Origin of the sequence: Pseudoalteromonas sp. BSi20429 (genome assembly GCF_000238895.1) — a bacterium.
Lineage (GTDB): Bacteria > Pseudomonadota > Gammaproteobacteria > Enterobacterales > Alteromonadaceae > Pseudoalteromonas > Pseudoalteromonas arctica.
In genome coordinates, this window is record NZ_BADV01000032.1 from 1 (window position 1) to 57,671 (window position 57,671).

Below are 57,671 nucleotides of genomic sequence, written 5' to 3' on the forward strand. Positions count from 1 at the left end.
CTTTTTTGTGTTTTGAACAGCTAAACAGTTATTTTTTTACTACAAACTGTCCTTCAAATTCGGCAACCACGTTATCACCATCGTAAATAGTTACAGGCACTACGTAACTTGCTTTACCGTCGGTTTCTAAATCGCTTAACTTGCCCTTACAGGTTTGTATATCAACACAACCACGTGGGTCGGTAGTAAGCGGCTTTAAGTACTTAATGTTAGCATCGGCTAATACAATATTACCTTCAAGCCCAGCTTCTTTAAGCGCTAAGTACGTAGCGCCCCAACCTGTTAGCGTGGCCAAGCTATAAATAGAGCCTGCAAACATGGTGTTATGTAGGTTTAAGTTAGCGTCTAGGTCGGCGCTGGTTGTAAATTGCCAATCGGTATAGCTTTCTACCTTAATACCCATCGCGTCACTAATTGGAATAGACTCTCGCCACGTATTTTGTAGTACTTGCGTCCAATTTGGATGACGGAACCAGCCTGGCTCACACGGTTTTTGCTTTACCATTTTAAAGTGTTGTACATCGCCATACGCTAAGTGCGCTTTTTCTTTTAATTCGTAACCGTGGCGTTTATAAAACTCAAGCGCACGTTCGCGTGCAAACAAAACCAATTCATCGGCATTTTGTGTCCATGCTATTTTTTCAAGCTCATGAAGCAAACGACTACCAATATGCTGATTACGGTTCCCCTCTGCAACTGCCATGTAGCGCACTTGTGCTTGCTCATGATTGTTAAAGTGCAAACGTGCTACACCTAGCACTTCGCCTTCTTTATTTTTTATAAAGCGGTGCTCAGAGTCTTGTTCCATATCGTCTTGTTCAGAGCCACGAGGCTCGCCCCAAGGCGCGCGTAATACCTGCCAACGCAATTGGTAATACGCTTGCCAATCTTCGCTACTTTGTGGGGTGCTTACCTGAAACATACATACTCCTGTTGTTATATAAGCCGTAAATAAAAGTCAAAAAAAAGGCTACGGCGCTATACTAATAGTATTGGTTATCTACCAAGCTAAAAAAATAAAATAATTAAATTGAGTGGCATTATTATGGCAAATACCATACTCCATCTTAAAAAAACTGCAAATACGACTTTGGTGATGGCTGTAAAATAACGTAAAAAAATAATGACAAAGGCCATTGCGCTTTAACGTTGCTAGTTTATGCTGAGAATATGACTGAAAAAATCAATTATATAAATTCACTGACGGGTTTGCTGAGCGATCAATTTATTGAAAATAGCCACAGCATTGGTCAGTTAATCTATTGGCATAAATGCAGTGGCGATCACATTCAAGTACGTGAGCACGAGCAGTTACGCTGGTTACTTATTAACGACACTCTTCAATCTGTTATTGATTTAAATAACCCGGATTTATTACTTTTTCCACACTTATTGTACCTAGATAAGCATTGGCAAGCTCTTAAGCCGCCACAAAAAGTGTTAGAACTCGGCCTTGGCGGCGGTGCAATTCGTAATTATTTACAACACAAATACCCTAAAGCACAAATAACATCGGTTGAAAAAAACGCCGATATTATTGATTGCTATACCCAGTTTTTTTCGTCAAATAAGAATGAGCAACTGCTGTGCGCCGATGCGCAACAGATTTTAGAAAGTGTGCAAAATATTGATTGGATTATTCTAGATTTATTTAGCCAAATAGACGCGCCTCGATTTTTATTTGAAGAGGCATTTTATAAAAAAATCTACTCGGCTTTAAATAACAACGGCGTGCTATTTATTAACTTTTTATCGCAGCATGAGTCGCAATTAAAGCAACTTCAGCAGCTATTACTCGATGTATTTGGTTGTAATGTTAGCCCGCAAAAAATTACGGGCTATGTAAATCATATTGTCGTGGTAACCAAAAACTTAAACAGATAAGTTAAACGTAACGGGCCCATCGTTACACAAGCTTACTTGCATATCGGCACCAAACTCACCTGTGGCTATTGTAAGCCCCAACTCTTTAGCTTGAGCTACAAAGTATTCGTAAAGCTCGTTAGCTTGGCTTGGCGTTGCCGCAGATGAAAAACTAGGGCGCATACCCTTTTTAGTATCAGCCGCTAGCGTAAATTGCGAAACCACCAGTAACTCACCTTTAATATCTTTAAGGCTTAAGTTCATTTTGTCGTTTTCGTCAGTAAAAATACGATAATTACTTACCTTGTGTAAAAGCTTATCGGCCGTTTGTTTGTCGTCGTGTTTTTCAACGCCCAGCAACAACAATATACCTTGGCTAATTTCGCCTACCACGTGGTTGTTAATTTCTACTTTGGCATGCTTTACACGTTGTATTAAACCTTGCATTTAAACTGTGTCCTTTACTGCTGGTTCATCATCTTCTAGTTCAAGCTCTGGTGTTTCTGGAATATCATTTGGGCTAATGCACGCAGTAAATTCAGCGCCAAGCAAAACAACGACCCAAGACAAATACACCCATACAAATAAAATAGGAATGGTTGCTACTGCGCCGTAAATAACTTCGTACGAAGGAAAATGGCTAATATAAAGTGCAAACCCTTTTTTAGTCAGCTCAAATAAAAGTGCCGCAAAAAAAGCGCCAGGTATTGCCGCTCTGAACGATACACGCGTATTAGGCACTAAGGTGTAGAGCATAATAAAGCCCACCATCGAAATCCCATACGGCAATAGCTTTAACAAAAACCCGCTAAACCCCGGAATTCCCTGATCAGCAAACGACACCAAAGATACAATATAAGAGGTAACACCAATACTGGCACCGAGCAACATAGGCCCTAAGCTCAAAACCATCCAATACACAGCAAATGAGATCATCATTGGGCGCTTTTTCTTAATTCGCCAAATTCGGTTTAATGTGGCATCTACATTACGTATTAACAGCAATGCAATTGCAGCTAAAAAGCCAATACCTACCGCCGTCATTTGGTTGGCATTGCCCGCAAAGGAGCTAATATGCTCTCTAATAACATCGGTAGAGGTAGGGACAAAGTTGGTAAACAAAAAGCTCTCAATTTCCATGCGAGTAGATTCAAAGCCCGGAAAGGCTGAAAATATAGCAACACCCACCGCAATTAATGGCACTAAAGAAAGAAGGGTTACGTAAGCAAGGTAACCTGCATTAACCGTTATTTGATCGTCTATACAACGATTAAAATACTGCATCCACCAACCAGGTTGCTGCCGTATAAAGGACTTAACTTGCTGTTTGTAATGTGAGAGCTTATCATTCATACAATTGACTTGTGCTTATATAGTTTTGATTATAATAACAATCAGCGCCATAATTTACAGCACTAACGCTCGTAAACAGGAATTCAAATGAAAAAACAAACATTACTCAGTGTTTCAATGCTTGTAGTAACACTTACTTTAACTGGCTGCCAATCAGCTTATTATTCTGCGATGGAAAAAGTGGGTGTTCACAAACGCGATATTCTTATTGATCGCGTAGAAGAAACCAAAGACTCGCAACAAGAGTCACAAGAAGAATTTAAATCGGCACTAGAGCGCTTAACTACTCTAATTGATTTTAATGGTGGCGAACTACAAGACACTTACAATCAACTAAACGATGATTACGAGTCGAGCTTAAATGCCGCTAACGAAGTGTCAACTAACATCAATAAAGTAGAAGACGTGGCAGAAGCGCTATTTGATGAGTGGGCCGATGAGTTAGAGCAGTACAAAAGTGCATCACTTAAGCGTGAAAGCAGCAAAAAGCTAACTGCGACTAAGCGTCAATTTGATCAGCTATTACGCTCAATGCGCAGCGCAGAGAGTAAAATGGAGCCAGTATTAACCTCGCTTCATGATAACGTTTTATACCTAAAGCATAACTTAAATGCACAAGCGGTATCGGCTATTAAAGGTGAATTCACTAACCTTAAGCGCGATATTCAATTGTTGATGAACGACATGAACAAATCGATTGCCGATTCAAACAAATTTATTGAACAAATGAATAGCGCTGGCTAATCATTTGTTACTTTAACAAGCCTGCTTAATTGCAGGCTTTTTTATGTTAAAGGGAATGCTAAAAGGGATTTACAATGAAACGCTTTTTAACCGCAACAACGCTTTTATGCTTACTAACTGCCTGCGCCGCACCTAATAATATTAACCGTATTACCAGCCCCGACTCAGTTGTTGTTATTAATGATAAGAACGGTCGTTATAAAAATTTATACACAGGTGAAAAAACATATCCCACTACCTGCACTGAAAACTGCTACCCAGCCCACCCAGACTTACTATGCAAAACCGGCAGCGAAAACTGCCAATACCAAGGTCTGCAAACTAAACCACAACTTAGCACCGGCTATACCGTACGCTGGCTTGGCCACGCTAGTTTTGTAATTAACACCCCAAATGGTCAAAGTGTGCTGTTTGATCCGGTAAAAAATCAGTTTGATTCTCCAGTCGCACTTGGCTTTAAACTCGGCGGTGGTATTTATCGTAAAGCAGGCGCTTGGCCTAGTGAGCAAGAACTGGAAAATATTGATGCTGTAATGTATTCGCATATTCATTACGATCATTTTAATAAGGCCGACATACAAAGCATTGGCAATAAACCTCGCTATTTAACACCACTCGGTATGGCCGACAACTTCCCTACCGGCGGTTTTAATATTACCGAAATGCCATGGTACTCAACAACCAACATTGACGACTTAGTGATTAATGCCGTGCCAGCTCATCATTTTAGCGCTCGCGTATTAGTACCCTTTATTTACGAAGATAACAATAAAGACTTATGGAATGGCTGGTTACTTGAACAAAACGGCAGTACCTTATTTTTTGCAGGCGATACGGGCTACTCAAAACACTTTAAAGATATACAGCAAAAATATGGCGATATAGATGTGTGCTTAATACCAATCGCATCTTACTACAGTAAAGAAAGTGGTAAATTTTATCGTTACGTCCATACCACACCTGAAGACGCGCTCAACGCAGCACAAGAGCTTAACTGCAAAGTAATGATACCGTGGGGATACGGTAACTCAAGTTGGAAAATGGGTGACCACAGCAGTCATTCAGCCTTGCTGCGCTTATTGCATATGTACAATAAAATGGATTCAAAAGTACCGCTGTATATTTTAAACGAAGGCGAAAGTATTTCACTATAACTATTTACTTAGCTGTTTTAAGATTGTTATTACATTAAGACAAATCCACAATAAAATTGAGAAGTTAATGAAAAAATTAGCACTCGCCTTAAGCTTTTTATTAAGCACGCCAGCAATGGCTATTGATGTTGAACATACATCAACTCCAATTACTATTGATGGCGTATCAGAAAGTGCGTGGGATAAAGCCGCTTGGCACGATATGCCTTATTTAATGGATGGCACACTGCCATCAAACGATGCCGACTTTAAAGGGCGTTATCGCTTACTGTGGGATCAAAACTATTTATACCTACAAGCCGATATTGTGGATGACGTTTTAATAGATACACACGCCGATCCAACGTATAAATATTGGGATGACGATGCGCTTGAAGTATTTATTGATAGCGATGCATCCGGTGGTAATCATCAATTTAATCACACCGCTTTGGCGTACCATATTGGCCTTGATAACCAAGCCGCCGATTACGGACCTGATAAAAAAGCCCATTTGTATACCGACCACCTAGTTAGTAACTGGAAGCGTAACACCACCGCGCCTTTTAACATTACCTGGGAAGTAGCGATAAAACTCTACCCTAATGATTATAAAGAAGGTGCTAAAAACACCCCAATTACACTTAGCGAAAAGCAAGTAATAGGTTTTATGCTAGCGTATTGCGATAACGATGGCAGCGACGTGCGCGAGCACTTTATGGGCTCACACGAAGTACAGCCAGTAAACGGCGACAGAAACCGTGGTTTTATAGATGCCGACGTATTTGGCAAAATCACCCTACTTCCTAAAAAGTAAGTTACTACCAATAAAATAATTGAACACGTATGTTGGGTTGAGCGAAGCGAAACCCAACAAAAAATACCCTACCAACAAACACTAGTACTTCGCATTATCGGCTGTTTAAGCTCTCCCTCTTTCACTTCTCATTCCCTTCTCCCTGTGCAAAAAATCTTTAAGTAAATTATTCACAAAGAGATTAAGAGGCGCTGCGCTTTTAGAGGTAAATATATTATGGAAGTTTCATCACAAAACAGTAGCTATATAATTTTGAGCTAAATACTGCCAGCTGACGACTTATAGCCTACAGCTCTTGTTTTCATCCACAAAAAAGCCGCTGTATTTTTCAATACAGCGGCTTTTAAAATCATGATTCTAAATTAATAGATTATGACTTAGGTCCACGACCTGCACGTTTACGTTCGTTTTCTGTAAGGTGGCGCTTACGAATACGAATGTTTAGTGGAGTTACTTCAACTAGCTCGTCATCATCGATGAACTCAAGCGCTTGCTCAAGTGAGTAGTTAAGGTGTGGAGAAAGCGTTTGCGCTTCATCTGTACCAGATGCACGTACGTTAGTTAACTGCTTACCTTTAAGGGCGTTAACTGTAAGGTCGTTATCACGGTTATGAATACCGATAACCATACCTTCGTACACTTCAACACCGTGACCGATGAATAAACGGCCGCGTTCTTGTAAGTTGAATAATGCGTTAGTAAGTGCTTTACCCGTTGCGTTTGCAATCATTACGCCGTTCTTACGAACACCGATGTCGCCACCTTTGTGAGGACCGTAATGATCGAACGTATGGTACATAAGACCAGAACCCGAAGTAAGCGTCATGAAATCAGTTTGGAAACCAATTAAACCACGGCTAGGGATCATGAAATCTAAACGCATACGGCCTTTGCCATCTGGAGTCATGTTAGTAAGTTCACCTTTACGTAGGCCAACTTGTTCCATAACAGAACCCTGATGCTCGTCTTGACAGTCAATAGTAACTGTTTCAAACGGTTCTTCTAGAACGCCATCTACAGTACGTAAGATAACTTCTGGACGAGAAACTGAAAGCTCGTAACCTTCACGACGCATGTTCTCGATTAGGATACCTAGGTGTAACTCACCACGACCAGAAACACGGAAGCTATCTGGGCTACCAGTATCTTCAACGCGAAGTGCTACGTTGTGTACTAATTCTTTGTCTAGACGTTCACGGATATTACGTGACGTTACAAACTTACCTTCTTTACCACAGAAAGGTGAGTTATTTACAGAGAATGTCATTGTTACAGTTGGCTCATCAACACTTAGTGGTGGTAATGCTTCAACGTTTCCTGGGAAACAAACTGTATCAGAAATCTTAAGCTCACCAATACCTGTTACAGTTACGATGTTACCAGCGTAAGCTCTATCAGTTTCGATACGTTCAAGACCTAGGTAGCTTTGTACTGCGCCAATTTTACCATTACGTGTAGTGCCATCAGCACTGATAATAGTAACTTGTTGGTTAGGAGCAACAGAACCACGTTTAATACGACCAATACCAACTACACCAACATAAGAGTTGTAATCTAGTTGAGAAATTTGCATTTGGAAGTCACCTTCAGGATCTGCATCCGGTGGTGATACTTCGTCAACGATCATCTTGAACATAGGTTCCATGTTGTCTGATGGCTCGTCTAAATCTAGTGTTGCCCAGCCGTTGATAGCTGAAGCGTAGATTACTTTAAAGTCTAACTGTTCGTCAGTTGCGCCAAGGTTGTCGAATAAATCAAAGATTTGATCCATAACCCAATCAGGACGTGAACCTGGCTTATCAATTTTATTGATAACTACGATTGGCTTTAAGCCTTGCGCGAATGCCTTTTGCGTAACGAAACGCGTTTGTGGCATTGGACCTTCTTGAGCATCAACAAGTAATAATACTGAGTCAGCCATCGAAAGTACGCGTTCAACTTCACCACCGAAATCGGCGTGTCCCGGAGTATCTACGATATTGATATGGTAGTCGTTCCAAGAGATGGCTGTGTTTTTAGCCAAAATGGTAATACCACGTTCTTTCTCAATGTCGTTTGAGTCCATCACGCGCTCTTCGTTACCGCCGCGTGTTTCTAATGTACCTGATTGCTCAAGTAGTTTGTCAACCAGAGTTGTTTTACCGTGGTCAACGTGCGCGATAATCGCTATATTTCTTAACTTTTCGATGCTCATATATTTACTCAGAGAAATTAAATTCTCAATGATCCTGCAAGATCTACGCACTCATCCACGCTTTCGCGAGATGTCCCAGCATAGGATTTAAAAGGGCGCATATTATCCCTCATTAATGACATGGATGAAAGTTTATCCAATACATATTTTAAAACTTTCTCAATACTTTTACTAAGTATCTGTTTTATATATGACAATTATATGAATTAAATTTCAATATTTTTTTGAAAAACAGTCTTTTTGACTATTTTTCCGATCTTTTTGTTACTCTTTTGCATTTAGGTTATGCTAATTTCAGCTGATTAAATTAACAACAAATTACGCTCTGTAAATTTTGCACCGAAATGGAATATTTACGCACCGATATGGTGCGTTTGTATATTCCATTTTGATGCAATGATATTTTTTTAATTTATAAACAGCCAGTTACAATAATGGCACAAAATCAGCTTAGTAAATACCAAAGCAATTATGCAGCAATAACAAAACCCAATAGTTGGAGGACACATGTCACAATCGGTTTTAGATTTTATTAAAGAAAATGACGTCAAGTTCATTGATTTACGCTTTACTGACACTAAGGGTAAAGAACAACATGTATCGATTCCTCATCACCAAGTTGATGAAGATTTTTTCGAAGACGGTAAGATGTTCGACGGTTCTTCAATTGCAGGCTGGAAAGGCATAAACGAATCAGACATGGTATTAATGCCAGTTCCTGAGTCAATCAAACTAGACCCTTTCACTGAAGAAGCGACATTAATTTTACGTTGTGACGTAGTAGAGCCTTCTACACTACAAGGCTATGAGCGCGACCCGCGTTCTGTTGCTAAGCGTGCTGAAGATTACATGCGTTCTACAGGCATTGCAGACACTGTTTTATTTGGCCCTGAGCCAGAATTTTTCGTATTTGACGATGTTAAATACAAATCAGATATGTCTGGTTCTATGTACAAAATTGATTCTAAGCAAGCTGCTTGGAACTCAGATAAAGAATATGCAGATGGCAACACTGGTCATCGTCCAGGTGTTAAAGGCGGTTACTTCCCAGTTGCTCCAGTTGATGACTTCCAAGATTGGCGTTCAGCTACGTGTCTAGTTCTAGAAGAAATGGGCCAAGTAGTAGAAGCACATCACCACGAAGTAGCAACAGCAGGTCAAAACGAAATCGCTACTCGCTTTAATACAATGGTATTAAAAGCGGATGAAATTCAAGAAATGAAATATGTTATCCATAACATGGCTCACTTATACGGTAAAACAGCAACGTTTATGCCTAAGCCAGTTGTTGGTGATAACGGTTCTGGTATGCATTGTCACCAGTCACTTGCTAAAGATGGTGTAAACCTTTTTGCTGGTGATAAGTACGGCGGTCTTTCTGAAGATGCACTTTACTACATTGGCGGCATCATCAAGCATGCTAAAGCAATTAACGCTTTCGCAAATGCGTCTACTAACTCGTACAAACGTTTAGTACCAGGTTTTGAAGCACCAGTTATGCTTGCATACTCTGCACGTAACCGTTCTGCATCAATCCGTATCCCAGTGGTTCCATCTGAAAAAGGTCGTCGTATTGAAGTACGCTTCCCGGATCCAACTGCTAACCCATACCTTGCTTTCTCAGCAATGCTTATGGCTGGCCTTGATGGTATCAAAAACAAGATCCATCCTGGCGATGCTATGGATAAAGATTTATACGACTTACCAGCTGAAGAAGCAGCAGAAATTCCAACTGTTGCAGCATCACTTGACGAAGCACTATCTGCACTTAGCGCAGACCGTGAATTCTTAACTCAAGGTGGCGTATTCACTGATGACTTAATCGATGCTTACATCTCACTTAAGTCTAAAGAAGTTGAAAAGCTTAACATGACAACTCACCCAGTTGAGTTTGAAATGTACTACAGCTGTTAATTAAGCTGTAAAAAATATGTGTGTTCTCAAGCCCGCTTTGCGGGCTTTTTTAATGGTAAAATTAGTCAATCTCCACTAAAGTTAAGTTACCGATAAAAATGCAGGGCTGCAGAGTGAATAACAAGATTTTATTACTATTAATTACTTTAGGATTAAGTAATTATGGTTATGCCGGTGAAACAAAAATATACGCTTGGAAAGATAAAAATGGCGTATTAGTGTTCTCAGACACCCCTCATAAAGGGGCTCAAGAGGTAAAGCTCACCAGCCAAGATCTTAATATGCCTGCAACAAATACTGACATTTTTGACGAGCAACCTCAGCCTCAACAAGCGGCCTTTAGTATTGCTATTTCCTCACCTGATCATAACCAGACTATTCGTGAAAATACCGGCACTGTTTATGTAACTAGCCGAATAAAACCACGCTTTGAAACTGGTTTTACTATACAACTTTTTATTGATGGTAAAGCACACGGCCCAGCCAGTGGCAGCTCAACCTTTGCAATTAGAGATGTAGAACGTGGTCAGCACACACTACAATTAAAGCTTTTTAATAGTAAAAACCAAGTTATTGCTACAAGCGAACCCTGCATATTTTTTATGCACCGAAAAGGGCTAAGCCTAGGTAACTAAATTGGGGCATTACTAAACGTGCAGCAGTGTATTTAACCATATAACTTGCTTGCAAACATCCACGCACTAAAATGGTGCAGCTATGATTAATAATAAAAACTTTAGCCCTGAGCTACTCGATGCCATTTGGCAAAATCAAACAACCGCTATCATGCTACTTGATAAAAACTTCACCGTTGTATATGCCAATACCAGTACCAGCGAGCTGCTTGGCCTTGGTAATAAGCGCTTGTTAGAACAACCGTTTGATAGCCTTTTTAACTACCATTCAATCGATTTACAGCGTATAGAACAATACTCATTAGTTGAAGGCGTAGATTGCCAGCAGCATAGAGCTGACGTGGTTTTTAGCGATTCTCGCCATGCAAAAGTAGCCGTAAGTACACGACAAATTAAGTTTAATGGCTCGCTTTATATTTTATTTGAGTGGCGCCAAACCGATGACGAAATTAAGCACGACCAAGCGTCTAATCAAATGCATCAATATCAAGCTGCCCGAAACCTAATTAGAGGGTTAGCTCACGAAATTAAAAATCCTTTAGGTGGAATTCGCGGAGCGGCGCAGTTATTGCAGTATGAGGTTGATCAACAAGAAAGAGATCAATGTGCTGAGCTCATCATTGAGCAAGCCGACCGATTACGCGAACTAGTAGATAGGCTTTTGGGGCCCAATCAACTTCCGCAAAAATCGTATGGCAACATACATCAATCACTTGAATCAGTTGCAAGGCTAAGTACGTTAGATAATTGTTCTAACATTAGCTTAGTTAAAGATTACGACCCAAGTATTCCTGATGTATACATTGATCAAGGCAAAATTCAGCAAGTGGTATTAAACATTGTTCGAAATGCCCAACAGGCGCTTGTAGATGGCGGTGAAATAACAATAAAAACCCGCATTAATCATCAACATCGTCGCCCAGGTAAAGCACCTAAAAAAGCCTTGTTGATCCAAATATCTGATAACGGACCAGGTATTGATCCCAGTGTACGCGAAACACTGTTCTACCCTATGATCACCAATAAAGAAGGTGGCTCTGGGTTAGGACTCTCAATAGCGCAAACACTGATAGATCAACATGATGGCTATATAGAATGTGATAGCTGGCCTGGACATACTGAATTTAATATCTATCTGCCCTTTGCAGATTAATGTTTGGAGTTTGCATGAAAACAGTTTGGCTTGTAGATGATGATGCCTCTATTCGATTTGTACTTGAAAAAGCACTAACCCGTGCAGGGTTTAACACAGAGAGCTTTGCTAATGCGCAAGATGTACTAAGCGCACTAAAGTTTAGCCAACCTACTGTTTTAGTTTCTGACGTACGAATGCCTGGTATGGATGGTATGGCGTTGCTTGAACTTATTGCAGAGCAAAACCCTGGGCTGCCGGTTATTATAATGACTGCGCATTCAGATTTAGACTCAGCTGTAAATGCATTCCAAAAAGGTGCTTTTGAATACCTCGCTAAGCCGTTTGATTTAAACGAAGCAGTGGCGCTGGTCGAAAGCGCATGCAGAGCAAACTCCACTAAAAAAACTAAACGCAAGCAAGCTCCACCAAAAAGTGCCCACATAATTGGTGAAGCGCCCGCAATGCAAGAAGTGTTTAGAGCGATAGGTAAACTATCGGCTTCTAGCATGAGCGTATTAATAAATGGCGAATCTGGAACAGGTAAAGAACTTGTCGCCAGTGCTTTGCACAATCATAGCCCACGTAAAGAAAACCAATTTATTGCACTTAACATGGCAGCCATTCCAAAAGAGCTTGTTGAGTCAGAGTTATTTGGCCACGAAAAAGGCGCATTTACGGGCGCCGACAGCGTGCGTAAAGGCCGTTTTGAGCAAGCCAATGGCGGCACACTATTTTTAGATGAAATTGGTGATATGCCACTTGATGTACAAACACGTTTATTACGCGTTCTTGCCGATGGTGAGTTTTATCGCGTTGGTGGCCATCAAAGTATAAAAGTAGATGTGCGTATTATTGCGGCTACGCACCAAAACCTTGAAGATTTAGTTAAACAGGGCAAGTTTAGGGATGATTTATTTCATCGTCTTAATGTTGTGCGCCTACGTTTACCTGCTCTTCGAGAGCGTACTGAAGATATAGAAAGCTTATCGCAACACTTTTTACATAAAAGCGCTAAAGAGCTACAAGTAGAAAGCAAAGTACTCAGCCCTAAAGCGACTGAGCAATTACGCTTATTTAATTGGCCAGGCAATGTACGCCAATTAGAAAACACCTGTCGCTGGCTTACTGTAATGGCACCGGGTGAGCTTGTAAGCGAGCAAGACTTACCGCCGGAGATTCTGGATGCTTCGCCAACCCAGGAAGAAGGTGATTGGCTAGATGCGTTTCAGCAATGGCTTAATCAAGAGCTTAAACAAGGCAAAGAAAATATTTGGCCTGACATTCAAGCCCAGCTAGAAACTCGCTTAATTAAAACCGCACTGGCTAATTGTTCTGGTCATAAGCAAGATGCTGCTATAAAAATTGGTTGGGGACGCAACACGTTGACCCGAAAATTAAAAGAGCGCAATATTAGCTGATTAAACGCTTTTAACACATTTGGTTATTGATGAAGCTAATCGAACATATTCCATTATTCAAACAAATGGAAATTATAAACAGGCTGCACTTTTTTAAAGAATTTACGCTCAGCGAGCGCCAAGTCTTATTAGAGTCGTTCGGCCTGTTGTATTTAGTAAGCCAGCATCAATTTTTATTTAAGCAATACGATAACGACAAACGTTTGTACATTGTACTTAGCGGCGCGTTATTAGTATTTAAACATAATCATTTGCTAGAACTTGGCACTATAGAGCCCGGTGAATTTATAGGTGAAGGTGCCTTTATAAGTAACCGAGAACGTAGTACTAGCGCTCGCGCTAAAACCGACAGTATAGTCCTCGCTATTACCCCTGAAGCACTCACCCGCTTACCTAATGTTATCCGCGAAAAAATTAAAGACCGAATTATAGAAGGCATGAGTCTGCGCATTGCCAAACTAAGCGAGCATATAGAAACTCACGGTTAGCTCTATCACTCAGTCCATATAAATAATTTGTAGTGAGCAATCAAGCCAGCTGGGGTTATTAACGTGAGCTGTAAACCTGTAAGTATCGGATGGTTTGGCGCCAAAGGGCGTATTTATAAGTGGTTGCGAGTGACTGTATGTTTGCGAGTAGGTTTTATAATAAATGACAACGTAACCGTACAAAAACTCCCAATCTAACCTTACAACAGCGCCACTGGATAAGGTAAAGTCAGCATATTTATTTGTAAATGTGACGAGTAAATCATTGTACTTGTCTTCGCTGCATTGAGTTGTTCGTAACTTTTTAGGCATAACAAAGGTTGTACCCGCCACTGCATTTTTTAGATAAAAGCCTATATTGCCATCACCATAAAAATGATTTGAACGCGTTGTATAGTTAACTTGTGGCTCGTAACCTAGCCCCTGCATAATAGTAGCTAACTGCTCAGTCTCTTTTGGGTAAATTTTGTCACTTGATAAGAGTAATGTAGCCTCACCAAAATCAGGTGGGATTGCCAGCGGTACATATTCATAAGGGAGCGATTGTGCTTTTAGCGCAGCATCGAGCTGATTGCTCTGTTCATCTTGCAAGTTTTCACTAAATACATACACGGTAGGTTGTTGGCACGCAGCTAATGGTAATGCCAACACACACATTAAAATTCCATTTTTCATAGTTACCCCTTTTGATTACGCTTGTAGTCTATTAAAGGTAACTATTTATAGCAATTTAATTTGTTTGGCTATCCAACCAAGCATCAACACTTTTGCGAGTATATAAAACTTCTTTAAATAAACGATGTCGTTCAAACTCAAGTTTTGTTTTTCTCGTGGCATCACCACTAACTAAACGGCTATGGGTATCATTGAACTTTGAAATTACAGAAAAACCGCGCTCATCTTGATCAGCTTGCTTTTTTACAGAATTAGCAAGGTGCTCTCTAACATCGTCAGCAGTTAACATACCTGAATTGTCTAATCCCATTAGCTCTTTTTTCATTGCCAATCTTACGCCCATTTCCTACTCCATTTAATGAAAACTATTTAATCCGCCAAAGTTTTAGCAATTAGCAGGCCACACGTAAAATTAACTGCTGCAAAGGTTACTCTTCAATTGCTTCAGTTTTTTTAAAGACAGATAAAATACATAAAAAATTTCATAGCTATTTACGTATTACAATTAGCGAAAGTCACTTGCTTTGGTGCAAAAGTAGCTGCAAGCCTTTATACTACAGCCTGTGCGTTACCCCACCGAGAGCAAATATGAACGAAGAATACATAGAAATAGAATTAGAAGAAGAGCCGATTGAGCTCTGTAAATTATTAAAAGTACTAAACTTAGTTGAAGGTGGCGGCCAAGCTAAAAACCTAATTACCGAAGGCTATGTGGGTGTTAACCATGAAATTTGTACAATAAAGCGGAAAAAATTATACAGTGGCGATGTATTAGAATTTGATGGTGAATTTTTTAAACTTGCGCTAAGTGAAGATGCAACCCCTGCAGAAAAACCTGCGGTACAAACTCAAGCAGAGTCAAAGCAAGCTACACCACAACCAACAAATCAGCCAGCTAAAAGTAAGCGTAAGCGAACTAAAAAACCAAAAGTAGATGATAAAACAGGTCGTCGTCCTATTTCATTTGGTTAAGCATTTAAAAGCCCTCTTTTTATATAAAAAGGTCAACTTGTATAGTTGGCCTTTTTACTCTTTAATAACCTAGGGCCTGTTGACCTTTCAGGATTAAAATTTGTTCAATCTAGGGGAAATTTAATCGCGGCGCGAGGTTTGTAACCTAGTGGGCTAAGTAAAAACCGAGCAACAAAGAGTAAATTGCCCCTAGGCAGAACCCTTCGGGCAGCGCATGTTTGGAATCTATGCTGCGTTATCGCCCATTTATGGGGAGTACCACACTACATAGGCTCTGCCTTGCCTAAATACCAAACATACTGCTGCAAATTTAACCTCGAAAGATAAACAGGCCCTGATTAATAATAAAAACAAGGTTATAAAATGTCTGTTAAAACACCTAAAAATTGGTTTAAGCCCGTTGTATGGGCGGCACTCGTATGGAACTTACTTGGCGTTATTGCATTTGCTATGCACATGATGATGACACCCGAAATGATAGGTAAACTTCCGTTAGATCAACAAGCTGCCTACTCTGACATCCCTCTTTGGTCAACCATTGCATTTGCTGTAGCTGTATTTGGAAGCACTTTGGGTTGTCTGTTTTTACTTGCTAAAAACGCGCTGGCAACACCTACTTTTGCGCTATCGCTCGGCGCTATTTTAATTCAGCAATATTATAATTTTATGGTCATAAATAGTATTGAGCTACTTGGCGCAAGTGCGGTATTTATGCCTATTTTTGTAATCATTATTGCCATCGCTTTACTTTGTTTGAGCATTAAAGGTAAGCAACAAGGTTGGTTACAGTAATTAATAAGGGTCGAAATAACTTTTGACCCTATCTCTTCTTTTAAATCATCTCTTGAAATTAAATTTTTCAGCATCATCTCTACTATAATAACTGTATAAAATTCGTTCTCTAAACGCGATTTTTTACACTGGTATGTACTTTGCAACTCGAACACTACAGAGGTCACTCTTCAAAACATTTTTATAATTCATAAAGGGGCAAATAATGAATAATAGTTTCGATACCCAACATCAGCTCACAATAAATGGTGAGCAATATCATATTCATTCTCTAAAAGGACTTGGCGACAAAGCGAAACGATTGCCCTTTTCCTTAAAAGTACTACTTGAAAACCTTCTTCGTAACGAAGATGGCGTAAATATAAAAGAACAAGACATTCAAGCCCTTCTTAATTGGGATCCTCAAGCAAAGCCTGCATCTGAAGTTGCCTTTACTCCCGCCCGTGTTGTTATGCAAGATTTTACCGGCGTACCCGCTATTGTAGATTTAGCCGCGATGCGTGACGCAATGGAAAAGCTAGGTGGAGATCCTGCAAAAATAAACCCGTTATCGCCTGCTGAACTTGTGATTGACCATTCGGTACAAGTAGATGGCTACGGAAATGATGGTGCATTTGATTTAAATGCAAAACTTGAGTACGACCGAAATAAAGAACGTTATGAATTTTTACGTTGGGGACAAACCGCTTTTGATAATTTAAAAGTAGTGCCACCAGCAACCGGTATTGTTCACCAAGTAAACCTAGAATACTTAGCGCGCGTTGTTTTTAATGAAGAGCGCGACGGAAAAAAATTCGCTTACCCAGATACGCTTGTAGGGACTGACTCTCACACCACCATGATTAATGGCTTAGGTGTGCTTGGTTGGGGTGTAGGCGGCATTGAAGCTGAAGCAGCCATGCTTGGTCAGCCAATTAGCTTACTCATTCCACAAGTAGTAGGTATGAAGCTAAGCGGACGTTTACCTGAAGGTACTACCGCAACCGATTTAGTGTTAACAGTAACCGAAATACTGCGTAATCATGGCGTAGTGGGTAAATTTGTAGAGTTTTATGGTGACGGCCTTGCCGACCTACCACTTGCCGATAGAGCAACCATAGCCAATATGGCACCAGAATACGGCGCTACGTGTGGTATTTTCCCAATTGATGATGAAACCATTAACTACCTTCGCTTAACAAACCGCGACGAAAGTCACCTAAAGGTAATTGAGGATTACGCAAAACACCAAGGTTTATGGCGTAACGATGGTGACGAAGCTAGCTATACCGATACACTCGAGCTTAAACTAGGTGATGTTGTACCAAGCCTTGCAGGCCCTAAACGACCACAGGATAGAATTTCCCTAGACAAGGCTGGTGAAGTGATTAGCCAGCATTTAAAAAACTTTCAAGATGAACGTATGGCTCGTCGTGATAATAGCGACGAAGAACAAGCTCGTATTGAAAGTGAAGGGCCAACAACAAATCCAGATGAACCAGTTAACGAAGCGCAGTTTATGGGCGCCGCCAAGGTTAAATTTAAAGGCCAAGAGTTTGAGTTAAACGATGGCGCTTGTGTTATTGCCGCAATTACCAGCTGTACTAATACTTCTAACCCAAGTGTTATTTTAGCTGCTGGTTTGGTTGCCAAAAAAGCAAAACAGTTAGGCATTAATGTAAAACCTTGGGTTAAAACATCACTTGCACCAGGCTCTAAAGTAGTTACCGACTACCTAGAAAAAGCAGGCCTGATGGATGACCTAGAAAGCCTAGGCTTTAACTTAGTTGGCTACGGCTGTACTACGTGTATTGGTAACTCAGGGCCGCTTGCAACTGAAATATCAGACGCAATTCAAAAACATAAATTGGTAGTGAGCTCTATTTTATCGGGTAACCGTAACTTTGAAGGGCGTATTCACCAAGATGTTAAAATGAACTTTTTAGCGTCGCCTCCGCTTGTTGTTGCTTACGCCATTGCGGGCAGAACCGATATTGACGTATACAACGAACCCCTGGCTCAAGATGCTAACGGTAACGATATTTACCTTAAAAATATTTGGCCGAGCGTTAAAGAAGTAAGTGACCTAGTTAAAGAAACAGTAACTAAAGAAATGTTCGAAAAAAGCTACGCTAACGTTTACGAAGGCGATAGCCGTTGGCAGCAAATTAAAATACCAGATGGCAAACTTTACGATTGGGATGACGCATCTACCTACATTAAAAAAGCACCATTTTTTGATGGTATGAAAGTAGAACCACCAGGTATCCCCACTATCGAAGGCGCACGTTGTTTAGCTAAACTTGGGGATTCAGTAACCACTGACCATATTTCTCCAGCAGGTGCTATTAAAGCAGATGCACCAGCAGGTTTATACTTGCAAGAAAATGGCGTAGATAAAGCGCAGTTTAACTCGTACGGTTCACGCCGTGGTAATCACGAAGTAATGATGCGTGGTACGTTTGCTAATGTTCGTCTTAAAAACTTACTAGCACCAGGTACTGAAGGTGGCGTAACACGTACTCAGCCTGGCGATACGCTAGAGAGTATTTATGATGCAGCAATGGAGTATCAAAAAAATAATACGCCACTCATTATTTTAGCGGGTAAGGAATACGGTACGGGTTCATCTCGTGACTGGGCTGCTAAAGGCTCACTTTTATTAGGCGTTAAAGCCGTTGTAGCACAAAGCTATGAACGTATTCATCGCTCTAACTTAATTGGTATGGGTGTATTACCTCTGCAATTTAAAGAAGGTGAAAGCTACGAGTCACATGGGTTAACAGGGCAAGAACAATTTGATATTGATGGCCTGTACGATAAAACCGATGAAGTAACCGTTATTGCTACAAATGCCGAAGGTAAAAAAGTAACCTTGAGCGCTGATGTACGTATTGATACCCCTAAAGAGTGGGATTACTACAAACACGGCGGTATTTTACAATATGTACTGCGTAATATGCTCGACTAACAAAGACAGTAGTTAATACATTTAAAAGCCCAGTTTAGTAATAAGCTGGGCTTTTTTATGTGTGCTGTTTGTTGTCTTAAATCAATGCTAAGCATTTAAAGCGTGCCTACACTAGGGCCTGTTGACCTTTCAGGATTAAAATTTGTTCAACCTAGGGGCTATTTAATCGCGGCGTGAGGTTTGTAACCTAGTGGGCTAAGTAAAAACCGAGCAACAAAGAGTAAATAGCCCCTAGGCAGAACCCTTCGGGCAGCGCATGTTTGGCATTTATTCCACGTTATCGCCTATTCATGGGGAATAACCACACTACATAGGCTCTGCCTTGCCTAAATACCAAACACACTGCTGCAAATTTAACCTCGAAAGATAAACAGGCCCTAGGGCTACTCTTAGTGAGGTAACTATGTCGCAAACAATGATAATTAGGCTGCTTAAAACATCAATAGTGCTTGGGTTGTGCCTTATCGTGACTGGCCACACTTTAATTGTGTCGAGTTACTTCACTGTTAATCATGGTATTAAAGGAATAATTATAGCGGCGGCGTGCATTGCTGTAGGCGTGTTGTTGTCGCTTCCCACTAAAATATATTTAACCGTATTATTGATGGAAGCCGAAAAACGTTATTTAAAAAACCATAAAAGCACTCACTCTAAATAATTAAAGTGCACTTAAATTATTAATTTCTTTATTACGTTTTTCTAGTTTGTCTTTTACATTATTGGCATCATTAAATAACTTTTTAACAGAGTCTGGGTTCAAAATACTGATCCCCTCTGGTGCAGCCGACATTGTATTTGTACTTGGAGAGGTATTTAAAATAGACGTGTCTTCTGCTGCAATAACAGTAATATCTTTAGGGTCGAGTTTTACTTCAATACTTTTTGCATGCGGGTTAGGTGTATCAGAAAAGTGCCATTGGCCTGTTTCATCTTGCCACTTAAAAATTTTGCTGATTGAGGTAGTACTTTCAGGCATTGGTTCATCAGAAATACTGCTCGCAATTTTATCGCCAGCTTGCTTAACGCCCTGCACTGCTTGGTCCAAAGTATTGCTAGATAGCGCAACCATTTTTTCTTTAATTTGCTGAGATTCACTGCTAATTGAAGATGCAGAAAGCCATGTTTGACCATCGGGCTTTTTCAAATAAAACAAAGAGATAACTGCAATAGCCATGATTGATATAGCTAAGTAGGTAAAGTATTTCATAGCGTTCCTGCTTTAATTAATCCTTTATTGCCTTGAGTCTAATAAAAAATACTTAATTAGGCAATTTTTTGTACCCTAATAAAAGAAAATAAAAACGCAGCCGGAGCTGCGTTTTTATTTGCAATTTAACTACACCGTAGTCGCGTTAAATACCGTCACCATCCATGTGTAGTCCGCATTCTCGGTTTAAACCAAAAAAGCGAGTTTCTTCCTCTGTCATTCCTGGTTCTAACTTACGTGTTGTATGTACGTCTCCCATAGACACATAACCTTGCTCCCATAATGGGTGGTAAGGTAAATCGTGCTTGGTAAGATACTGATACACGTCGCGGTTAGACCATTCAATAATCGGGTACACTTTAACGGTACCACGGCTAATTTCTACAAACTGTTTATCAGCACGTGTAGATGATTGATCGCGACGCAAACCACTAAACCACGTGCCCGCTTCTATTTCTTTTAACGCACGGGTCATCGGCTCTACTTTATTAAGCTGATTATATTGCTTAATGCCGTCTTCGCCTTTCTCCCATAGTTTACCAAATTTAGCCTCTTGCCATGCTGGGCTAAGCGGCGCTCTATACACCTTTAAGTTAAGTGATAAACGCTCACTCATCTGCTCAATAAACTGATACGTTTCAGGAAACAAATAGCCTGTATCGGTCAATACAACGGGAATATCTGGACGTTGTGAGGTCATTAAATGCAGCATTACTGCCGCTTGAATACCAAAGCTAGATGATAAAAAAGCCGTATTAGGCAAGTTATCAAGCGCCCATGCAACACGCTGTTCTGCGCTCATATTCGCTAGTAAACCATTAGCATCAGCTAACATAGCCGTTTGGCTTTGTTTATCTAGCTGTAAAATGTTTTTAAATTCACTCATGGTAAATTCCAAACCTCACCAGCGCCAAAGCGCTGGTATTTAATTAAGCGTGAAAATCGGTTACTGATACTTTTACTTCAGCAACAATGCCTTTGCGTATAACAAAGTCACCAAAACACTCACCGTCATTGCGCTCGCTTGCCCATTGGCCAATGAGCTTATCGAATGCTTCTAGGTAAACGTCTTCGCCTACGTTCTCAAGGTACAATTTAGGAATACGTGTGCCTTCTAAATTACCACCTAAGTAAACGTTGTACTTACCTGGGCCTTTACCTACTAAACCTGCTTCTGCAAGCATTGCGCGGCCACAGCCGTTCGGGCAACCTACAACGCGCATAATAATGCTGTCATCGGGTATACCGTGCTTAGCAAGTAATGCTTCAGTTTTTTCTACTAGGCTTGGTAAGTAACGCTCTGCTTCGGCCATTGCAAGTGGGCACGTTGGCAGTGAAACACACGCCATAGAATTTTTACGCTGCTGCGAATCTGTGTCATCAATCAGGCCATGGCTACGAGCAATTTCTTCAATCACGGCTTTTTGATCTGCAGGTACGCCAGCAATAATTAAGTTTTGGTTTGCCGTCATACGCATGTCACCTTGGTGAACTTCTGCAATTTTACGACAACCAGTTTTAAGCGGTTTGCCTGGGTAGTCTAAAATACGACCACTTTGAATAAATAGAGTTAAGTGGTGCTTACCATCAATGCCTTCAACCCAACCAATGCGGTCGCCACGATGAGTAAACTCAAACGGACGGCTTGGTGCAAACGTAACGCCTGAGCGCTTTTCAACTTCGGCTTTAAATACATCAACACCTACACGGTCTAATGTGTATTTAGTTTTTGCATTTTTACGGTTTGAACGATTACCCCAATCGCGCTGCACAGATACAACATGTTCTGCAATTTTTAAGGTATCTTCTAGCGTAATAAAGCCAAAGTCATCTGCTTTACGCGGATAAGTTGCTGTATCGCCGTGCGTCATGGCAAGGCCACCGCCCACTAATACGTTAAAACCTACAAGCTTGCCGTTATCAGCAATTGCCACAAAGTTTAAGTCATTCGCATGCACATCAACTTCGTTGTTAGGTGGAATAGTTACCGTTGTTTTAAATTTACGCGGTAAGTAATTAGATCCTAAAATTGGCTCTTCTGTGGTTTCTGCTTTTTCGCCATTTAACCAAATTTCGGCATACGCTTTCGTTTTTGGTAATAAATGTTCAGAAATTTTTGCAGCCCAGTCGTAAGCTTCTTGGTGTAACTCAGACTCAACGGGGTTAGTAGTACAAAGCACGTTACGGTTAACGTCACCCGCTGTAGCAATAGAGTCTATACCTACGCTATCAAGCATTTGGTGCATGCCTTTAATATTAGGCTTTAATACACCATGAAACTGAAATGTTTGACGCGTAGTTAGGCGAATGCTGCCGTAGCTTGTTTTGTCATCAGCAAACTTGTCGATTGCTAACCACTGCTCTGGCTTAATAATACCGCCAGGCATACGTGCACGTAACATCACGTTATGTAGCGGCTCTAGCTTTTGCTTAGCACGCTCACCACGTATATCGCGGTCATCTTGTTGATACATACCGTGAAAACGAATTAGCTGAAAGTTATCGGCTGTAAAGCCACCGGTAATTTCGTCTGTTAAATCTTTTTCTATGGTGCCACGTAAAAAGTTGCTTTCTCTTTTCAAACGTTCGTTATCAGAAAGTTTTACGTTTTTATCTTGTTCGCTCATTTTAAATCCTAAATTTGTTACAGTGACGGCTGCTAGCTGTTAAATAAAATAAGAAACGTGATTAATACACGTCTTTCTGATAGCGGTTTGCGCTACGCAAATCTTTTAAATATTGCTCTGCGTCTTCATTGCTCTTGCCTGTGTTTTCTTTAACAATATCAAGCAAGGCGTTGTGTACATCTTTTGCCATGCGATTTGCATCGCCACAAATATAAAAGTGAGCGCCAGCTTCTAACCATTCAAACACGTCTTTACTGTTACTGCGTAACTTATCTTGTACGTATACTTTTTCTGCTTGATCGCGGCTAAATGCAACATCTACTTTGTTAAGTAAACCCGATTTTAAATAACCCTGTATTTCTACTTGGTATAAAAAGTCTTGAGTGAAATGTGGGTTACCAAAAAACAACCAGTTTTTGCCTTGCGCTTCACGCGAATCACGTTCTTGTAAAAATGCACGGAACGGCGCAATACCTGTACCTGGGCCAACCATAATCACAGGTGTATCATCGTTAGTGGGTAGGCGGAAATTGTCGTTGTGTTCGCTAAATACTTTAACTTTACAACCTTCTTCTGCACGACGAGTTAAGTAACCTGTACAGCCACCTAAATGCTCGCTATCAAATGCATCAAACTGCACTAGACCTAGTGTTAAATGTACTTCGTCTTCAACCTCAGCTTGGCTAGATGCAATTGAGTACAAACGAGCTTGTAGTTTACGTAGGCAATCTACTAATGTTTGCGCATCAATGTTTGCAGGGTTTTGGCGAATCACATCAAATATTTGACGAGGTTCAATATACGCACGCATTGCGGCTTTATCTTCTACAAGCTTTAATAATTCAGGCGTACCAGTTGCTGTTGCGTATTTTTCTACAAAACCAGGGTATGACTGAGTCAGCTCTAGTTTTTCAATAAGTGCATCACGTACGCTTAGCTCTTCATCACCTACTTTTACAATGCTTGTTGCATCTATTTGAGTAAGTGTAAGTACTTCATCAACTAATACATCATCATTTAAAAAGTACACACCTAATGAATCACCAGGTGTGTAAGTAATGTCTGAACCTTCAAGCGAAATTTCAACGTGGCGTACATCTTTAGTTGAGTCGCGACCGGTAATTTTTTGAACAGTTAATAGCTCTGCTTCAAATGGATTTTGTTTTGTATATTGGCTTGCTGCAGAGGTTGGAGCGCCAAATGGCATTGATACAACTTGACCACCAGCGGCTTCTTGCTGCGCTTTTAAATCAGGTTCGAATGCATCAACTGCACCGGCAATCCATGTTGCAGCTTCATCTTCGTAATCTACATCTAAATCAGCACGTTGATATATGGTTTGCGCACCGAGTTTATTTAAACGCTCTTCAAAATCTTTTGCTGTTTGGCAGAAAAACTCATAGCTAGAATCACCTAAGCCAATAACCGCTATTTTTACATCGTCTAGTTTTGGCGCTTTTTTAGTGGCTAAAAACTCGTGAAGTGTTTCTGCGTCTTCAGGTGGCTCACCTTCGCCGTAAGTAGATACAACGATAGTTAAAAACTTTTCTTTTTTCAGGGCTGTTGGTTTGTAATCTGACATGCTAACAAGCTTAACTGCTAAGCCTCGCGACTCAGCCTGCTCTTTCATTTTGGTAGCTACACCTTTTGCGTTACCTGTTTGCGAACCATATAAAATAGTTAGCGCTGCTGCATCACCCGCAGCCGGTACGCCTGCCGTAGGAGCACCTAACGCAGCCGAATTAGCATTTGCAGCTAAGTAACCACTTACCCACGCTTGTTGAATTGGATTAAGTTCAGCCACTAAACCTTGCAGCTTTTGTACTTGATCTTGCGATAGCGGGCTTGCCGCAGCATTTAGTTGACCTAACAACATGAATCGATTCCCCATAACCCTGAAAATTAAACACAACACACTTTGTGTATTGTTAAAAATGAGTTTTACCTCATCCAGAGCGTATCTGTTGAGGTTTTCTAAGTATGTAGGATAACGGGCTCTGCATAGATAAAAAAAGAATAGAATCTGCTTTGATATTCCATTTAGTTATTAATTTATAAAAATACCTTCAAAAACAGATTAAAGGACGATTATTGCTTTTTACAGCACTTTAAATTAACAATTTTGCAACCTAACTAATGTAGGGTATATTCCTTATTCAAAATAAAAATAGGAACAACTATGTTACACGGGAAATATAAAAATAAACTACTTAGTACCGCTTTGTTACTTGGCTCATTACCTGTAATGGCCAATGTAGCTAATGGCGGATTTGAACAATGGTCAGGTAATACACCTAGCTCTTGGAGCACTATTGATAGCGGAATCAGCTTAACGCGCTCAACTAGTACAGTTAAAAGCGGTAGTAGCTCTGCTGCTGTCAATGTAACTACAGGATCGCAAAGTAACACTGATTTACTACAACAAGTTGCTGTAGAAGCGGGTAAAACCTATAACTTTTCGGCTGATGTTTACCACACCGAAGGTAAAATTAAAGCTCGCTTGTATGTAGATGGTTATCAAGGCTATTCAAATCAAGCACAAACTAACCAATGGCAAACAGTTAGCCATAGCTATACAGCAAGCAGTGATAAAACAATTAGCGTAGGGCTTAGGTTTTATGATGTAAGTGGATTTGATGGCAGCGAAACCGTATACGTAGATAACTTTTTACCAAACGCTGATGGCAGCGCATCAACAAGTTGTACCGACAATAGCCTTACACTAACGCTTAATACCGATAATTACGGTAGCGAAACTAGCTGGGCCGTTAATAACAATCAAGGTAGCGCTGTTGCTAACGGCAGTGGTTACGCATCAAACTCTCAGTATGATGAGCAAATATGCCTAACTGATGGTACTTACACACTTGTTATTAGCGACAGTTACGGCGATGGTATGTGTTGTTCAACAGGTAATGGCAGTTATGCGCTTAAGCAAGGCTCTACCACACTTGCTAGCGGTGCAAGTTTTAGTAATACAGACAGCACGGCATTTACTTTAGGCAGTGGCTCTGGTGATGGCGGCGGGAGCAACCCAACACCCACTGGCTACTATGTTACTGCTCAAGGGTTATCGGGTTATGCACTAAAAACTGAGCTTTATAATATTATTAAAGATCATAATGCACAGGGTTACTCAGCTATTTGGAGTTTTTATGACTCATCTGCACGTGATACATACTTTGAAAACGATAACAGCATTTTAGATATGTATAGCGAAAAACCAAACGGCTCTGACAGCTACAATTATGCTGCGGTGAGCGATCAATGTGGTAACTATAGTGGAGAAGGCGGCTGTTACAACCGTGAGCATTCATTTCCTAAAAGCTGGTTTGGCGGCACTATTGAGCCAATGAACTCAGATGTGCATCATATTTACGCAACCGACGGTTATGTAAACTCAAAACGTAGTAACTTCCCATTTGGTGAAGTAGCAAGCGCTTCATTTACATCAACTAACGGAAGTAAATTAGGTTCTGCCGCAAGTTCATTAAATTACTCAGGTACTGTATTTGAGCCAATTGACGAATTTAAAGGTGACTTTGCTCGCGCTTATTTTTATATGGCAACGCGCTACGAAAATGTAATAGGCACTTGGCAAACAAAAACGACCTCAAGTAATGCTGTACTTAATGGTTCAAGCAACCAAGTTTTTGAAAGCTGGGTTGTAGCCATGCTGCTTAACTGGCATAACAGCGATCCTGTAAGCCAAATGGAACTTGACCGTAACCAAGCAGCGTTTGAATTTCAAGGTAATCGTAACCCGTATATCGACCACCCTGAATTTGTAGAAATGATCTGGTAAAAGTTAGCAGTTAAAACAAAAGCCTTTGCAAATGCAAAGGCTTTAACTTTTAGCGTGTAATATTTTTTATAGTCACAATGGTTTAAGCTAATTATAAGAAACAGCTGCGATAAGTGATTTTTCAGCTCTGTTTTTCATCAACGTTAAAAGTGAATGATGAAAATCTTGAAATATCACCTCACCCCATATTCGCGAATAAACACCAAAATTTGTATTATCTTGCACGGTCGTTTTTAACGTTAAAATCGTATTGCCGCTTTTATCTTCACTTAACTCATATCCACCGTAAAGAGGTGAAAAGTATTCACCGCCTAGTTTTACGTGTTTATCGAGTGCGTCATCGGGGATAGCATCTGGGTCTATATCAAATCTATAATGCATTTTTTTGTTTGGCTGCCAGTCGGTTATTACTTCTTCAAACACAACGCCTTTTTGCCAAGTACTTGTGCGAACAGCGCCTATACCGCTAGCATTCATACTTGCCTTTAATGGCTTTGGTACACCAATTAATTGAGTGAGTGAAAAAGGCACTTCCTGTGGTTTTATGTCACTCACATTAGCTAACTGCTGCCACACAACATTGATGGGCGCGTTAATAGCTATTGAATTTGTTACTTCGTATGTTTTTGATAAATGTAAAAAGTTAACTTCAATAGGTGAGAGCAATATAGGTAACAACGCGATTGATAATAAAGAACTATTCGCTTTTTTTATTTTACGTTTTCTAACAAAGCCCGCAAGTAACCCACCAATGCTGGCAAAAAACATAAAAGCAGGCAAAGCCATTGCCACACAAATGCTCCCTTCAAGTAAAGTAATTACACTTACAAATAAAAAAACAAAAATAGGCTGCCAAGCAATCGTGATCATTTGCCTTTTAGTTAATGTTTTTGATTCGTTGTACTCAAAGTGAATACGAATATAGCCAATAGCAACAGGCACTAAAAACATAAATGATATAGAGACTAAGCTACCTAAATTATAAGCATTGACTAGCTCTACAAACAGCCGCATAAATATGCCGTAAAGCGTACCAAGTAAAATACCAATTGATTTAGGGGAGTTGAGTTGCATCTCTATTCTTTATTGTTGTTATTAACAATCCGAAAGTAACAGAAGTATTATTTCACCACAAATAAAACGAAATTAACGGCTGCTACCAATAAGCTTTTCAAACAAAGCGGCTTTTACAGCCACTAAGACTAAAGGATAATAACCTGCCATTAACACTACTTCCCGCTATAAACAGTGATCAAATTCTTTAAAAATAAAAACAAGCCATTGATTTATAATAATTTTAAATCATTTTGTGTAGTTTTATAATTTTTAACGTAAAGCTGATTGTCAGATTAACTGTATTAAAAACAACCATGCACGACCTTTTGCCTATACATCCCAGCCTAAGAGCTGATCTACCCTGCATGTTCAATATTCATTTGCTTTAACAAAAGCCGTATTTATTTGATTAAGCAACAATGTTGCAGGAGAGCGCATGCAAACTACACCACCCGGTGATGCACCATCAAACACGCACAAGGATGCTCAAAGCTACGAGCAACTTCACAAGCCGAGTTCAGAGTTTAATACTCGCGACGAGTATCTCGAACATGAATTACAAATTATGCAGCCTAAGCGCTGGCGTCCTAATTTACCGTTTAGAGATTACCGATTTGAATTTGAAGACACCATACCAGCAATGGCGGGCACTATTGGTAAAGTCGTTATGGTGGGGGCTATTGCAGCAACCTTTGCGGCGCCTCTTGGTTTAAGCGATGCATTTGTTTTAGAAAATGTACGTTACGAATTACTCATTGTTTCTATTTTTATCATCTTATTCTCAGGCTTTATTTTACCAACAGCCAACTTGGCTGGTACTCACGGCCCGCTTATTCCGTTAATTCCTATTGTTGTTGCTGCTGGCGGTCACCCTATGGCGTTTGGCTTACTCATTGGTGCCTTTGGTTTTATTTTAGCCATAACCAAGGGAGGAAGTATGCTCGCGCGCCTAACCAGTAAAGGTGTATGTGGCGGGCTACTTATTTATTTAGGCTTTATTGGTACTATTTCGCAAGTTAAAAAGCTGTTTGCTTGGGCTGAAGCCATTGATATGGCACACATTGCGTTTATTGTTATTTTAGCCACCATTTTATTGTATGCGCTATTAGAGCACTTTAAAAAGCGTTGGTTAGCCGTGCCGTTAAGTTGCCTTATTGGTGGCGTGGTTGCCTTTGCCTTAGGCGCACCGTTTGAGTTTCATACTGCACCGGGTTTACCAAATATGAACCCAGCTTACTGGTGGGGCGAAAACACGGGTTGGATGCTAGGTTTACCAACGCTTGAAAGCTTTGTTGTTGTACTCCCATTTGCAGTGCTCGCCGTTGCTATGTGGTCTCCTGATTTTTTAGGCCATCAAGTATTTCAAAAAATAAGTTATCCGCAACGCACTGAAAAAGTACAAATGAATATCGACGACACCATGCTAAGTGCATCGGTTAGACAAACATTCGGCTCACTTGCCGGTGGTGCTAACTTTGCCTCCTCTTGGGGTACTTATATTGTGCCTGCCGCTATTGCTAAACGCCCTATCCCTGCTGGCGCTATTTTAACTGCATTATTTTGTATTATTGCTGGTTTATGGGGTTACCCTATGGATTTAGCAATTTGGCAGCCTGTATTGTGTGTAGCGCTTATTGTTGGTGTGTTTATCCCGCTACTTGAAGCTGGCATGGAAATGACGCGCGAAGGTAAAACGACGCAATCAGCCGCTATTGTGGTGTTTGCTTCGACCTTAGTTAATCCTGCTTTTGGTTGGTCTCTTACTATGCTACTTGATAACTTAGGGCTTATTGGCTGTAAAGAGCGCAGCGCTGAGCTAACTAAAATGAGCCGCTGGGTGATTCCACTTATTATGTTTGTGCTACTTACCACTGTAATGGCAATTGTAGGCATGTTACCTGGTATACCTGCGTTAATGGCTGACTTTAGGCATTAACCTTTAGCTACCACATCTAATATTTACCCACAAAAAAGCACGGCAATTGCCGTGCTTTTTAATACGTGATTTTTAATACACGCGGTTAAGAAATTACTGCCAAGAACGCTCAGTCGCTAGTTGTTTTTCAAACGCATCAATTTGTGGATTTAGTGTTTCGGTTACACCGATAAAGTCTAAGCCACTTAACAAACGCTCTTTTACCTCTTTACTAATATCAAAACTAATTAGTGCAAACTTACTGCTTGTTAGTGTTTGATTTTCAAGATCGATTTCAATGTTAATATCGTCGTGCTGCTCGCTAAGTACAAACAATTGCTCAAGCGTACCGGCAGGTAGCGCTATGGCTAACATTTGGTTGTTACCACAGTTATTAAAGAAAATATCTGCAAAGCTTTCAGCTAAAATAACTTCAAAGCCATATTGCTTCAGCGCCCATGGCGCGTGCTCACGAGATGAGCCACAACCAAAGTTGTCGCGCGTTAATAATATTTGCGCGCCTTGGTAGCATGGGCGGTTTAAAATAAAGTCAGGGTTTGGCTCGTCGTTATCTAGGTAACGCCAATCATAAAACAATGCCGCATCAAAACCTTCGCGGCTAGTTGATGTTAAAAACTGCTTAGGAATAATTTGGTCAGTATCTACATTGTTTTTATCAAGTGGAGCCATTAAGCCACTAAAAAATACGCTCATTATGCTTCTCCTCTAATATCAACAAAGTGACCATGTATTGCAGCGGCTGCCGCCATTGCAGGACTAACTAAATGTGTACGTCCACCGCGACCTTGGCGACCTTCAAAGTTACGGTTAGAAGTAGATGCACATCGCTTGCCTGCTTCTAGGCGGTCATCGTTCATTGCTAAACACATAGAACAACCTGGTTCGCGCCATTCAAAGCCAGCGGCTTTGAAAATATCGGCTAAGCCTTCATCTTCAGCTTGTTTTTTAACTAAGCCAGAGCCTGGTACAATTAATGCTTCTATGCCGGCTACAACATGTTTGCCTTCAACAATTTTTGCAGCAGCGCGTAAGTCTTCAATGCGACTATTTGTACATGAGCCAATAAATACCGTGTCTACTTTCGCGCTTGATAATTTATCGCCCGCTTTTAAGTCCATGTATTTAAGTGCGCTGCGAATAGCATCGGCTTTAATTAAATCTGGCTCTTTATCTGGATCAGGTATGCACTCATCAACACCAATTACTTGCTCTGGGCTTGTGCCCCAAGTAATTTGTGGCTGAATGTCGTCGGCATTTAGCTCAACAACTAAATCAAAGTGTGCGCCTTCATCCGTTTTTAAAGTTTCCCAATATTCAACGGCTGCATCAAAATCTGCACCTTTAGGTGCAAACGGACGACCTTTTAAATAATCATAAGTAATTTGGTCAGATGCAATTAAACCCGCTTTTGCACCCATTTCTATGCTCATATTACATAGCGTCATACGGGCTTCCATTGAAAGCGCTTCAATGCCTGCACCACAAAATTCAGCTACATAACCTGTGCCACCAGCGGTACCTAACTTGCCAATAACCGCCATAATTAAATCTTTAGCAGTAACCGTTGGACGCAATACACCGTTAATTTGAATTTTTAACGATTTCGCCTTTTTTTGCTGTAGCGTTTGCGTTGCTAATACGTGCTCAACCTCAGACGTACCAATACCATGCGCTAATGCACCAAACGCACCATGTGTAGAGGTATGGCTATCGCCACATACAATGGTTGTGCCTGGCAAGGTAATACCTTGCTCTGGACCCATTACGTGCACAATGCCTTGGTTAATCGAGTTTAAATCGTAAAGTACAATACCAAACTCTTTACAGTTTTTATCAAGCGCCATTAATTGGTTTTTAGATACTTCGCTTGCGGCATCAAGTGAACGGCTCTTAGTCGATACGTTATGATCCATCGTTGCAAAGGTTTTTTCTGGGCAACGTACAGTACGGTTTTTTTCACGTAGACCTGCAAAAGCCTGCGGAGAAGTAACTTCATGCACTAAATGGCGGTCAATATAAAGTAAGTCGGTTTGCTCATTTATGCTGGCAACGGTATGTGCTTGCCAAATTTTTTCGTATAACGTTTGGGCCACTTGCTAATTCCCTAATCTGTTTGAGTTGCAGCATAACGGTGCTGCAACTTTAATATGTTATTAAATGCGTGAAACGATGGCTGCTGCCACATCGCTTGTGCTGTAACCTGCATTTGGATATATATCTGGTGTGCCAACGCCTGCTTCTACGGCTTCTGCTACTGCTTTTTCAATGGTGCGTGCAGCTTCGTCTTGCCCTAGCGAGTAACGTAGCATTAATGCGGCACTTAAAATTTGTGCTATTGGGTTTGCAACACCTTTACCTGCAATATCTGGTGCTGAACCGCCTGCTGGCTCGTACAATCCAAAACCCGATTGATTCAAGCTTGCCGAAGGTAATAAGCCCATTGAGCCGGTGATCATGGCGCACTCATCTGACAAAATATCGCCAAATAAGTTATCGCAAAGTAGTACGTCAAACTGGCTAGGCTGCTTAACTAACTGCATAGCGGCGTTATCTACGTAAATGTAATCTAGGCTTACTTCTGGGTAGTCTTTGCTTACTTCAGTTACTACTTCGCGCCATAATACGCTTGATGCTAATACATTGGCTTTATCAACAGAGGTAACATGGTTACTACGTAGTTTTGCAGCTTCAAAAGCAAAGCGTGCAATACGTTCGATTTCTTTTCGTGAGTATGTTTGCGTATCAAATGCAAACTCTTCTGCGCCTTCACCACTGCGGCCTTTTTCACCAAAGTAAATGCCACCGGTTAGCTCGCGCACACATAAAATATCAAACCCTTTTTCGCTGATATCAGCGCGAAGTGGCGACGCTGCACTTAATGCAGGTAATAACTGTGCAGGGCGTAAATTACAAAACAAACCAAAGTGCTTACGAAGCGGCAATAACGATGCGCGCTCAGGCTGCTCGTTTGGTGGTAAGTTTTCCCATTTAGGACCGCCTACCGAACCAAATAAAATAGCGTCTGAGTTTTCACATGCAGTAAGCGTGCTCTCTGGTAATGCTTTACCAAATTCGTCAATGGCTGCGCCGCCAATTGCATAATGCTCGCGGTTTAGGGTAAAACCAAACTTATTGCTCACAGCATCAAGTACTTGCTCTGCTGCTGCCATTACTTCTGGACCAATACCGTCGCCAGCTAATACCGCAACGCTGTAGTTTGTTTTACTCATCCTGCTTTCCTTTGTTGTTTTAAATCAGACACTTTTTGTGCACGATAAATTAAGTTATAAACACGGATCATGGCGCGTACGGACGCTTCAACCACATCCGCTGCAATGCCCGCACCGTGGTAAGGTCGGCCATCGTATTTAGCTATAATATTTACTTGGCCTAATGAGCTTGCACCTTGGCCTGTCGCTTCTAAGTTATATTCAATCATTTCAACGCTCATACCGGTTAAGCGCTCAATAGCTGCAAACGAAGCTTCAACTGGGCCATTACCTGTCGCGGCTTCTTGTTTAGCTTCGCCATCAATTCGCATTCCAATAGTAGAGCTTGCTACCGATTGCGAGTTAGAGGCTGAGTTAACAAATTCTAATTGGTATTTTTCGTCTTTGTCGTTAATTTGATTAAAGTAAATCATCGCCTCAAGGTCGTAATCGTATACGGTGCCTTTTTGGTCAGCTAGCTCAATAAAGCTTTTATATAAGCCATCCATATCGTAATCAGATTTTTGATAGCCTAACTCTTCTAAGCGATGCTCAATAACATGACGACCCGAACGCGAAGTCATATTTAATTGGTTGCTTGGCACACCCACGCTTTCTGGCGACATAATCTCATAAGTATTTTGCGCTTTTAATACACCGTCTTGGTGAATGCCTGAGCTGTGTGCAAAGGCGTTTTCGCCAACAATCGCTTTATTTGGTTGTACTGGCATATTACAAATTTTAGCCACTTGACGAGATGCGCGGTAAATTTCTTCACTTTTAATATCGGTGTATACTTTTAAGTGGTCTTTGCGCATTTTCATGATCATCGCCACTTCTTCAAGCGAGCAGTTACCAGCACGCTCACCAATGCCATTAATAGTACACTCAATTTGACGTGCGCCGGCTTGCACTGCAGCCACTGAGTTTGCTACTGCTAAACCTAAATCGTTGTGGCAATGCACACTTAAACGCGCTTTATCAATATTTGGCACGTTATTCATTAAATGGCGGATCATCGCGGCGTACTCATCTGGCGTTACAAAACCAACGGTGTCTGGCAGGTTAATAGTTGAAGCTCCGGCATTAATGGCCTGCTCAACAATTTTACATAAATCCCAATGCGGCGTACGACCGGCATCTTCACACGAAAACTCAACATCATCAGTATAGTTACGTGCCAATTTAATTGATTTAACCGCCATTGCCGTTGCATCATCTAGGCTCATACGCAATTTATGTTCAAGGTGCAAAGGGCTTGTAGCAATAAAAGTATGAATACGGCTTTGCTGAGCTGTACGAAGTGCTTCGCCACAGGCTTCAATGTCTTTAGCAACTGAGCGCGCTAAACCACAAATAATCGGGCCTTTTACTTCGGTTGCAATACGTTGCACCGAGCGAAAATCAGCAGGGCTCGAAACCGGAAAACCCACTTCCATCACATCCACATTCAAGCGGCTAATTGTATGTGCTAATTGAATTTTATCATCTTCAGTAAGGCTCGCTTTAAGCGCCTGTTCGCCATCACGTAAGGTGGTATCAAAAATCCATACTTTATCTTGCTCTTGCATAACTGCCCCTCATTCCTATGTTACCCAAATTTCAATTAATCCCAGCCGCGAGATAAAAAAAACCCCGCAATTGCGGGGTTTTTAGTGTTCAACTCGATGCAAACACACTAATCCCCGCTTACTTGCCATAGCAGTAAGAGGTTAAGTTTTAGTGTAATTAAACGAATAATATGCATCTTGTTTTCTTGTGTGTGTGTTCAGTGAAGCCTATTTTTAACATTACAAAGCGACGGAAGCAAGCATAAAAATTCCACAAAACACCTTTAAAACACAACCATAAAGAAAATAAAAACCAATAAACCTTAAATAACAAGATTAAAAATACCAAACACGCTTCTTGTCACCATAATCAAATCGGCTTTAAAGTGATCCTCGATTAGATAAGTTTTATTATTTTTATCTGGGCTTATAAAGTAATCCCATGTTTAATAATTAAAAAGTGCCATTACTCACTTTATCGACAAAATAGTCAAAGTGATTTGAGCTATATTGAGCCTACTTGCATATCAATAGAATCGATTCATTCTGTTCAAAGTATCCTGTTAATAAGTAAACTACTGGGCTTGCAGATCCTTTGCTTAATTCATGCATTGTTAACGCCTCACATCTTGAACTGCTAAGTTAGTAATTGCTACTGGGACTAAAGTTCTCATGCCCCAGATTCCTTTTTCTTTAACTAACGCCTCTGTTTGCTCACCTGTTAGTATATTTTTTGTTCTGATGACACGCTCAGAAAGATAAAACCCATTTTCATCACGTTCTTGCGAGTGCTTTATTCTATACTCTAATTGATAATCTTCCTCTGGAGAGAAAATTATCCCGCCGCCAGTTCCTTCTTCCGAATTTTCTATTTCAGGATTAGCAATATTCACCCAGTGAAAATGCGCCTTTGATCTAGCGTGGGTCATAAAGGCTAAATACTTGCCGTCTGGTGAAATACGGTGGTTTTTCATTTCCCACGCTCTCGGAAAGCCAAAATTAACTTTGCGAACTACTTCACCATTAAACTTATGTATCCAAAAGCCATCGTGCTTTATGGCTAAAAACTCTTTATCGCCCGGGAGTAAAAACAGCTCATCTGAATAAATTATTTTGCGCTGTGTAAGAGTGGCTGTGGATACGTTGTAATTGTAATGTTTACCATTAGCATAAAAAATAACGTTGTCACTGTCTGAAGTCCAATTAAACGAAGGGTAACCTCCTCCACCTGACATGGTAATCAGCTTTTTCTCTTTAGTATCGTAAAGTTGGCGAGTTGCTCTATCATTTATATACCCCGAAATAGCAATATAACGGTTATCAGATGAGCGAGCTGGTGCATGTATACTAATAGATTCAAGCTTTTGAAATACCTCTTCAGGAATAATACGGCGCCTGTCTGAGCCATCGAGTTTTGATGACCAAAGCGTATAAACCTCGCTGTATTTATATTTATTCCAAAACATTAACCGCGGGGTTGAAAATGTATCTGCATCGCCATACACCTCTTCGCGTATTTCTAGTGGCCATTCTGGGTGGTTTTTGTGCTCTTTAGCCCATGGGTATTTAGCAACATCAACGGCTGTTGTGTTTGTTGTACTTTGCGATGATGGCTCTGAGCAACCGCTTAGCAATAAGCTAAAACAAACGCTGAGGGCGCAAAGCACGCTGTGATTTTTTAAAACCGTCATTATTAAAATCCTTTTTGGCTTTCATTTAGAGAAAGGCATGTATGGTTAGTTACTCTGTGCTGCTAAGTTTGTAATTGCTATTGGACCTAAAGTATCAAGACCCCAAATACCATTTTCTTTTACCAGCGCCTCAGCTTGCTCACCGGTCACTATATTTTTTGTTCTTATTATACGCTTTGAAGGATAGAAACCATTTTTACTAGGTTCTTTTGAAAATTTTGCTACAAATTCCAATTGATAGTCCTCTTTTGGAGAAAAAATAGCACCGTTGCCATCGCCTTTATCTGAATGTTCTATTTCAGGGTTAGCAATATTCACCCAATGAAAATGAAAATCTTTACGCCCATACGTCATAAATGCCAAGTATTTGCCATCGGGTGAAACCTGCGGATTTTTCATCTCCCATTTACGTGGAAAACCAAAATTAACTTTGCGAACTACTTCACCATTAAACTTATGTATCCAAAAACCATCGTGCTTTATGGCTAAAAACTCTTTATCGCCCGGGAGTAAAAACAGCTCATCTGAATAAATTATTTTGCGTTGTGTAAGAGTGGCTGTGGATACGTTGTAATTGTAATGTTTACCATCTGCATAAAAAATAACGTTGTCACTGTCTGAAGTCCAATTAAACGAAGGGTAACCTCCTCCAGCTGACATGGTGATTAGTTTTTTCTCTTTAGTATCGTATAACTGGCGGGTTGCTCGGTCATTTATATAGCCCGAAATAGCAATATAACGGTTATCTGGTGAGCGTGCTGGTGCATGTATACTAATAGATTCAAGCTTTTGAAATACCTTTTCTGGAATTATACGGCGCCTGTCTGAGCCATCTAACCGTGATGACCACAGCGTGCGTACTTCACTGTATTTGTATTTATTCCAAAACATTAACCGCGGGGTTGAAAATGTATCTGCATCGCCATACACCTCTTCGCGTATTTCTAGTGGCCATTCTGGATGGTTTTTGTGCTCTTTAGCCCATGGGTATTTAGCAACATCAACGGCTGTTGTGTTTGTTGTACTTTGCGATGAGGGCTCTGAGCAACCGCTTAGCAATAAGCTAAAACAAACGCTGAGGGCGCAAAGCATGCTGTGTTTTTTTAAAACCGTCATTATTAAAATCCTTTTTGGCTTTTATTTAGAGAAAGGCATGTATGGTTAGTTACTCTGTGCTTTTTGGTTGGTGATAGCGATAGGTGCTAATACGTTAAGCCCCCAAATATTCATTTCTTTAGTACGCGTAATGCGTTTCTCTCCCGTTAAAATATTGGTTCTAGTGATAATGCTATAAGTAACAGGTTTACCAAGCTCATCAACCTCGCCCATAGGGTTAAAACCAAATTTAAGCGTGATATTTTCATCCAATGAAAATATCACTCCACCACCCTCCCCTATTTCTGAGTTCTTTATTTCCGGATTAGCAATATTCACCCAATGAAAATGCGCTTTTGGTCTAATATGAGTCATAAACGCTAAATACTTGCCATCGGGCGAAATACGGTGGTTTTTCATCTCCCACGCTTTCGGAAAACCAAAATTAACTTTGCGAACCACTTCACCATTAAACTTATGTATCCAAAAGCCATCGTGCTTTATGGCTAAAAACTCTTTATCGCCCGGGAGTAAAAACAGCTCATCTGAATAAATTATTTTGCGCTGTGTAAGAGTGGCTGTGGATACGTTGTAATTGTAATGTTTACCATTAGCATAAAAAATAACGTTGTCACTGTCTGAAGTCCAATTAAACGAAGGGTAACCTCCTCCAGCTGACATGGTGATTAGTTTTTTCTCTTTAGTATCGTATAACTGGCGAGTCGCTCGGTCATTTATATAGCCCGAAATAGCAATATAGCGGTTATCTGGTGAGCGTGCTGGTGAATGTATACTAATAGATTCAAGCTTTTGAAATACCTCTTCTGGAATAATACGGCGCCTGTCTGAGCCATCTAACCGTGATGACCACAGCGTGCGTACTTCACTGCCTTTGTATTTATTCCAAAACATTAACCGCGGGGTTGAAAATGTATCTGCATCGCCATACACCTCTTCGCGTATTTCTAGTGGCCACTCTGGATGGTTTTTGTGCTCTTTAGCCCATGGGTATTTAGCAACATCAACCTCTACTTGTGGTGAACTTTGCGATGAGGGCTCTGAGCAACCGCTTAGCAATAAGCTAAAACAAACGCTGAGGGCGCAAAGCACGCTGTGATTTTTTAAAACCGTCATTATTAAAATCCTTTTTGGCTTTTATTTAGAGAAAGGCATGTATGATTAGTTACTCTGTGCTGCTAAGTTTGTAATTGCTATTGGACCTAAAGTATCAAGACCCCAAATACCATTTTCTTTTACCAGCGCCTCAGCTTGCTCACCGGTCACTATATTTTTTGTTCTTATTATACGCTTTGAAGGATAGAAACCATTTTTACTAGGTTCTTTTGAAAATTTTGCTACAAATTCCAATTGATAGTCCTCTTTTGGAGAAAAAATAGTACCACCACCCTCGCCTATCTCTGAATGCTTAACCTCAGGGTTTGCAATGTTTACCCAATGAAAATGTGCTTTTGGTCTAACATGCGTCATAAATGCCAAGTATTTGCCATCGGGTGAAACCTGCGGATTTTTCATTTCCCACTTACGCGGAAAACCAAAATTAACTTTGCGAACTACTTCACCATTAAACTTATGTATCCAAAAACCATCGTGCTTTATGGCTAAAAATTCTTTATCTTCCGGAAGTAAAAAAGCAGCGCCGCTGTGGTGAATTTGAGGTCGAGGGGTTAGCTCCCCTGTTGGTACATGGTAATTAAAGTTTTTGCCATCTGAGTAAAAAATGACGTTTTCACTGTCTGACGTCCAATTAAACCACGGGTAGCCACCCCCGCCTGACATAGTAATTAGCTTTTTCTCTTTGGTGTCGTATAACTGGCGAGTCGCTCGGTCATTTATATAACCCGAAATAGCAATATAACGGTTATCTGGTGAGCGTGCTGGTGGATGCAATCCCGCAGGCTCCAGTTGGGTAAAAATTTCTTCTGGAATAATACGGCGCCTGTCTGAGCCATCTAACCGTGATGACCACAGCGTGCGTACTTCACTGTATTTGTATTTATTCCAGAACATTAACCGCGGGGTTGAAAATGTATCTGCATCGCCATACACCTCTTCACGTATTTCTAGTGGCCACTCTGGGTGGTTTTTGTGCTCTTTAGCCCATGGGTATTTAGCAACATCAACCTCTACTTGTGGTGAACTTTGCGATGATGGCTCTGAGCAACCAGTTAAAAACACAATTAAACTGAAAACTAATATAAAAACACAGTGCCTTTTTGGCGAAAACATTTAAATATCCTTTTTAAAAAACTCAATAAAAAAGCCCAAGTTAATGGGCTTTTTTTTGTATATTGTGGCTAATCACTTATTTTACGTACATTGATTGCCTCTATACGCGCTTCATCTAAGCTTTTTGCATGTGTTTCAAACCACTCTTTAACCTCATCGATAGTCATGTCATTCGAGCTATAAAAGTCTTTTTGATAATCACTCAAGTGGGGCTCGAGTTTGTTATAGCGTTTACTCTTCATTGCTTTAGCCCATGGCGCGTTACTGGTTATTGATTTAGGTAACTCCACCTCTAGGCCAAAACCGTGACTGTATGTATCGTCTAATAACAAACCATCAACAGTACTAAAGTCGGCAACGCTTATTCCTGAATTACCAGCCGTTCTAAATTCTTTAAAACATAGTTTAGGTGATTCATCAACAGAGCCATTAGCGTTTATATCCACGTTACCAAAAGGACGAATACCTTTTACGGTATTGCCTTTGGGGGTCTTATAATCCAGTTTAAAACGTGCGACATACAAATGCTTTTTCTCAGTTTGGCCTTGCTTGTCTAACTTAGCTTTTTTGTTATGCCAATTAAATAGCGAGAGTACCTCTGAAGAATCGTCTTTTAAAAATGAAATAAAATCGCGAAGTTGAGACTGCCCTTTAACTTTACGTCGTCTTGTCAGCTTATAGTGGTTATCACGTATTTTGCCTCTGTTAAAACCACCTGTTAAAGAACGCTCAATTTCACCAATATTAATTAAATTACTGGGATAAGTGGGCCCTTGTAACTCACTGTCTTTGAGCCAACTTGACGAAATACCCGCCATACTTAAAGAGCACGGAATAGTATTGGGGTTAAGGTTGATCAGGTCTTTGCTGTAATTATCTTCAAGTAACTTATCGGCGGTTACCACGACAAACACTTCTATTTCGGTATCCCAATCATATTTTTTAATTTTAAGGCTATTACCGTGGCGAGTGATGGTAAGGTTGTTTTTTCTTTCACTTGCCCAAAGCTCGCGCTTATAGAGCTCTTCATTAATAGTTTTTTTGTAAGGTCCCTCTAAATACTCATTGTTTAAATTCGCTAATGAGATAAATGGCGCGCCTTCGCCCCCAATTCTAATTGCCATAGTAACGGTTTTCTCACCATCAAATAACTCAGGGTAGGCAAAGCTTGAATCATAGCTCGTTAGGTAGTCTTTAATTAACATGGAGCTGTGTTTTTCTTTATCAACACTCACTAAAAAGTCGTCTTCAATAAAGCTAAATACCCCATCAAACTCAACAGGGCCTTGTGCAGGTGTTTGTTTAAGCGGTAAATCTTCACTCTTAGTGCCAGCCACTTGGCACGTGATTCTATAGCGCATATTATTTAGACGACCAGAGTCAGCATAGTCATCTGCGCTATTAATCCCGGGTAATAAAAAAGCTCCTTGATGTGCGGTTGGCTTTATGCCTAAATACGTTTTAGGCCCAAGTTGATAAAATGGCTGAAATACACACCCAACCATGCCTATATAGCGCGATTCATCAAAACCGTCTTGACTTATAAACAGCTCATCTTTGGTCAACGCACGTGCAAGCTCTGAATACTTAATGCTGGTCACATCCCAGCCATCTATACGCTCCACTTCAAATGTGAGTGGTGCTATATGGGCCATTGTTTCATCAAACACCACCAGCACTCTAACCGGAGTAAATGGAGTAATTGATTCATCCCCTAAATCACTCATTAAATGCCATTTTTTAGTATTAATATCTTGGTAATACATCACACTACAATGATAGTTTGCCTCACCGTATTGCATCATTAAGGGGTCAAAAGTATCAATAAAGTTGTCAAGCTCATTAGTGCCTAAAGTGTGAATCGGAAAATACTTTTGATACTGTGTTTGTAAGTAACCTTGCAAGGAAGACACTGGCGCTTTAGACATCATATAAAACCCAAGCGCAGGGCTAACCATGCCTATCAAACTTGATGTTGCTCTTTTATCATCCATTACTTGTACGTGGTTTTCGTATAACGTTTTACGATTACTGGCGGCGGTTAATTTAAAGTCTTGGTTTACACCGTAGGTTAATTGATATTCCTGCTCAGCGGCACCAGAGCTTTTCATTTTATTTACGTTTTCAACTAAGTTAACCCAAAACGTATCCATTTTTATTACCGCGTTATCTATTAGTGGATATGCCCACTCATCGCCGAGTAAAAAGTTTTCAATATATGCTTGAATCTCTAATTTTTTTGCATTGTTAATGTAATCGTCTTTGGTGCTTGCATACACTTGTGCTCTTAGCAGTAAACCAACCAACCCCGCGATGGCTTCAGCTCGCACTCTGTATTGCGCCGCCCATAAAGTGCTATTAGCAATGGTATGATTACTGTTCATTTCTGTTATTAAATCACGCATTAATGCTTGATTAGCGCTGCTTCGTTCGCTTTGCTGTTTTTGCCTATCATCAACTGCTAAATATTGTTTGCATATATTATCTGTCATTACTTCATCAGCTAAGGCAGCAACGCCACGAGTAACAACAGGCGCTGCGTCTACCACCGCTTTAAAAAAACCAATTGAACGTGCTGCAAGCGCGGTATGAGGTATTACACTTAATACTGCAAGCGCAGTGTCAAGTGCGGCCATTAATGCTTTGTCGCCCTCTTTTGAGCGTGCGATTTTTTTCTCAACACTTAAGCTGCGGTAACGTTCTAAATTATTTAGCCCCTCACGAGAGGCACTTACAGCAAGGCTACTTACAATATAAGCCTTAAGGCTTACCCGCCGGTTAATTTCGCGTTGGCTTTCTGAGTCGTTGTCAACCAAGTTCTCAAGCATGCCGTACCCATATACCCGCATGCGAGATTCAACTTGGTTATGATCCATACCGCGGCTAATCATCTGCTCAGCTAAAATAGTTTTAACAGCCTCAGCGCGCCTTAAAGACAGTTTTTTATTATATTCAACGCCGCCGATATCACAGGTATACCCTGAAATATCAACCATTGCATTAGGGTTTGCGAGCAGCCCTTCAACAATAATTTGGCTACGCGATATTATTTCATTTTGGTACTGCTCACTCACAACATCACTATCAAGTTCAAACAGGCTCTGAATAACTACATCGTGGCTTACTTCGCGCTCGCTTAAGCGGGCAAAATAATCATCAGCTACTCTTTTATAATGACTAACACTGGTGTTTAAGGTGTTTTCCGCTTCACCAAAATACGATATGGTCGCCTTACTAAACGCGCTAATACTCACAGCTAAATTAACGGTATTAATAGACTTATCTAATACGTTGAGTACACTTGCAGGCACTCCTAACGTATCACCGAATGTATTATTGAATTGCAGTCTCTCATTTTCAGTTAATGGATGCGATTTACTAAAAGGCAAGAAGTATTTGCTTAATGCATCGCTTGTTGTCAGGTCACTGGGGTTAGTTAACGCCTCCCTCATTTTAACCCAGGCATCAACACCGCTATCAAGTGCAAAGGTAGCATCAAGCATTGCCGATACTGCAGGGTCTTGGTTAGTTTGAAAGTGGGTATGCAAGGTTTTAGCAACTAACTTGGCAAATTTCCCTCGGTTATCATGATGTACGCCATCGGCATCTACATATTGCTGCATGTCGGCAACTAAAAAGCCTGCAGCAAGGCTGGCGCGGGTTTTAGTTAATTCCCAGTTTGTACAGTAATCTAAAAAGCCACTGGCTATTGCCGTGGGTTTGCTATTCGGCATTTTGGCATCGGGCGAGCCATATTCAGGCAAGCCTTTTTTTGGCTCATTAGGGTCAAAAGCAGCAGGAGCAGAGGCCGTGTTTTTTGCAAAGTTGATTAAGTGGGTGTAATAACTAGGAAACTGCTTAATCAGCGACTCTTCAACTGAAATTGGGTCGCAGTTAATAATATCAAACTCACCGGCCTCGTTTTGAATATCAAAATGCAACATTTCGCTGAGTTCGTAATAAGGGGTGCCACTGTCATCATAGCTAAGAGCATTTTGGCTCCAACGGGTATATTGTTCGTCTAATTCAAATTTATCTAATTTAACGCGTATTTTATATAAACCAGCACTCAGCTTTTGGTCATTATTATTAATTACAGCAGTGTAAACTTTACTTTCAGTTCCGAGTTCATCCCCCGTATTAAAAAAACCTTTAATTGGCGTTTCAGTGCCTTTTACTATTTCAACATTACTAACGCCGGCCGCTAATGGAATAGAGCGATTTACACTCAGCAGCAGCGCCCGTGTTTTGGGTATTACATAACCATAAATATGGGTTACCTTGCTCTTAATAATGTGTTTGTTATACCAATCGCTGTAGGTTTTATCTTTACTATCAATATCGGGACGTTGTAAATCTTCAACTGCAATTTGTTGATAGCTAAGGTTATTAGTTTTACCCTTATAGCTTCCTAGTTGAGTTTTAAACGCATCAAACCACTTATCACCTTGACTTGCCGCTAACAAGCTTATCGCATCAACCGGCGGCACAATAATAGGTCGGTTTTTATGGGCATGAAACGGGTTTCGTGTTGTTAACTTCTTGTCATCAACAGCCTCAAGCACGGCGCCTTCATCACTGCTTAATAGTATTGGTGTGGCTTCATTACTATCAGCCACCACCACACGATTAAACAACGGAGTGAGCTTGCTGATTGGCTCCCCCTTATTAACATAACCCGTGAGTAAATACGCTTTAGGAAAGCTACATAGCCCTGTATTCAATTGCTCTGTCATTGTTCATCCTTGATATTAAACACGCCAAAAACATATATAGTTCCCATGCCCCAAATATTACTCTCTTTAAGCAATATTTCTTTTTCTTGCTTAGTAATTAAATCCAATTCAATAAAGTAATAATCAGGGTATGGTCGGCCGTTCCCCATTAGCTCTGTCGAATCTCTTGATGCGGGACTTAACACTTTATTTTTTTTATCTGAGAAAAAATAACCCCCTGTTTTGAAAGGTTTTGTAATACGCTTACTTGGGTCTGATAAATTAACCCAGTAATATTTAGGGTATCCAAGCCCCTCTGATAAAAAAGAAATATAATCGCCGAAAGGGGATACTTTTAAATACTGCATCGTAAATTGGGTGTTAAAGCCTAAATCAACCTTCTCAATCACGTCGCCATTAAAATCATGTAACCAGTATTTATTTTTTTTATCGGCTAAAAAGGTTTTACCATCTGGCAATAAATACAAGCCATTAGAGTAAATAATTGGCCGTTCAGTGAGTGCTTTGGTGGGTACATGGTAGTTATAATGTTTACCACTGGCGTAAAAAATCACATTTTCACTGTCTTTGGTCCAGTTAAAATGGGCATGACCATAGCCTTTGCTCATTAAAATAAACTGTTGGGTTTTGGTGTCCCAGAGCTCGCGGGTAAAACCGTGCTCTGTTGTATCCATAGATAAAGCAATGTAGCGGTTATCCGGAGAGCGCTTGGGGGTGTGGCTACCAATAAGCCCTCGACCTTCAAAGGCAGTTTCGGGGATTATGCGGCGCCTATCTGAGCCATCCATTCTTGCTGAAAACAACGTTTTCCTTTTCATCCATTCGACTTTCGCGTTAAATAAAATCCGCGGAGTGGAAAATGTTTCTTTATCGCCATACACTTCATTGCGCACCTCTTTGGGCCACTCAGGGTGATAACTATGACGATACGTTCTTTTATCTTTACTAAATCGGCTTGGTTGCTCTTCAACAACTTGTTTTGCAGGTGGATTAGACTCCTCACCACAGCCAGTTAATAGCAATGTAGTAATACTTAGCAATATCATTGCGCTGCTACGCACGCTTTTACTAAAAGCTTTTATATCCGTTATGTTGTGTAAAAGCGCTTTAAATCGGGTTTTGTTTCGTGGGATTAATGACATTGGCAGTCCTTGATTGTACGGTGTAAATTGGTTGCAAGTGCAGCAGTGCTAAGCTGAAGTGGGGTAGTTTTATGGGCATGAAACGGTGTGTGTGTTGTCAGCTGTTTGCCATCAACTGCTTCTAGCACCGCACCTTCATCACTACTTAATAGTATTGGTGTGGCTTCATTGCTATCAGCCACCACCACACGGTTAAACAGCGGGGTGAGCTTACTGATTGGCTCCCCTTTATTAACATAACCCGTGAGTAAATACGCTTTAGGAAAACTACATTGCCCAGTATAAAATTGCTCTGTCATTGTTCATCCTTGATATTAAACACGCCATAAATATATATAGTTCCCATACCCCATATATTACTTTCTTTAAGTCGCATTTCTCGTATTTGCTGAGTATTTAAATCAAACTCAACCAATAATTCATCTTGATAATATTGACCATTACCCATAAGTTCCCTTGATTCTATTAACCAAAATGTTATTGCTTTATTTTTTTTATCCGAGAAAATATACGAGCTTATACTTCGTGATGTAATACGTTTACTGGGGTCTGATAAATTAATAAAGTAATGTGTACTCCCTGATTTAAAATAAATATAATCGCCGAAAGGGGATACTTCTAAACCCTGCATAGTAGAATGGTTATTAATACCTAAATCGACCTTCTCCAACACGCCGCCATTAAAATCATGCAACCAATACTCATTTTTTTTATATGCTAAAAAAGTTTTACCATCTGGTAATAAATATAAGCCATTGGAGTTAATAATTGGCCGCTCTCTGAGCTTTTTAGTGGGTACATGGTAATTATAATGCTTACCATTGCTGTAAAAAAGCACGTTTTCACTGTCGTTAGTCCAATTAAAATGGATAGCGCCATGGCCTTCGCTCATTAAAATAAACTGTTGGGTTTTGGTATCCCAGAGCTGACGTGTGTGGCCAACCTCAGGGACATACATCAACATTGCGATATATCGATTATCAGGAGAGCGCTCAGGTTTATGGCCGTCGATCATTTTCTTACCCGAAAATGCACTTTCTGGAATGATCCGGCGCCTATCAGAGCCATCCATACGTGCAGAAAATAATGTAGTTTGCCCTATCCACTCTATCTCAGCACTAAATAAAATACGCGGGGTTGAAAATGTTTCTTTATCGCCATACACCTCATTACGCACCTCTTTTGGCCACTCCGGATGGTATGTATGGCGATACGCTATTTTATCTTTACTAAAGTTAGATTCACCGCCACACGCAGTTAAAAACAATGTAGTAATACTTAGTAATATCATAGCGCTGCTTCGCGCGCTTTTACTAAACGCCTTTATATTCGTTATGCTGTGTAAAAGCGGTTTAAATCGGGCTGTGTTTTCTGAGATTAATGACATGGGTAATCCTAGTATGTGCGGTGTGAATTCATTAATAGCTTTATCTTATAAACCTATGTTATTTATAAATTCACTCATCATCTATATTAATGCTTGGCATTAATTCTGCTTGCGGTGTTTGACCACTCAACTGTGTATAAGGCACTCGTTCGAAGATATAAAAAGGCTCAGCCCCGTCATCTGGATCTTGTATTAAATTAAAAGTACCTTCTGTAGGGATTTTTCTAAATGTTAGACGAACCCAGTCGGTATTTACAATACGTCGATCACCAACAAGGCACTCTTGACGCCAACAGCTTTCTACATGTTCCAAAATAATTTTTTCATTAAGCGGGTTTATAGGCTTGCTCGACGATTTGCTTAAATTTAACTGGTATTCGAAGGTGATTTTTGGCTCTGTAATATACTTTTTATTTATATTATTTATCTGCATAGGCGAACACTGTGAAATACTCATTTTAGCTCCCAAATACTTGCTGTAATTTTGCTTTGGTTTTAGCCCCTGCAATTCCATCTACTTCAAGATCATGCTCGTATTGAAAATCCCTCACTCCCGCTTTGGTTTTTGAGCCGTTAATTCCATCAACTGTACCGCAGTCAAAGCCTAATAAATTACAGCGAGCTTGCACACCTGAAAGTGTATCGATGGGATCTAAATGACCAACTTGTGCAGTAAAACTTTCACTAGGTGAGCTTTGATCTTCCTTGAGGTATAAATCAACCTGCCCAGTGAGTGAATCATTTTCGTTTAACTCAACTTCTATTAAACCATCGCTCGGCAATACAGTGTCTATTGTTTGGCTACCAATAGTAATTACGATGCGCTTACCCGTAATATCGTCACCATCTTCATGAATAATTTGCAGGCGAAAATACTCTTTTTCGTTTTGTACAACAAAGCTATTAATGCTGTTGGTGCGCAGCGGTATAAACTTTTCTTTTTTTGGTGGAATCGTGATTTTATCGCCCGGGTAAATTAAATTAGGATCGGGGCGTAGGGCTTTAAACTCTGCGTTGCTTGGGTGGTTGTAAAGCGCTTTAGATGTTTGGTAGCCGTATTGCTTAGCTATGCGCAATAGCGTTTCACCTTGGGCTACGGTGTGTTGTTGGGTCATTGTGTATCCTTAAACTTTGCCTACAGACCAATCTTCGCTGTCGAGTTCAAAAAAGCTGACTTTAGCGTTTTCAAAGTCGGGGCCTGATACGTTGGCATAACCGTTTTGATCTAGCTGCCCGGTAATAATGTGCCCGTTGCGTAGGCGTATTTTGTAGCCCATGTTGGCTTGTGGCTCGCCAGCTTCGTCGAGTAGTTCTATTTCGTAGGCTAGAGTGGGTTGTTCAACAGTAAATGTGGTGGTGTCGGTTGCGCCACTGGCAGTTACCGTAACATTATAAAGACCCGGTTTTACCTCAGCGTAGTGCTGCCAAAACGAGACTTCGTCTGGGCGCTTTTTTTCTAGTTGTAGCGTTATTTGCCCACTAGTTGGCCCTTGCCACTGAATAACGACACTGCGGCTGTTACTGCATGAGCCTTCTATATTGAGTTTCCAACCGTTGGGGACTGTTAAGCTTGTGCCTGCTTTAGCAGGTTTTCGCTCGCTATAACCTAAGTTGTAATCGTAAATTAAATTGGCATTTTTATAGCCGGTATATTGCTGGGCGAGTTGCTCTACGGTTTCGGCGGCGCTAAGTACGTGGGTTGTAAAATTTTGCCTAACAGTGTGCGATGCTTTTAGTAGCATTGTGCTGTTTAGCTCTGGCTTATAAATACGTACAGCGGGCGCATGTTGTTGTATAGGTTGCGCTGCTTTTTTAGGTTTTTGGTTATAACTTTGCTGATTTATAAATTGCGGACTATTTTGCGCAGCTGATTGGCTGTTTATAAATGCAGAAGTGCTTGGCGTCATTACTGTGTTATTTATAAAAGTATTATTTTGCAACGCTGTTTGCGATGATGTAATTGAACCATTATTAACCGCGCCCGAGTACTTTGTTGGTGCTTGGGTTTGTTTTGGGTAAACAGCCAAACGTGTATTAGCTTGTTTAAAAACTGAGTACGGTACTTTTTTCCACTCTTTGTCTTTAGCCCAATATTGGCACCGAGTGTCGTCGCGTAATCGCGCTGCTTGGTGTTTATCTAGCGCACCAAATAGGTTGTCTTGCAGTTGCCTTTGCAACACTTTAGGGAGTTTGCAAAGCTGAGCACGACTTAAATAAGAGAATGTAACCACAGGCTCTGAATTTTCAGGCTCATTATGTGGTTGTTCAAATAGTGGGGGGTAATTTAAGTTCACCGGATCCTTGGTGAGCATTTGCATCCTCGCTTTCTCTTAATAAGAGACTTATTTATTATTTAGTTACGGCTAAAAGATATGCCGTTATTATAGTGCGTTAATATAAAGAAATAGGCACAAAAAATCTACAATGAATTTTTAAATTTGCTAACTTTGTTCAGTGTTTTCTCTTACGTAATGCCCGGCTCCACGAGTAATATAACGCAGCTGCCAAATAACGCGCTCAATCAATTCGTCGCGTTGCAATCCTTCTATATCGAGCGCTTCTGCACCCGCATTAAATACGAGCGTTACCATAGATTCCGCCTGAATATAGGCGTGCATAGCATTACATTTAGTTTCGCTTTCTAAATAATGAGCCAGCTCTAAAATAAAATGTTTTACCTCGCGCGCTACTGCGGCTCTAAATGCTTTAGAAGTCCCAGAGCGTTCTCGCAGCAGCAACCTAAATTGGTTACTTGAGTTATCAATAAACTCCATAAAAGTAACCACAGAGGTATTTATAACACTGCCGCCATCGTTTGCTATTCGTCTGCGTGCTTGACGCATTAGTTGACGAAGGGTTAAACCGGCTTCGTCTACCATGGTTAAACCTAGCTCATCCATGTCTTTAAAATGACGATAAAAAGAAGTTGGGGCAATACCAGCTTCTCGTGCCACTTCGCGTAAACTTAAATTCGAAAAACTATGATCAGCACTCAGCTGATTAAATGCCGCTTGAATTAACGCCTGTCGTGTTTTTTGTTTCTGTTGCGCTCTAACACCCGACATCAACAGCTCCCTGAATTATTTTATATGAATATTTAGTGATATTAGCTCAATTGTACAGTCTAATACTTGACGACGAGAGTTTGAAATACTATTTTAGCTTACAGTTGTACGCTGAGATTGAGAATTATGAATAAACCACCGATTATTTGGACAAACGTCCTATTTTTTAGCCTAACCTTTTTGGCGGCTGCCACACTTGTACCTTGGTACGCCATTAGCTACGGATTTACCAGCGCGCATTGGATTGCTTTTGTTGGCTGCATGTTTTATGCAGGCTTATCAATTACTGCCGGCTACCATCGATTATGGGCACATAAAACCTATAACGCACACCCTGCTGTTGAATTTATTTTTGCGCTTGGCGGTGCTTTTGCACTACAAAACAGTGCTTTGCATTGGAGTAGCGATCACCGTATACATCACGGTCAAGTTGACGACCCTATAAAAGACCCTTACGCGGCTACCAATGGTTTTTGGTATAGCCATATCGGCTGGATGTTACGTGACTACCAAGGCGATAGCTACAACGACTATAGTAATTGTCGTGATTTACAACGAAATAAAGTCGTTATGTGGCAACATAAGCACTACTTAAAACTAGCACTTGCTATGAACGTAGGTTTGCCTCTTGCACTTGGTTTATTAGTTGGTGATGTGTGGGGTATGTTAATTCTTGCAGGTTTACTACGCTTAGTACTGAGTCAACACTTTACCTTTTTTATAAATTCGGTTGCACATATTTGGGGCTCTCGCCCATACACCGAAAAAAATACGGCACGCGATAACGGCTTTTTAGCGTTATTTACATACGGTGAGGGGTATCACAACTTCCACCATATATTTGCAAGCGACTACCGTAACGGTATTAAATGGTTTCATTACGATCCAACAAAATGGATGATCCGCTCTTTAGCAGCTGTTGGTTTAGCTAATAAATTGAAGCGTACACCTGTTGAACGTATCGAAAAAGCAAAGGCCGAAACGCTAATGAGCAAAACGCAAACGCGTCTTGCAAAATTGCCTTTAGCACAAGATAAGATTACATTATTACAACAAGAGTACGATTTACTGCTGAAAAAACTGCAAAATTATTGTTCACTACAAAAACAAGTGTTAGAAGTTAAAAAAAATAACATGGCAAAGCAGTGTGAACGCTCAGCATTAATGGCACAATACCATGAGTTGGAAGCCGCCTGGGAAAATCAAAAACAGGCATGGCTAGCACTTAATGCGAGGTTATTAAAAGCCTCTTTTAATTAATTTAGGAGTGGCTGTGGCCAAACAACCAGAACAAAAAAAAGTACCCGTGACATACCAATATGATGCAATAATTATTGGCACGGGTCCTGGCGGTGAAGGTACCGCCATGAACCTTTCAAAAAACGACAAAAAAGTAGCTGTTATTGAACGCCAAGAATCAGTTGGTGGCGGTTGTGTGCATTGGGGAACAATTCCTTCAAAAGCGCTTCGCCACTCTGTTAGCCGCTATATTGAATACAAAGCAAATCCGTTATTTAATGTTGGTGAGCGCCCTAGCCGCTTAACATTTCCTGATATTTTACGTCATGCCAGTTCTGTTATTTCTAAGCAATCTAATTTACGTAGCAGCTTTTACGATCGTAACCGCATTCATATGTTTCAAGGTGATGCGAGCTTTGTAGATAAGCACACGATTGAAGTAAAAAGAAATGATGGTTCAACTGAGCGACTGACTGCTAAAACGATTGTTATAGCAACCGGCTCACGCCCTTATCGCCCACCAGAAGTCGATTTTACGCATTCTCGTATTTACGAAAGCGACACTATTTTAGGTCTTAAACACGACCCTCATCGCGTACTTATTTATGGCGCAGGTGTTATTGGTTGTGAGTATGCTTCTATATTTAAAGGTTTAGGTGCTAAAGTTGATTTAGTTAATACACGCGACCGACTACTTGCTTTTATGGATGCTGAAATATCTGACGCGCTTAGCTATCACTTTTGGAACAGCGGTATTGTTATTCGTCATAACGAAGAGTTTGACCGAATAGAGACCCGTGACGACTGCGTTATTATGCATTTAAAATCAGGCAAACGCGTAAAAGCTGACTGTATTTTATTTGCTAATGGCCGTACTGGTAACACTGATACATTAAACCTTGAAGCCATTGGTTTAAAAGCCGATAGCCGTGGCCAATTAAAAGTTAACGAAACATATCAAACAGAAGTTGATAACGTTTACGCTGTAGGTGATGTAATTGGCTATCCAAGCCTTGCTAGTGCTGCGTTTGACCAAGGTCGCATAGCTGCTGATGCAATTGCATGTGGTAACTGCGATGACAGACTGATTGTTGATATTCCGGCTGGTATTTATACCATTCCAGAAATGAGCTCAGTAGGTAAAACTGAGCAAGAACTTACAGCCGCTAAAGTACCGTATGAAGTTGGCCGTGCTCAGTTTAAGCATTTGGCACGTGCGCAAATTGCTGGTACTGAAGTAGGTAGTTTAAAAATATTATTCCACACTGAAACCAAAGAAGTACTTGGCGTACATTGTTTTGGCGAGCGTGCATCTGAAATTGTTCACATTGGCCAAGCTATTATGGAACAAAAAAATGGTGGCAATAATATCGACTACTTTGTAAATACCACATTTAACTACCCAACCATGGCTGAAGCCTACCGTGTTGCGGCATTAAATGGTTTAAATCGCTTATTTAAATAACTGCTTAAATAATACCAATCCGCAATAATACTTAATCAATTTGAGGGGTTAAATCTGACGTTAACTACGTTAAAAATTTCTGATATAGAACACTAAATAACGAAATTTTTGCCTTGTTATCGACACGATTTTCTTCCCTCAAAATAGATCACTTAATTAAGCGAATTGGTATAAGTAGTTTTAAAAGCCTTTATAAATAGGTAACAAAAAACCCGCAACTTAGCGGTTTTTTTACTTTTAAACAGTTTTAAAGCTTATTTAAGTAGCTATTACTTATGGTACTTAGCACTTAGCTCATGTACTGCATTAATGAATACACCAGCATTTTCAGGGTCTACATCTGGTGTAATACCGTGGCCTAAATTAAACACGTGGCCATTGCCTGTACCGAAGTCTTCTAAAATAGTGCCTACTTCTTGGCGAATACGCTCTGGTGTACCGTGTAACATAGATGGGTCCATATTACCTTGTAGAGCTACTTTACCACCCACACGGCGCTTAGCGTCGCTAATATTAATAGTCCAATCAAGACCGATTGCATCACAACCCGTTGCTGCAATAGCTTCAATCCATTGACCACCATTTTTAGTGAACAAAGTAACCGGTACTTTACGACCATCGTATTCACGAATTAAGCCATCTACAATTTTATGCATATATTGCAGTGAAAATTCGTTGTAATCGCGCGGGCTTAATACACCACCCCATGAGTCAAATACCATTAGCGATTGCGCGCCAGCTTTAATTTGAGCATTTAAATAATCAATAACTGAGTCAGCTAACTTATCGAGTAATAAATGAAGTGTTTGCGGCTCTGCAAACGCCATTTTTTTGATTTTACCAAATACTTTGCTGCTACCGCCTTCAACCATATAAGTTGCTAGCGTCCAAGGTGAACCAGAAAAACCAATAAGCGGCACTTCACCCTTAAGCTCACGACGAATAGTGCTTACTGCGTTCATTACGTAGCCAAGCTCGTCTGTAGGGTCTAACTTTGGAATTTTTTTAACATCAGCAAGTGATGAAATAGGACGTTCAAACTTAGGGCCTTCGCCTGTTTCAAAGTAAAGACCTAAACCCATCGCATCTGGAATCGTTAAAATATCACTAAATAATATAGCGGCATCTAACGGGTAGCGACGTAATGGCTGCAGTGTTACTTCACATGCAAGCTCAGCATTACGGCACAGGCTCATAAAATCGCCCGCTTGTGCACGTGTAGCGCGATACTCTGGTAAATAGCGTCCTGCTTGGCGCATCATCCATACCGGAGTTACATCAACAGGTTGTTTTGCAAGTGCACGTAAATAACGGTCGTTTTTTAATTCGCTCATGGCGTAAATGATCCTAAGACTTGTATAAATTGTGCAAGATTGTACCACCATATTCTCCGACCCTCTATTGCTTAGGGACGAAAACAGCTTTACCTAGAGGCAGATCAATATAATGGCGTGCTTTAATCCATTTTGACTATAAAATAAGCAAAAAAGAATAACATTTAAAACTTTTTATTAATATGTTTGCAACATCACAAAAACCTTGTTATTGTTTGTCCCGCGTTAACAAAAACAATAATAAAAATCTTAAAACAATAAAAATAAATGTTTTAAAATAATAACAATAAAAATCATCTCATAAAAATAAGAAAGCTTGTTATAACAAGTCACTGAAAGAAATTAGACCACCGTAACTGGTGGTTTTTTCTTGCCTAAAATAAAATCTCTCGCCTTAGATTATATAAAAAGGTACACCCCTCAAAGTAGCTCAACTTTACTTGTTGATATACGCGCAAATTAAATATATCTTGATGTACATAAACTTATTATATTCTAATTGAAAGACCAACCCAGCTAGGAGAACAGTTATGCTGACGCGTGTAGAAAAAGCTCAACAAAAATGGGGTGGTAGCCACACAGTAATTGATAAATGGCTAAACGAACGCCAAGACCTTATTGTACTTTATTGCAAAATTGCAGGTTTTACGCCGTACGAAAAACAAGATCAAGCATTGCCAGAGCCAAAACTAATTGAATCATTTTGCCAACTTTTAATGGATTACCTATCTGCGGGCCATTTTGAAGTGTATGACGATATAGCAAAAGCATGTGAAAAAAAGGGCTTACAGAGCCAAGAGCTTGCAAACTCTATTTACCCGCGTATTTCCAGTACAACCGACATAGCGTTAGATTTTAATGATAAGTACGCTGAAGTAGACAAAGAAGACTTGTTAAAGGGTTTTGATGATGACTTGTCTGTTATTGGTGAGGCATTAGAAGCACGCTTTGCACTTGAAGATGAGCTTATTGATAACTTGTTTTCTAATCACGCAAACTAATATGTTATTTACGCATATTAAAAAAGGGACCTAAGGTCCCTTTTTGCATTTACACAATAAACTTATTATTGTGCTGGTGCTTCTTCATTTTGAATTTCAAGTAATTCAACTTCAAATACAAGTGTTGAATTAGCTGGAATCTTACCTAAGTCACGGTCGCCGTAAGCAAGTTCTGAAGGAATAGTGAACTTGTACTTAGAACCCACTGACATAAGTTGTAAACCTTCAGTCCAACCAGCAATTACGCGGTTAAGAGGGAAAGTTGTAGGTTCGTTACGTGCATATGAGCTATCAAACTCAGTACCGTCTAATAAAGTACCTTTGTAGTGTACTTTAACTACGTCTGTTGCTACTGGCTTTTCGCCATCGCCTTCGCTAAGTACTTCATACTGTAGGCCAGACTCAGTTACTGTAACGCCTTCTTTTTTAGCGTTGTCAGCTAGGTATTTAACACCCGCTTCTTTGCTTTTTTCAGACTCTACTTTTGCTTTTTCTTCTTGCTTAGTACGTACTGATGTATCTAGTTCAGTTAATACTTCGCGAATTTTTTCTTCGTCAATTTTTGCATTACCAGCAAGTGCATCTTCAAAACCACGGATTAGAAGTGCTTGGTCTAGCTCAATACCAATTTCTGTTTTGTCTGCTAGGTCTTTATTTAAAAAGTTACCTACAGATGCACCAATACCGTATGCTTGTTGCTGTTCTACAGTGTCTAATTTAACTTCAGCTTGTTCTTTTTTTGCTTCTTGATTACAAGCTGTAAGCGCTAAAACTGACGCTGCAATCAATGACAATCTAATCGTCTTTTTCATTTTAAATCTCCGACACACTTTGCAGTTGTCATTTTAATGTATTATTACTAGTTAAAGATTAACGGCCCACATGATAGGCTGCTTGTTTAATGACTAAATTCCACATTGTTAGCTAAACTAAAAACATATCCAGTGATTAGACAAACAACCTAGGCATTTAACGCGTCCTAGTCTAACCTCTCAGTCACTAAGAGTTAAGGGGAAATACCTGTAATATGTCGATATTTCGTACTTTTTTAATCGTATTTAGCTGTTTTTTAGCCATCGCCTGTACCGATAAAAAACAACACGCTGTAGCAAGTTACGAACATGCTGCACAAGGTGCGTTTTCATCAACAGTTTCAAACGATGGTAAATACAGTTTGATCTCCTCTATCAACCATGGGGTCGCCCTGTGGGATAATCAACAGCAGGTACTAAAATACCAATGGTTTCAGCAGCAAGATCAAGACAGTTTGGTATACGCCGTTACTATTGCTTTTGATAACAGCGTGGCTGTTACCGCCGAAAAAACCACGTTTGCTGTGTGGGATATAGCCACAGGCAAAAATAAAGGTTATTACAAAATACAAAAAGCCAGTATTCGCGATATTGCTATTAGCAATCAAGGCCGTAGTGTTTTATACGGCCGTAGCGACGGAGTTGTCGTATTTGTAAACCTAGAAACCGGACGTCGTATTGAATTTTTAGGTCATCAAGATAAAGTTAACACCGTTGACCTATCACCTAACGGACGCTACGCCTTAAGTGGTTCTAACGATTATGTTGCTTACTTTTGGGATACACGTACAGGGCAAGTAATTCATCGTTTTAATCACCCAACGCGTGTTACCCAAGTGACGCTCGATCCACAAGGTCGCTATGCGTTTACGGCCGATAGTATGGCACAAGCAAATGTATGGAAGCTGACTACAGGTGATCTTGTGAGTAAACTGAAGTATATTGCGCGTCAGAAAATTTTTACTGCTGTGCGCTTTAACGAACAAGGCACTTTGCTTGCAACCGGCTCGCCAAATAAGCGCGTAGATTTGTGGCAAATACCAAGCGGTGAAAAAATTCAAACTTGGCAGGTTACCCCGCGCGAAGGCAGTAAGCCTAAATCGGCGGTGGTGCTAGATGTGACATTTACAGATAACGGTAAGTCGTTGTTAACCGAAAGCTCCAGCGGTATCGCAGAGCGATTTATTATACGAGAGAATAATGAACACAATTGAACATCGCTTAATGGAACTTGAAGCCAAAGTGGCTTTTCAAGACGAAACGATTGAAGTCTTAAATGATGAAATAAAAGTGCACCAGCAACTTTTAGCAAAAATGAAACGCCAAACTGAGCTGCTAGCAGAAAAAATTAAAGAGTCGCAGTCATCATCGTCTATGATGTCTGAAGCACCTGAGCCGCCTCCACCGCATTACTAAAACCGGTAAAAATTAAGCAATAAAAAACCGGGTTAGTCGCCCGGTTTAAATACACCAATTACTTGTTCAAATTGGCGAGTAGACGCCTGAACAGCGTTATCGGGTTGCGCCATTTTATGACCACACTCAACACACTCTACTTTTTCAACATCATGTTCTCTGTATAGCATCATAGTATCCATGGCTTTGCAGTCAGGGCACGATGCACCAGCAATAAATCGCTTCTTTTGTCTCACAACATTTTTCCTGTGGTTTGAACTGCTGTCATTTTATCGTATAACTTCACTTGTTGATACGCTTGATAAGAGCATTAAGTTCTATGTTATGATAGCGCCAACTTAACAAGGGCACAGCAAAGTAACGCATTCATGATCCAAATCTCAGAAATAGAACTACTTCGTGGCGGTAAAGCCTTATTAAAAAACGCATCAGCTACATTATTCCCAGAACACAAAGTAGGCCTTGTTGGCGCTAATGGCTGTGGAAAATCAACGTTATTTGGTTTACTAAAATCAGAACTGCAACTAGATGCCGGTAACTGCAGCATTCCAAAAGATTGGTCTATTGC

At 40.4% G+C, this 57,671-nt stretch carries 51 protein-coding genes (1 of these 51 running past the window's edge); 21 read left to right on the forward strand and 30 right to left on the reverse strand.

Features of this window, described 5'->3' with window-relative positions; translation table 11 throughout:
• Nucleotides 1–28: 28 nt before the first annotated feature.
• On the reverse strand, nucleotides 29–922 hold the full coding sequence (locus tag P20429_RS12680) for a bifunctional GNAT family N-acetyltransferase/hotdog fold thioesterase (protein ID WP_007582148.1): 894 nt from the start codon (nucleotides 920–922) through the stop codon (nucleotides 29–31).
• A gap of 248 nt (nucleotides 923–1,170) precedes the next feature.
• Here P20429_RS12680 and P20429_RS12675 point away from each other — a divergent pair, with 248 nt between their 5' ends.
• Nucleotides 1,171–1,884, forward strand: a complete 714-nt coding sequence (locus P20429_RS12675) for a spermidine synthase (RefSeq protein WP_007582154.1) — start codon at nucleotides 1,171–1,173, stop codon at nucleotides 1,882–1,884.
• Here P20429_RS12675 and dtd read toward each other — a convergent pair.
• Nucleotides 1,873–2,310 (reverse strand): D-aminoacyl-tRNA deacylase, encoded by a 438-nt coding sequence (gene dtd, locus P20429_RS12670; protein WP_007582156.1) that lies wholly within the window; start codon nucleotides 2,308–2,310, stop codon nucleotides 1,873–1,875. The two genes, P20429_RS12675 and dtd, sit on opposite strands and share 12 nt — an antisense overlap.
• Complete coding sequence (locus P20429_RS12665; RefSeq protein ID WP_007582159.1) at nucleotides 2,311–3,216, reverse strand: virulence factor BrkB family protein; 906 nt, start codon at nucleotides 3,214–3,216, stop codon at nucleotides 2,311–2,313. It abuts the gene before it with no gap.
• A gap of 87 nt (nucleotides 3,217–3,303) precedes the next feature.
• Here P20429_RS12665 and P20429_RS12660 point away from each other — a divergent pair, with 87 nt between their 5' ends.
• The 3 genes from P20429_RS12660 (at nucleotide 3,304) to P20429_RS12650 (ending at nucleotide 5,910) form a co-directional block, all read left to right on the forward strand.
• Nucleotides 3,304–3,960 carry a DUF2959 domain-containing protein gene (locus tag P20429_RS12660; protein WP_007582161.1) on the forward strand — a complete coding sequence of 219 codons (657 nt, stop codon included), beginning with the start codon at nucleotides 3,304–3,306 and terminating at the stop codon, nucleotides 3,958–3,960.
• Between the two features lie 74 nt (nucleotides 3,961–4,034).
• On the forward strand, nucleotides 4,035–5,114 hold the full coding sequence (locus tag P20429_RS12655; protein ID WP_007582164.1) for an MBL fold metallo-hydrolase: 1,080 nt from the start codon (nucleotides 4,035–4,037) through the stop codon (nucleotides 5,112–5,114).
• Between the two features lie 67 nt (nucleotides 5,115–5,181).
• Nucleotides 5,182–5,910 (forward strand): CBM9 family sugar-binding protein, encoded by a 729-nt coding sequence (locus tag P20429_RS12650; RefSeq protein ID WP_007582166.1) that lies wholly within the window; start codon nucleotides 5,182–5,184, stop codon nucleotides 5,908–5,910.
• Between the two features lie 370 nt (nucleotides 5,911–6,280).
• Here the strand turns inward: P20429_RS12650 and typA are convergent, their stop codons facing one another.
• On the reverse strand, nucleotides 6,281–8,104 hold the full coding sequence (typA, locus tag P20429_RS12645) for a translational GTPase TypA (protein ID WP_007582167.1): 1,824 nt from the start codon (nucleotides 8,102–8,104) through the stop codon (nucleotides 6,281–6,283).
• A 507-nt stretch (nucleotides 8,105–8,611) separates the two neighbouring features.
• On the opposite strand from typA, the gene glnA reads away from it, so the two are divergent.
• The 5 genes from glnA (at nucleotide 8,612) to P20429_RS12620 (ending at nucleotide 13,694) form a co-directional block, all read left to right on the forward strand.
• Nucleotides 8,612–10,018, forward strand: coding sequence for a glutamate--ammonia ligase (gene glnA, locus P20429_RS12640; RefSeq protein WP_007582170.1), 1,407 nt, complete (start codon nucleotides 8,612–8,614; stop codon nucleotides 10,016–10,018).
• A 113-nt stretch (nucleotides 10,019–10,131) separates the two neighbouring features.
• Nucleotides 10,132–10,653, forward strand: coding sequence for a DUF4124 domain-containing protein (locus P20429_RS12635; protein ID WP_007582171.1), 522 nt, complete (start codon nucleotides 10,132–10,134; stop codon nucleotides 10,651–10,653).
• An 82-nt stretch (nucleotides 10,654–10,735) separates the two neighbouring features.
• A complete protein-coding gene (gene glnL, locus P20429_RS12630; protein ID WP_007582173.1) occupies nucleotides 10,736–11,806 on the forward strand; it encodes a nitrogen regulation protein NR(II) in 1,071 nt (356 codons plus the stop codon).
• Between the two features lie 14 nt (nucleotides 11,807–11,820).
• Nucleotides 11,821–13,206, forward strand: coding sequence for a nitrogen regulation protein NR(I) (gene ntrC / locus P20429_RS12625; protein ID WP_007582175.1), 1,386 nt, complete (start codon nucleotides 11,821–11,823; stop codon nucleotides 13,204–13,206).
• A 29-nt stretch (nucleotides 13,207–13,235) separates the two neighbouring features.
• Complete coding sequence (locus P20429_RS12620) at nucleotides 13,236–13,694, forward strand: cyclic nucleotide-binding domain-containing protein (protein WP_007582176.1); 459 nt, start codon at nucleotides 13,236–13,238, stop codon at nucleotides 13,692–13,694.
• 9 nt (nucleotides 13,695–13,703) lie between these two features.
• On the opposite strand, the gene P20429_RS12615 is transcribed toward P20429_RS12620, so the two are convergent.
• Together P20429_RS12615 and P20429_RS12610 are read right to left on the reverse strand one after the other, a co-directional pair.
• Nucleotides 13,704–14,369 (reverse strand): hypothetical protein, encoded by a 666-nt coding sequence (locus P20429_RS12615; RefSeq protein WP_033026575.1) that lies wholly within the window; start codon nucleotides 14,367–14,369, stop codon nucleotides 13,704–13,706.
• Nucleotides 14,370–14,424: 55 nt separating this feature from the next.
• On the reverse strand, nucleotides 14,425–14,712 hold the full coding sequence (locus P20429_RS12610) for a hypothetical protein (RefSeq protein WP_007582180.1): 288 nt from the start codon (nucleotides 14,710–14,712) through the stop codon (nucleotides 14,425–14,427).
• Nucleotides 14,713–14,957: 245 nt separating this feature from the next.
• Here P20429_RS12610 and P20429_RS12605 point away from each other — a divergent pair, with 245 nt between their 5' ends.
• The 4 genes from P20429_RS12605 (at nucleotide 14,958) to P20429_RS12590 (ending at nucleotide 19,741) form a co-directional block, all read left to right on the forward strand.
• Complete coding sequence (locus P20429_RS12605) at nucleotides 14,958–15,341, forward strand: RNA-binding S4 domain-containing protein (RefSeq protein WP_007582181.1); 384 nt, start codon at nucleotides 14,958–14,960, stop codon at nucleotides 15,339–15,341.
• A gap of 363 nt (nucleotides 15,342–15,704) precedes the next feature.
• A complete protein-coding gene (locus P20429_RS12600) occupies nucleotides 15,705–16,133 on the forward strand; it encodes a hypothetical protein (protein WP_007582183.1) in 429 nt (142 codons plus the stop codon).
• Between the two features lie 205 nt (nucleotides 16,134–16,338).
• Nucleotides 16,339–19,083: an aconitate hydratase AcnA gene (gene acnA / locus P20429_RS12595; protein WP_007582185.1), complete on the forward strand. Its 2,745-nt coding sequence runs from the start codon at nucleotides 16,339–16,341 to the stop codon at nucleotides 19,081–19,083.
• A 403-nt stretch (nucleotides 19,084–19,486) separates the two neighbouring features.
• The gene (locus P20429_RS12590; protein ID WP_007582187.1) at nucleotides 19,487–19,741 is read left to right on the forward strand and encodes a hypothetical protein; all 255 of its coding nucleotides are present in this window, start codon (nucleotides 19,487–19,489) and stop codon (nucleotides 19,739–19,741) included.
• On the opposite strand, the gene P20429_RS12585 is transcribed toward P20429_RS12590, so the two are convergent.
• The 4 genes from P20429_RS12585 to P20429_RS12570 form a co-directional block, all read right to left on the reverse strand.
• Entirely contained in the window at nucleotides 19,742–20,290 is a 549-nt protein-coding gene (locus P20429_RS12585; RefSeq protein WP_007582189.1) for a DUF4124 domain-containing protein, read from the reverse strand. It abuts the gene before it with no gap.
• A gap of 145 nt (nucleotides 20,291–20,435) precedes the next feature.
• On the reverse strand, nucleotides 20,436–21,176 hold the full coding sequence (locus P20429_RS12580; protein WP_007582191.1) for a phosphoadenylyl-sulfate reductase: 741 nt from the start codon (nucleotides 21,174–21,176) through the stop codon (nucleotides 20,436–20,438).
• Nucleotides 21,177–21,219: 43 nt separating this feature from the next.
• Nucleotides 21,220–22,917, reverse strand: a complete 1,698-nt coding sequence (gene cysI / locus P20429_RS12575) for an assimilatory sulfite reductase (NADPH) hemoprotein subunit (protein ID WP_007582193.1) — start codon at nucleotides 22,915–22,917, stop codon at nucleotides 21,220–21,222.
• 61 nt (nucleotides 22,918–22,978) lie between these two features.
• Nucleotides 22,979–24,793, reverse strand: coding sequence for an assimilatory sulfite reductase (NADPH) flavoprotein subunit (locus P20429_RS12570; protein ID WP_007582195.1), 1,815 nt, complete (start codon nucleotides 24,791–24,793; stop codon nucleotides 22,979–22,981).
• Between the two features lie 303 nt (nucleotides 24,794–25,096).
• Here P20429_RS12570 and P20429_RS12565 point away from each other — a divergent pair, with 303 nt between their 5' ends.
• Nucleotides 25,097–26,722, forward strand: a complete 1,626-nt coding sequence (locus P20429_RS12565) for an endonuclease (RefSeq protein ID WP_007582197.1) — start codon at nucleotides 25,097–25,099, stop codon at nucleotides 26,720–26,722.
• An 87-nt stretch (nucleotides 26,723–26,809) separates the two neighbouring features.
• Here P20429_RS12565 and P20429_RS12560 read toward each other — a convergent pair whose 3' ends face one another.
• Nucleotides 26,810–27,796, reverse strand: a complete 987-nt coding sequence (locus P20429_RS12560; protein ID WP_007582199.1) for a hypothetical protein — start codon at nucleotides 27,794–27,796, stop codon at nucleotides 26,810–26,812.
• Between the two features lie 418 nt (nucleotides 27,797–28,214).
• On the opposite strand from P20429_RS12560, the gene P20429_RS12555 reads away from it, so the two are divergent.
• The gene (locus P20429_RS12555) at nucleotides 28,215–29,714 is read left to right on the forward strand and encodes a DUF3360 family protein (RefSeq protein WP_007582201.1); all 1,500 of its coding nucleotides are present in this window, start codon (nucleotides 28,215–28,217) and stop codon (nucleotides 29,712–29,714) included.
• A 93-nt stretch (nucleotides 29,715–29,807) separates the two neighbouring features.
• Here P20429_RS12555 and leuD read toward each other — a convergent pair whose 3' ends face one another.
• The 16 genes from leuD to fabR form a co-directional block, all read right to left on the reverse strand.
• Complete coding sequence (leuD, locus tag P20429_RS12550; protein WP_007582203.1) at nucleotides 29,808–30,407, reverse strand: 3-isopropylmalate dehydratase small subunit; 600 nt, start codon at nucleotides 30,405–30,407, stop codon at nucleotides 29,808–29,810.
• The gene (leuC, locus tag P20429_RS12545) at nucleotides 30,407–31,807 is read right to left on the reverse strand and encodes a 3-isopropylmalate dehydratase large subunit (protein WP_007582204.1); all 1,401 of its coding nucleotides are present in this window, start codon (nucleotides 31,805–31,807) and stop codon (nucleotides 30,407–30,409) included. Before leuC ends, leuD begins: the two co-directional genes overlap by 1 nt.
• A 60-nt stretch (nucleotides 31,808–31,867) precedes the next feature.
• Complete coding sequence (gene leuB, locus P20429_RS12540) at nucleotides 31,868–32,944, reverse strand: 3-isopropylmalate dehydrogenase (protein WP_007582207.1); 1,077 nt, start codon at nucleotides 32,942–32,944, stop codon at nucleotides 31,868–31,870.
• Nucleotides 32,941–34,494 (reverse strand): 2-isopropylmalate synthase, encoded by a 1,554-nt coding sequence (gene leuA, locus P20429_RS12535; protein ID WP_002961090.1) that lies wholly within the window; start codon nucleotides 34,492–34,494, stop codon nucleotides 32,941–32,943. Before leuA ends, leuB begins: the two co-directional genes overlap by 4 nt.
• Before the next feature lie 593 nt (nucleotides 34,495–35,087).
• Nucleotides 35,088–36,164: a hypothetical protein gene (locus tag P20429_RS12530; RefSeq protein WP_007582209.1), complete on the reverse strand. Its 1,077-nt coding sequence runs from the start codon at nucleotides 36,162–36,164 to the stop codon at nucleotides 35,088–35,090.
• A gap of 45 nt (nucleotides 36,165–36,209) precedes the next feature.
• Nucleotides 36,210–37,280: a PD40 domain-containing protein gene (locus tag P20429_RS12525; RefSeq protein ID WP_007582211.1), complete on the reverse strand. Its 1,071-nt coding sequence runs from the start codon at nucleotides 37,278–37,280 to the stop codon at nucleotides 36,210–36,212.
• 45 nt (nucleotides 37,281–37,325) lie between these two features.
• Complete coding sequence (locus P20429_RS12520) at nucleotides 37,326–38,393, reverse strand: PD40 domain-containing protein (protein ID WP_007582213.1); 1,068 nt, start codon at nucleotides 38,391–38,393, stop codon at nucleotides 37,326–37,328.
• A gap of 45 nt (nucleotides 38,394–38,438) precedes the next feature.
• Nucleotides 38,439–39,506 carry a hypothetical protein gene (locus P20429_RS12515; RefSeq protein ID WP_007582215.1) on the reverse strand — a complete coding sequence of 356 codons (1,068 nt, stop codon included), beginning with the start codon at nucleotides 39,504–39,506 and terminating at the stop codon, nucleotides 38,439–38,441.
• Between the two features lie 68 nt (nucleotides 39,507–39,574).
• Nucleotides 39,575–44,242 (reverse strand): OmpA family protein, encoded by a 4,668-nt coding sequence (locus P20429_RS20290; protein WP_007582217.1) that lies wholly within the window; start codon nucleotides 44,240–44,242, stop codon nucleotides 39,575–39,577.
• The gene (locus P20429_RS12510) at nucleotides 44,239–45,384 is read right to left on the reverse strand and encodes a hypothetical protein (RefSeq protein ID WP_007582220.1); all 1,146 of its coding nucleotides are present in this window, start codon (nucleotides 45,382–45,384) and stop codon (nucleotides 44,239–44,241) included. The genes P20429_RS20290 and P20429_RS12510 overlap by 4 nt, the downstream gene beginning before the upstream one ends.
• Nucleotides 45,375–45,683 carry a hypothetical protein gene (locus tag P20429_RS12505; RefSeq protein ID WP_007582222.1) on the reverse strand — a complete coding sequence of 103 codons (309 nt, stop codon included), beginning with the start codon at nucleotides 45,681–45,683 and terminating at the stop codon, nucleotides 45,375–45,377. Before P20429_RS12505 ends, P20429_RS12510 begins: the two co-directional genes overlap by 10 nt.
• Nucleotides 45,680–46,771: a hypothetical protein gene (locus P20429_RS12500; RefSeq protein ID WP_007582224.1), complete on the reverse strand. Its 1,092-nt coding sequence runs from the start codon at nucleotides 46,769–46,771 to the stop codon at nucleotides 45,680–45,682. The genes P20429_RS12505 and P20429_RS12500 overlap by 4 nt, the downstream gene beginning before the upstream one ends.
• 70 nt (nucleotides 46,772–46,841) lie before the next feature.
• Nucleotides 46,842–47,228, reverse strand: a complete 387-nt coding sequence (locus P20429_RS12495; protein WP_007582226.1) for a hypothetical protein — start codon at nucleotides 47,226–47,228, stop codon at nucleotides 46,842–46,844.
• Nucleotide 47,229: 1 nt separating this feature from the next.
• The gene (locus tag P20429_RS12490; protein ID WP_007582228.1) at nucleotides 47,230–47,886 is read right to left on the reverse strand and encodes a peptidoglycan-binding protein; all 657 of its coding nucleotides are present in this window, start codon (nucleotides 47,884–47,886) and stop codon (nucleotides 47,230–47,232) included.
• A 9-nt stretch (nucleotides 47,887–47,895) separates the two neighbouring features.
• Nucleotides 47,896–49,083, reverse strand: a complete 1,188-nt coding sequence (locus P20429_RS12485; RefSeq protein WP_237715151.1) for a hypothetical protein — start codon at nucleotides 49,081–49,083, stop codon at nucleotides 47,896–47,898.
• Between the two features lie 129 nt (nucleotides 49,084–49,212).
• Nucleotides 49,213–49,836 (reverse strand): HTH-type transcriptional repressor FabR, encoded by a 624-nt coding sequence (gene fabR / locus P20429_RS12480; protein ID WP_007582233.1) that lies wholly within the window; start codon nucleotides 49,834–49,836, stop codon nucleotides 49,213–49,215.
• A gap of 126 nt (nucleotides 49,837–49,962) precedes the next feature.
• Here fabR and P20429_RS12475 point away from each other — a divergent pair, with 126 nt between their 5' ends.
• Together P20429_RS12475 and sthA are read left to right on the forward strand one after the other, a co-directional pair.
• Nucleotides 49,963–51,096: a fatty acid desaturase gene (locus tag P20429_RS12475; protein ID WP_007582235.1), complete on the forward strand. Its 1,134-nt coding sequence runs from the start codon at nucleotides 49,963–49,965 to the stop codon at nucleotides 51,094–51,096.
• Between the two features lie 13 nt (nucleotides 51,097–51,109).
• Complete coding sequence (sthA, locus tag P20429_RS12470) at nucleotides 51,110–52,540, forward strand: Si-specific NAD(P)(+) transhydrogenase (protein ID WP_007582237.1); 1,431 nt, start codon at nucleotides 51,110–51,112, stop codon at nucleotides 52,538–52,540.
• Between the two features lie 269 nt (nucleotides 52,541–52,809).
• Here sthA and hemE read toward each other — a convergent pair whose 3' ends face one another.
• On the reverse strand, nucleotides 52,810–53,874 hold the full coding sequence (gene hemE / locus P20429_RS12465) for a uroporphyrinogen decarboxylase (protein WP_007582239.1): 1,065 nt from the start codon (nucleotides 53,872–53,874) through the stop codon (nucleotides 52,810–52,812).
• 530 nt (nucleotides 53,875–54,404) lie between these two features.
• On the opposite strand from hemE, the gene P20429_RS12460 reads away from it, so the two are divergent.
• Nucleotides 54,405–54,875 (forward strand): Rsd/AlgQ family anti-sigma factor, encoded by a 471-nt coding sequence (locus P20429_RS12460; protein ID WP_007582240.1) that lies wholly within the window; start codon nucleotides 54,405–54,407, stop codon nucleotides 54,873–54,875.
• A gap of 65 nt (nucleotides 54,876–54,940) precedes the next feature.
• Here the strand turns inward: P20429_RS12460 and fkpA are convergent, their stop codons facing one another.
• Complete coding sequence (fkpA, locus tag P20429_RS12455; protein ID WP_007582243.1) at nucleotides 54,941–55,687, reverse strand: FKBP-type peptidyl-prolyl cis-trans isomerase; 747 nt, start codon at nucleotides 55,685–55,687, stop codon at nucleotides 54,941–54,943.
• Between the two features lie 215 nt (nucleotides 55,688–55,902).
• Between fkpA and P20429_RS12450 the strand changes: the two genes are divergently transcribed.
• Both P20429_RS12450 and P20429_RS12445 read left to right on the forward strand, forming a co-directional pair.
• Nucleotides 55,903–56,901 carry a WD40 repeat domain-containing protein gene (locus P20429_RS12450; protein WP_007582245.1) on the forward strand — a complete coding sequence of 333 codons (999 nt, stop codon included), beginning with the start codon at nucleotides 55,903–55,905 and terminating at the stop codon, nucleotides 56,899–56,901.
• Nucleotides 56,888–57,103 carry a SlyX family protein gene (locus tag P20429_RS12445; RefSeq protein WP_007378900.1) on the forward strand — a complete coding sequence of 72 codons (216 nt, stop codon included), beginning with the start codon at nucleotides 56,888–56,890 and terminating at the stop codon, nucleotides 57,101–57,103. Before P20429_RS12450 ends, P20429_RS12445 begins: the two co-directional genes overlap by 14 nt.
• Nucleotides 57,104–57,135: 32 nt before the next feature.
• Here the strand turns inward: P20429_RS12445 and P20429_RS19345 are convergent, their stop codons facing one another.
• Nucleotides 57,136–57,339 (reverse strand): YheV family putative zinc ribbon protein, encoded by a 204-nt coding sequence (locus P20429_RS19345; RefSeq protein ID WP_007378899.1) that lies wholly within the window; start codon nucleotides 57,337–57,339, stop codon nucleotides 57,136–57,138.
• Nucleotides 57,340–57,471: 132 nt separating this feature from the next.
• On the opposite strand from P20429_RS19345, the gene P20429_RS12440 reads away from it, so the two are divergent.
• A protein-coding gene (locus P20429_RS12440; RefSeq protein WP_007582250.1) for an ATP-binding cassette domain-containing protein crosses the window boundary here: on the forward strand, nucleotides 57,472–57,671 show its 5' portion. It continues 1,723 nt past the right edge of the window; the window shows 200 of its 1,923 coding nt (coding positions 1–200); its start codon is at nucleotides 57,472–57,474; the stop codon falls past the right edge of the window.

Excerpts from the sequence above, each read along its gene's own strand:
- P20429_RS12680 (WP_007582148.1), bottom strand. The coding sequence starts at position 922 with ATGTTTCAGGTAAGCACCCCACAAAGTAGCGAAGATTGGCAAGCGTAT.
- P20429_RS12675 (WP_007582154.1), top strand. The coding sequence starts at position 1,171 with ATGACTGAAAAAATCAATTATATAAATTCACTGACGGGTTTGCTGAGC.
- dtd (WP_007582156.1), bottom strand. The coding sequence starts at position 2,310 with ATGCAAGGTTTAATACAACGTGTAAAGCATGCCAAAGTAGAAATTAAC.
- P20429_RS12665 (WP_007582159.1), bottom strand. The coding sequence starts at position 3,216 with ATGAATGATAAGCTCTCACATTACAAACAGCAAGTTAAGTCCTTTATA.
- P20429_RS12660 (WP_007582161.1), top strand. The coding sequence starts at position 3,304 with ATGAAAAAACAAACATTACTCAGTGTTTCAATGCTTGTAGTAACACTT.
- P20429_RS12655 (WP_007582164.1), top strand. The coding sequence starts at position 4,035 with ATGAAACGCTTTTTAACCGCAACAACGCTTTTATGCTTACTAACTGCC.
- P20429_RS12650 (WP_007582166.1), top strand. The coding sequence starts at position 5,182 with ATGAAAAAATTAGCACTCGCCTTAAGCTTTTTATTAAGCACGCCAGCA.
- typA (WP_007582167.1), bottom strand. The coding sequence starts at position 8,104 with ATGAGCATCGAAAAGTTAAGAAATATAGCGATTATCGCGCACGTTGAC.
- glnA (WP_007582170.1), top strand. The coding sequence starts at position 8,612 with ATGTCACAATCGGTTTTAGATTTTATTAAAGAAAATGACGTCAAGTTC.
- glnL (WP_007582173.1), top strand. The coding sequence starts at position 10,736 with ATGATTAATAATAAAAACTTTAGCCCTGAGCTACTCGATGCCATTTGG.
- ntrC (WP_007582175.1), top strand. The coding sequence starts at position 11,821 with ATGAAAACAGTTTGGCTTGTAGATGATGATGCCTCTATTCGATTTGTA.
- P20429_RS12620 (WP_007582176.1), top strand. The coding sequence starts at position 13,236 with ATGAAGCTAATCGAACATATTCCATTATTCAAACAAATGGAAATTATA.
- P20429_RS12615 (WP_033026575.1), bottom strand. The coding sequence starts at position 14,369 with ATGAAAAATGGAATTTTAATGTGTGTGTTGGCATTACCATTAGCTGCG.
- P20429_RS12610 (WP_007582180.1), bottom strand. The coding sequence starts at position 14,712 with ATGGGCGTAAGATTGGCAATGAAAAAAGAGCTAATGGGATTAGACAAT.
- P20429_RS12605 (WP_007582181.1), top strand. The coding sequence starts at position 14,958 with ATGAACGAAGAATACATAGAAATAGAATTAGAAGAAGAGCCGATTGAG.
- P20429_RS12600 (WP_007582183.1), top strand. The coding sequence starts at position 15,705 with ATGTCTGTTAAAACACCTAAAAATTGGTTTAAGCCCGTTGTATGGGCG.
- acnA (WP_007582185.1), top strand. The coding sequence starts at position 16,339 with ATGAATAATAGTTTCGATACCCAACATCAGCTCACAATAAATGGTGAG.
- P20429_RS12590 (WP_007582187.1), top strand. The coding sequence starts at position 19,487 with ATGTCGCAAACAATGATAATTAGGCTGCTTAAAACATCAATAGTGCTT.
- P20429_RS12585 (WP_007582189.1), bottom strand. The coding sequence starts at position 20,290 with ATGAAATACTTTACCTACTTAGCTATATCAATCATGGCTATTGCAGTT.
- P20429_RS12580 (WP_007582191.1), bottom strand. The coding sequence starts at position 21,176 with ATGAGTGAATTTAAAAACATTTTACAGCTAGATAAACAAAGCCAAACG.
- cysI (WP_007582193.1), bottom strand. The coding sequence starts at position 22,917 with ATGAGCGAACAAGATAAAAACGTAAAACTTTCTGATAACGAACGTTTG.
- P20429_RS12570 (WP_007582195.1), bottom strand. The coding sequence starts at position 24,793 with ATGTTGTTAGGTCAACTAAATGCTGCGGCAAGCCCGCTATCGCAAGAT.
- P20429_RS12565 (WP_007582197.1), top strand. The coding sequence starts at position 25,097 with ATGTTACACGGGAAATATAAAAATAAACTACTTAGTACCGCTTTGTTA.
- P20429_RS12560 (WP_007582199.1), bottom strand. The coding sequence starts at position 27,796 with ATGCAACTCAACTCCCCTAAATCAATTGGTATTTTACTTGGTACGCTT.
- P20429_RS12555 (WP_007582201.1), top strand. The coding sequence starts at position 28,215 with ATGCAAACTACACCACCCGGTGATGCACCATCAAACACGCACAAGGAT.
- leuD (WP_007582203.1), bottom strand. The coding sequence starts at position 30,407 with ATGAGCGTATTTTTTAGTGGCTTAATGGCTCCACTTGATAAAAACAAT.
- leuB (WP_007582207.1), bottom strand. The coding sequence starts at position 32,944 with ATGAGTAAAACAAACTACAGCGTTGCGGTATTAGCTGGCGACGGTATT.
- leuA (WP_002961090.1), bottom strand. The coding sequence starts at position 34,494 with ATGCAAGAGCAAGATAAAGTATGGATTTTTGATACCACCTTACGTGAT.
- P20429_RS12530 (WP_007582209.1), bottom strand. The coding sequence starts at position 36,164 with ATGACGGTTTTAAAAAATCACAGCGTGCTTTGCGCCCTCAGCGTTTGT.
- P20429_RS12525 (WP_007582211.1), bottom strand. The coding sequence starts at position 37,280 with ATGACGGTTTTAAAAAAACACAGCATGCTTTGCGCCCTCAGCGTTTGT.
- P20429_RS12520 (WP_007582213.1), bottom strand. The coding sequence starts at position 38,393 with ATGACGGTTTTAAAAAATCACAGCGTGCTTTGCGCCCTCAGCGTTTGT.
- P20429_RS12515 (WP_007582215.1), bottom strand. The coding sequence starts at position 39,506 with ATGTTTTCGCCAAAAAGGCACTGTGTTTTTATATTAGTTTTCAGTTTA.
- P20429_RS20290 (WP_007582217.1), bottom strand. The coding sequence starts at position 44,242 with ATGACAGAGCAATTGAATACAGGGCTATGTAGCTTTCCTAAAGCGTAT.
- P20429_RS12510 (WP_007582220.1), bottom strand. The coding sequence starts at position 45,384 with ATGTCATTAATCCCACGAAACAAAACCCGATTTAAAGCGCTTTTACAC.
- P20429_RS12505 (WP_007582222.1), bottom strand. The coding sequence starts at position 45,683 with ATGACAGAGCAATTTTATACTGGGCAATGTAGTTTTCCTAAAGCGTAT.
- P20429_RS12500 (WP_007582224.1), bottom strand. The coding sequence starts at position 46,771 with ATGTCATTAATCTCAGAAAACACAGCCCGATTTAAACCGCTTTTACAC.
- P20429_RS12495 (WP_007582226.1), bottom strand. The coding sequence starts at position 47,228 with ATGAGTATTTCACAGTGTTCGCCTATGCAGATAAATAATATAAATAAA.
- P20429_RS12490 (WP_007582228.1), bottom strand. The coding sequence starts at position 47,886 with ATGACCCAACAACACACCGTAGCCCAAGGTGAAACGCTATTGCGCATA.
- P20429_RS12485 (WP_237715151.1), bottom strand. The coding sequence starts at position 49,083 with ATGCTCACCAAGGATCCGGTGAACTTAAATTACCCCCCACTATTTGAA.
- fabR (WP_007582233.1), bottom strand. The coding sequence starts at position 49,836 with ATGTCGGGTGTTAGAGCGCAACAGAAACAAAAAACACGACAGGCGTTA.
- P20429_RS12475 (WP_007582235.1), top strand. The coding sequence starts at position 49,963 with ATGAATAAACCACCGATTATTTGGACAAACGTCCTATTTTTTAGCCTA.
- hemE (WP_007582239.1), bottom strand. The coding sequence starts at position 53,874 with ATGAGCGAATTAAAAAACGACCGTTATTTACGTGCACTTGCAAAACAA.
- P20429_RS12460 (WP_007582240.1), top strand. The coding sequence starts at position 54,405 with ATGCTGACGCGTGTAGAAAAAGCTCAACAAAAATGGGGTGGTAGCCAC.
- fkpA (WP_007582243.1), bottom strand. The coding sequence starts at position 55,687 with ATGAAAAAGACGATTAGATTGTCATTGATTGCAGCGTCAGTTTTAGCG.
- P20429_RS12450 (WP_007582245.1), top strand. The coding sequence starts at position 55,903 with ATGTCGATATTTCGTACTTTTTTAATCGTATTTAGCTGTTTTTTAGCC.
- P20429_RS12445 (WP_007378900.1), top strand. The coding sequence starts at position 56,888 with ATGAACACAATTGAACATCGCTTAATGGAACTTGAAGCCAAAGTGGCT.